This is a genomic window from Lacinutrix undariae, assembly GCF_052934785.1.
Genome location: NZ_CM128809.1, coordinates 1,335,857 through 1,393,527, shown reverse-complemented (window position 1 = coordinate 1,393,527; position 57,671 = coordinate 1,335,857). Strand labels below are relative to the sequence as shown.

Genomic DNA, 57,671 nt, shown 5'->3' with positions numbered 1-57,671 from the left:
CTACTAGTAGTGTTGAGTTTTTTCAAAAAGATGGATCTAGCAGTAATAGAATTTATATAGATTCTTTTGAGGTTACCTATATGTCAACTTCAACAGACACAGAATTAAACTTTGCTTCAACAACCTATACTGCAAGCGAAGGAGATAGTATGATAAGTCTTTGTGTAGATATTATTAATGAAAGCGCTACACCAACAACAGCAAATGTAGTTTTAACTTCATCGAGTACTCCACATATAACCTATTCTACAACAGGGGTTACGTTTCCTGCAAATAGTTCAACTTCACAATGTGTAACAATAAATATAGCAGATAATACAGATTGTTTTGATGCCACAGATTATATTCTTGAAATTCAAAGTGTAAATGGTGGTTCTAGCGCAAGTGCAGGTAGTGATAATAAAACTACTTTAAGTATTAGTGATAATGATGGTACAAATGGTGCCATAAAAACACTTTCATTTGAAACTGGAGATGATTGGGGATATTCTGGGACAGGTCAGTTAGAAGACGATTTCAACAAATATAATGGAACAATGTCCTACGAAATGAATAATAACGAATCTATAGAATTAGATAATGTTTCACTAGTAGGATATACAAATGTAACACTTTCTGTTGCATACGCTGCAACAGGAGTAGATGGTAGTGATGATTTAGATTTAGAAATTTCTTATGATGGTGGGAGTACCTATACAGATACAAAATTAATAGATGGAAGTAGTAATTATAATCTTAATATAAATACTGTAGGCACAGTAGCAAGGAATCCTGTACAAGCAAATCCTTATATAGTTAATATTCCATCAACCGAAACTCAAATTAGAATTCGTTTCTCAGATCATTATGCAGATGGTAGTGATTATTACTATGTAGATGATATTATTTTATCAGGAGAAAGCTGTTCAACACCAATGCCAGAAATAAACATTCTAGGAAATACCACAGACATTCCAGATGGTAACACAGCAATAGCTACAACAGACAATACTGATTTTGGAGATGTATTAATTACAACTGATACTAGTTCAAATACATTTACTATTCAAAACACAGGAACATTAGATTTAGATTTAACAAGTGTGACGAGTTCTAATAATTCAGTTTTTACAATTTCAGGAACAACCTCAGCAATTATTGCTGCTGGAAACTCAGTAACTTTCACAGTAACTTTTGCTCCTTCAACAATAGGAACTGCAACTTCAACAATTACAATATTAAGTGATGACACAGACGAAGCTACTTACACATTTAATGTAGAAGGAAACGGTATCGCAATTCCATCAATAATTTTACATTCTGAAAATCCTGCAGTAACCGCAACAAACTTACAAGCGGATGATAATATTGAAAACACACCTATTTATGCTTTCGATTTATCAGTTACCAATTACGAAGCTGAATTAACAGCTTTTAATTTCACCACATCTGGAACTGCTACAAACGCAGATATAAATAGTTTGAAAGCTTGGTATTCTACTGATGCAACATTTAATATAACAGATACTAATTTAGATAATATTACTACAACTTTAGGAACAGGTATACACAGCTTTTCAGGATTATCACAAACCATAGCAAACGGTAATACAGGTTATATTTTTATAACAGCGAGTTTGCCTTGTAACGCTACAAATGGCAATACTATAATTGTAAATGCTATTACAACAGCAGATTTAACCTTTACAACTGGTAATAAATCAGGAATAGCTTACCCTAGTGGCACACATATCATTACAGAGGTACCACCAAACAATATTACAAATTTAACAACCGTAAACTGCGAAAATAACGGTGTAAATCTTTCTTGGACAGATGCAACAGGCTGTTACGACAATTATTTAGTTGTAGCCTCAACAACCTCAGAAAATGCACCAACAGGAAACAGTTTTACAGCTAATACAACATACGGATCTGGAACTACTTATGAAAACGGATATGTAGTTTATCAAGGATCTGGAACCTCAACAAGTATCTCTAGTTTAACAAATGGCACACAATATTACTACACCGTATTTACAAGAAATGGAAGTTCTTGGAGTTCTGGTGTTAGTGTTAATTGCACACCTAATATCGCTTATTGTGACCCAAGTAGTTGGTCGAGTAGCGATTCTGAAATAGAAGGTGTTTTATTGACTGGAGAAAATAACGCTATTGCTTTTTCTTCAACAAATATTTGTACAAATACAGTACAAGATAACACCTCTATGAGTGCCGATTTAGCTGAAGGAAATGCTTATATATTAACTGTTGAGTTTGGTGACTGTAATGATGGAACATATTACAATGGTGCTGGAGCTGTCTGGATAGATTGGAACCAAGATGGTGACTTTGATGATACCGGTGAACTAATAGGAACTGCAACAATCAATTTTAGTGGCTCTAATATTAATGTTGATTTTACAATAAATGTACCTTCTGGTCAAACTCTAGGAAATTACAGAATGCGTATAATTCAAGATGAAGGAGGTACTGAAGCTGCAATAGATCCTTGTACAAATCCTGGTTATGGAACCATTGCAGATTACACCATAGAAGTCATTACTTCTTGTACACCAACCCATACATTTACATCTATGCTACCAACATCTGGTCCTGAAGAAACAGAAATTACGGTTACAGGAACAGGATTTACAGCAAGTACAACAGCTAATTTTGATGGCATAAATGCTACAGTAGATTTTGTAGACGCTACCACTTTAATAGTACACGTACCAGCAGGAGCTACAACAAGTACCATTACACTTATTGAAACGGGATGTAATCTTCAAACAGGTATATTTACAATAATAGAAGCAGGAGGATCTTGTGTTTCTACTTCTGGTTCTTTTTCAGACCTTATTATTTCCGAAGTTTATGATTCAGAAAGTAACAATGCTTGGTATATGGAAGTGTATAATCCTACAGATGCTACTATTGATTTATTAGCGGGTAATTATAAAATAGAAAGATACGGTGATTATACAGATACCACTCCGGACAGAACCATAGCCTTAACTGGTACTATAGCTCCTTATACTGTTTACACATTACGCTTAGGAGATTCAGGGAACCCTTGTAATACAATAAGCTTTGATCAAACTTTAATAGCACAAGGTATCAATGAATCAGACAAGATTATATTAACCAAACAAGACATAGCATTAGACACGGTTTACACACCTAACAATAAAGGGTACTCTATATATAGAGACCCAACAAGTACAGGTCCCGTTAGTACGTATTCTGCATCAGACTGGACAACCTTAAACAATGAGACTTGTACAGGTTTAGGTATATTTAACTACACCCTTTCTATTACTTCCCCATTAATTTCCGCTATAACAGATACTAGTGACTGTACTTTATTAGATTTTTCTATTACAGCTACAGAAGGAGACACGAGTACAACAGGAGACCTAAGCTACCAATGGTATTATAACGATGGTGTTAGTACTACTTGGACAGCAGTTACAAGTACATTACCTACAGGTTACACCATTTTAGGAGAAGCTGGAAACAACCTATTAATAGAAGGAGATACTAATTCTTTAAGTCATTTAAATAGCCATCAATTCTACTGTGAAGTAACAGAAGCGGGATCTTGTAAAGTAACTTCCAATGCTGAAAAAACAAATGCAAATGCAACCACATGGAACGGAACTGTTTGGTCTCATGGAGCTCCAGATATTAACACAGTAGCAGTAATAGATGGAAACTACAACACAACAATAAACGGAAGTTTTAGCGCATGTACCCTACTTATTAATGCAGGAAAAACACTAACAATTACTAGTAATGAATATACTGAAATATATTTTGAAGTAACCAACAACGGAATCTTTAATATTGAAAACAACGGATCACTTGTACAAATAGATGATGATGCAATAAATACAGGAAAGATTAGCATGAAACGTACAACTGCTATTAAAAAACTAGATTATGTATACTGGTCATCACCCGTAACAGGATTTAATGTTAATGCAATTTCACCAGACACACCCACAAGTAGAATTTACAAGTGGAATGCTACTGCATATAATTACTATTTAACTCAAGGAGACTGGGAATCTGCAGCAGGTGATACCATGGCAGCTGGTATGGGGTATATTGTTAGAGGTCCAAACTCATACGATACAACTACAACAAGTTACACTGCAAACTTTAATAATGGTGTACCACACAACGGTGTATATAATGTTTCTGTACTTAGAGGATTAAATCTTTCTCTAGATTTTAATGATGATGATTGGAATTTATTAGGAAATCCATACCCATCTGCAATATCTGCAGACGCCTTTTTATTAGACCCCGTAAATGCAGCTTCTCTTGATGGATTTATAAATATATGGACACACGGCACCTTACCTACCGACACCATACTAAGTCCTTTTTATGAGCTTTTTGGAATTAACTATACCGCAGACGATTATATAACTTACAATGCCTCAGGAACCTCAAGTGGCCCAGGAACATTTGATGGTTATATTGCCGCAGGACAAGCTTTTATGGTAAACACCGTTGATAGTCCTTTAATTATCTCCTTAAATACAACCTTAAATGCTCAATTTAATAATAGCATGAGAGACAAAGTGCATGACAATACTCAATTTTACAGAACAGCAACTCAATCTACCGCAGTAAGTAAACATCGTATTTGGTTAGATTTAACACCTCAAAACGGCACTACTACAAGAATTTTAACAGGCTATATTGACGGTGCTACAGATGATAGAGATCGAATTTATGATGCTGTAGTTGATCAACAAAATTTTTATTCAACAATTAATGATGAAGCATTTGTAATACAAGGAAAAGGATTACCATTTGTAGATACAGATACAATTCCACTAGGAGTAAATCTTACAGAAAGCGGAAGTCACACAATATCTATTGCAGCAGTAGATGGCCTTTTTGAAACCGAAAACCAGAACATTTATATTAAAGATAATCTAACACATTTAACTTTCAATATCACTAACACACCTTATATTTTCACTTCAGAAGCAGGGATTTTTAATGAGCGTTTTGAAATTGTTTTCAGACAAGAATCATTAACACTAAAAGATCATATGCTTACAATAAAAGATATAAAAATTACAGAACTTAGTAATGGAAATGTGCAATTTTCAGTAGCTTCTAATGTAACAATTAAAACCATACAAATTATAGATATTGTAGGACGCACACTATACCAATTACAAGGAAATAGTAATAGTGAAATTTATACACTTTTAGCCTTAAGTAATGCAACTTATATTGCTAAAGTGACATTGTCTAACGGGCAAATAATCAGCAAAAAAGCTGTAAAAAGATATTAAAAACTTATACTACCTGAAAAAACATAAAATACTAAAATACAACACTTTAACGTTTTAATCTGCTTTTTATACGAGAATTTTAAATTTCCACAAAAAATAAATTAATTTAATACTATTAATTTTTTAAGTATTAATTCTCTAGCTATGAAAAAAAATTACTCATCACTACTATTAATCACTTTTTTATGTCTTAGCTTTTCTGGTTATGGGCAAAATTACAGTCAAATTTCAACTTTAGCAGAACTTACAGATGGTAATTATCTAATTGTTGGAGATGGAACCTCTAATGATGGATTAATGAAAAACGAAACAGCAGGTAGTGTCATTATTAACTATACTTCAATTTCAAATCCTGGAGCAACTATAACTACTGGATATACTAATGCTAATATTTTTAATCTAACTGTCTCAGGAGGAAATATTACTATTTATAATTCTAATGAAGGTTATGCTTCTTGGGGAAGATCTGGAGTTACAGCAAATAATGCTGATTTTTATAATGGAACAATAGCAAACACAGAACGATGGACACCATTTGTTTCTGGAGGTTTATGGACATTAAAAAATGTTAGTAATAATAGCAGAATACTACAATGGAATAATAGTAGTCCTCGCTTTGCTGCTTATACTTCAGAACAAATAAAATTAAAACTTTATAAAGAAGTCGTAACAACCCCAACCCCAGAAATAGAAATACAAGGAAACGCAACAGAAATTACAAGCGGAGATACAACACCCGATTTTAATGATCATACAAATTTTGGTAACATTACTATTTCAGGTGATACACAAGCACAAACATTTACTATATTAAACACAGGAACGGCCGATTTAACACTCAACAGTATTACGAGTTCAAACCCTACCGAATTTAGCATCACCGGAACAACTACAGGTAATATCACTTCGGGAAATTCAGTAACATTTACCGTTACATTTAACCCTAATATCATTGGAAACAGAACAGCAATCATAACCATAGATAATAGTGATGATAACGAAAGTTCTTACACCTTTACTATTCAAGGAAATGGTACAAATAGTAATGCATCAGATATTATAGTAAACAGCGCATTTACTTACAACTCAAATATTGATTACACAGCATACCAAGCAACAACTATTAATAATACAGCACAAAGTACAGATGTTTTAAAATTTGATATTCGCGATGGTGGTAATACAACAGATACCGATGTTTTAGGTACCGAGTTAACAGATATTACTTTTAATGCTGTAAATAATGAAAACATTAGAAGTGCAGCCTTATTTAATGGAAATGCATTAATTTCTAATGCAGGAATAATTTCAGGAAATACCATCTCCTTTTCAGGATTATCATATACTGCTGCAGATGATAGTAGCGCATCTTTATCTTTACGTGTTACATTTTTAACAAACGTAACAGATAACGACCAATTACAATTTACCATTAGTGCTGCAACGGCAAACACAACAGGTTCAGTTTTCGAAACTCCAAATGCAGGAGGAGCAACATCAAGTATACTTAACAACCGAAATCGTATTGAAGTTACTGCTGATAGAATAGCTTTTGCAACACAACCCACAAGTACAACTATCAATACCAATTTAAACAGCTTTAATATTTCAGCTGTTGATATTTTTGGAAATACAGATTTAGATGAGACTCCTAATATTACAATAAACACTTCGGGTACAGGAATCTCAACAACATCTCCATACATATTAACAAATGGAGAATTAGCCATATCAGATATCCAATTTAACCTCTCACAAACAGCTATAAATCTTACTGCTACTACAACAGGATTAACTTTTAGTAACACCATAACATCTAGTGATTTTGATATTATAGATGTTGCTATAGGTACTTATCGCACCACAAGTAACGGAACTTGGCCTAGTGGAACTGCAACATGGGAACGTTTAACCACAACTGGTTGGATCACCGCAATACCAGCTGCAAACACTACCGAACTATTAATAATTAGACACAACATAACTTCAATAGCTTCATTTGCAGCTCCATCACCTTACACTACTATGGTTGTTGAAAATACGGCCTCTTTTAATGATGCACATAATAGTACTTTTGGAAGCCTATTAGTAAAAGATGGAGGTGAATTTATTGTTTCAGATCCTGGTGTAGACATTAATCCTTCAGGAACTTTAACGGTAGAAAATAACGGAACATTAGTAATAAACTCAAGTACATTAAATAATGCTGATGGATTATTTGATGGTATTGAAAATTTTGAATCTAATTCAATTGTTGAAATCAGAAAATATGATAACGATTCAAGTAACGGAGAAGATGATATTATAGATAACGATAATACAATTTCACTAAACTCCGAAGGCTATTACTTTGGGAATTTATTTATCAACTTCACACCAGATTCTGCAAATGACGGAAAAGCGCTAACATTAGTAGGTAAAATTGGAAATCATAAACTCTGTAACAATCTTACGGTGATTAACAATAACATATTAAAAAGTGTTATCTTAACTAATGTAAACGCTAATGTAGAAATTGCAGGAAATGTAACTGTGCAACACAATAAGTTTGCTTTTGCAGCAGTTGGCTCAAGCAATTTAACACATACTGTAAAAGGCCACATTATAGCAGACGGTGGTATTATAGATTTAAACCAACAATCTGCAGGAGCTGCAACAGTTTTAGTTAATGTAGAAGGTGATTTAATAGGAACCCTAGGCACTATACAAAGTACAGATGACGATTGTGGTATTGCATTTACAGGAAATACGCTTCAAAATATTAATGTCACCAATGCAGTTCCATACAAAAACATAAATACGTATATAAGAAATACTGCCAATGTACAGTTATTAAACAACAACTTGAAATTAAGTAACAGTTCTACTTTTACTGTTGAAAATGGCGGGACTTTCAATTTTAATTGGGCAGCAGATAATAGTACTCCTTTATTAATTAGTAACGGAGGCGGCGGTACCAATACTTTTCATTCTGAAGAAGGTGCTATCTTAAAAATTACACATCTAGATGGTTTAGTGAAAAATACCGCTAATGCAGGAAATGTGCAATTATCTATCAGTAATAAAAAATTTAACCAAACAGCAATCTTTCATTTTATAGGAAAAGAAAATCAATTTACAGGTGATGGAATTTCAATAGGTTCAACAGGCAAAATAGTATATGTAAATCTTTCAGACAATACAAAAACGCTTAGTTTAACTAATAATATTGGTATTGCAAACTCAACTAATTTAGATCCAAATGGAGGAAAACTAGACATTCAGCAAGGAATTGTTTTAGGTACAAATACTGGTGATTTTACTGGAAGTGGAAGATTAGTCATGTCTGATGGAGAATACAGAATAAGTACTATAACAACAAATCCTTTAAGCGATTACCTTCCGCTATTAAGCGGGTATTCTAATTATAATTTATCTGGCGGTATAGTAAATTTAAATGGAGATAATGAGACACAAATACTCTCTGGATCGCCAACTTACTACAACCTTAACTTTAGTGGAACCAACACGTATAGCACGCTTCCTCCTTTACCTCCAATTTCAAACTACAAAGGGATTAGTAATGCTACAAAAGTGAGCAATAACATTACTATTTATGAAGATGCGATAGTAAATGTTGGTAACAAATCACTTGGCGCAACAAACAGTCCCTCATTTACTATGTTAAATAATAGCCGTTATATTACCGATGGTGGTGGCCAAAAACCAGACACGTCTGGAGCGTACAATTTAGCACCAAACACAATTATAGAATATGCCAATAATACTGGCGCAGGAATAATTAGAATAGGATCACCAAAAATAGATTATGCTAATATTGAAGTTACAGGAACCAACGTCTCTAATAATTCTGAGACTACAGGAATTCATTTTCAAAATGGAGGAACTTTTACCGTAAAACCTTATGCAATATTTAAAATTGCAAGCACTGCTGGTTTTAACGGAAGTAACGCAACAGCAGTTGATACTGATAACAATCCTACAATTACATTAGAAGATAATTCAACTATAGAATATAAAGGAGATTTAGCAACACAAACCATTACCAATTACACTCCCGAATACAAGACTGTTATCCTATCGGGAAATGCAGCCAAAACTTTAGGTCACGCTACAGATATATTAATAGGAGAAGATTTAAACATCATCTCAAGCTCTTTAACTGTAAACACCAACGAAGCAATTACTGTAGACGAAAGTGTGAATGTTGATACAAGTGCTAATTTTAATATCTTAAATTCAGGGAGTTTAATCCAAATAAACGAAACAAGTAGTAATACCGGAAATATTAATATGGAACGTAAAGCATCGGTTGAGAGTTTAGATTACATATACTGGTCGTCTCCTGTAAGCAATTACAACGTAAATACAATTTCAAGCACCTCCAATATTTATAAATGGAATCCTATTCACGTCAATACAGATAATGGTACACAAGGAAACTGGGAATCTGCTGCTGGAGAAGTCATGATAAAAGGTGTAGGATATATTGTAAGAGGTTTTGGTGATCAAGCTGCTCCTGCAACTGTTGGCGAATTAAATTTTACAGCAAACTTTAATAATGTCCCTTTTAATGGTTTTACAGAAGTAACTGTACAAAGAGGCTCGTTATCTGGAATTGATGATAATTGGAATTTAGTAGGAAACCCCTACCCGTCTGCTATTGATGTGTATAAATTTTTAACCAACACAACAAATCAAAATACAATAGATGGTTTTGTAAACTTATGGACACATGGTAATGCGCCATCAGAAGCTGTTATAGATCCTTTTTATGCCGATTTTGGTTCTAACTATACCGAAACTGATTACATTGCTTACAATGCTACAGGAGCAGGAAATGGTCCTGGTAATATTGAAATTGCAGCAGGACAAAGTTTTATGGTAAATATCCTTGAAACAGTACCAACAACTTCACAAATAGAATTTACAAATACCATGAGACATAAAAATTATGATAATTCTCAATTTTATAGAACTTCGGAAATCAATTATGCAACTGCTGAAAAACACCGTATTTGGTTAGATTTAATTTCTGAAAATCAAGGTACAAACAGAATTTTAGTTGGTTATATAGACGGAGCCACTCAAGAACGCGACAGAATGTACGATGCCGTAGCTTCTTCAACAGGAAATCAAAATTTATATTCATTAATAAACAACACGCCGTTTATCATTCAAGGACGAGACGTTAATTTTAATGATACAGATGTTGTGCCACTTGGAGTGGAGTTGGTAAATAGTGGTATTTACAACATCGCCATTGCAACTGTTGACGGATTATTTGATACTGAAAATCAAGATATATATATTAAAGATAACCTTACCGGAATTACATTTAATATTACCAATGCGCCCTATACGTTTACTTCGGAAGCAGGAACTTTTAACAGCCGTTTTGAATTGGTGTTTAGAGCGCAAACACTTTCTTTAAGCAATGCACTTTTAGATGCAAAAGACCTATCAATTATAGAACTGAATACTGGAGATATAAAATTTAGTGTAAATGCTAATTTCAAAATTAAAAATATAGATATTATAGATACTTTAGGACGTACAATTTACCATTTACAAGGTGATAGCAACATAGAAACTTACACGTTATCTCAATTAAGTGAAGCGGCATATATTGCTAAAGTAACCTTAAGCAACGGACAAGTAATCACTAAAAAAGCTATAAAACGTTACTAACCCTTTTTATAAATACAAAAAAATATCAATACTATTATTGATGTTTTTTCAGCTATAAACTATACTGCAAAGAGAGTATTAAATTTCGTCCTGCAGAAGCAATTCCCGAAGAATAGGTTTTATAACGTTGGTCTGTAATGTTTTCTATACTTGCGGTTACAGTAGTTACATCAGAAATTTTATACTGTGTGCGCAAATTAAATGTATACCAAGCTGGAGCATATGGGTTTCCATCTGCATCAAGCGCGTAGATATAATCTTTTTCTTGTTCGGAAGGTGCTAATTGTAAAAAGGACAACTCACTATTATAATTTGCAAAAGCATCAATATGTAAATTTTTATTTTGCCACACCAAGTGAGTATTTCCAAAATTTGGTGCTGCATGACGTACCGGAACCTCAACACCATTATCATCTTCAGTACCACCAATAACATTGTATTGAGAGGTGAGTTTAATCTGTTTTGTGAAATTTATTTTAGCACCAATTTCAAAACCATAAATCCAAGCTTTCGATGCGTTTTGCATTGCTTGTACATTACTTAATTCGTTATTATAAATAATTTCTGTTTCTCCGTTTAAACTAAAATCACGACGTACCAAAGCATTGTCTAAAAAGGTATAATACGTAGACATATCAAGAATTACAGTATTATTAAAATTTAAATTCAACCCTAATTCTCCGCCATAAGCATACTCAGGTTTTAAATTATTATTTGGTACCACAACAGAACCGGGTTCAGAATCAAAAACTTTTCCGACGTCATCAATATTAGGAGCTCTAAAAGCTGAAGATGCGTTTACTTTCCAGGTCATAATTTCGTTTGGAATCCAACTAATTCCTGCGGTTCCGGTAAAAGCACCAGCATTAATTCGTGCGGTATTAAATGGTAAATCCAAAAACACATTATTTTCAGTAAAATCTGCAAACGAAAAAATATGATTGTAACGCACTCCAGATTGAAATACAAATTTAGGATTAGGTTTATATTTGATACTTGTATAAGCGGCTAGCGATTGCCAGTCAGAACCATTTGGGTAGCGCGATAAGGCATTTGTAAATGTGTTTGTTGTAATATCCTCAATACGGCCAGTGGAATAAATACTATTGTGTACATACTCTACTCCGTAAAACAGCTCGGTTTTTGAGGTAAGTTCTTTTTCTAAATCTAAATTGAAAGAAAAAGCATCTATTTCTTCTTCTTGTATGCTTCTATCTGTAGATTGAAAATCTCTATCTATTCTACTTTCTTTAAAATTTTGATACGCAGCAGTCAGCTTAATTTTATCATACAAATTAGAATCACTACTCAATTTTGTAAGTTGAAAATTACCCAGAAACCAACTTTGCGGACCGTAATTCCATTCGGCAGAGCGTAAATTATCATCTCTATATCTAATTAGACGATCATACCTAGAATACTCAGAAGTTGAAGTATAATAGAGTCCGAAATCAAAAATTAAATCATCTGAAGCTTCATATCTTGCCTTTTGCATAAAGTTAACCTGATTATAACCGGTTGGTTTTTGCACTTTAGGGTTTGAGTTTTCTACTATAAAATCTTCGCCATTTACAGTGTTTACATACTCGTTTCTTAAATACTCATCGGGACCGTGACTTCCCATGCGTAAATCTCCAAAATCGGTATAACTCACACTAGATAAAAATCCCCATTTTTTAAATCCGAAATTAAAATCGGCATGAGCTGTTTTCTCCTCGTTAGCAGTAGCAAACCGTGTAATAACATTACTTTTAAAGAACAACGAATCTGAATAAGACAGTTGTGGTTTTTGTGTATAAAAACTCATTACACCACCTACGGCATCACTTCCATATACTACAGAACCTGCTCCAAGAGTGATTTCGGTATTTTTTATAGAAAAAGGATCTACAGAAATCACATTTTGAATATTTCCACCTCTAAATATGGCGTTGTTCATACGTACACCATCTACTGTAATTAACAATCTATTGGTTGAAAACCCTCTTATCATAGGACTTCCGCCACCTAATTGACTTTTTTGAATGTATACATTACCAGTATTTTCTAACAGATCTGCACTGGTTTGTGGATTTGCAAATTTTATTTTTTCGGCATCTAAACTTATTAATTTTTGAGGCACATCGCGTTTGCTTTGTTCAAATTTTGAAGCTGAAATAACAACTTCGTTTAAACCTTCAACGTTTTCAACAAGAAGTACAGTATAATTTTGAGTTTTTAAGTTTGATTTTTTGGTTTTATAGGTAAGGTAAATTAAATTCTGAAAATGGATTTCTTCATCATTTAAAAATAGTTTTAAGTTAGCATGTCCATTAAAATCTGTGATTACAGATTTTGTTTTATGCGTATTAAATATAGTTACTCCCGGAATAGGACTATTAGTTTTTTGATCTAAAACCGTAATTTGTTGCGCGTATGATAGTGCCGTAACACATACAAACAGCGTTAATAGTAGTTTTATTTTCATGCGTTAGAGTTGGTTGATTTTTAACTAAACACCTGATTAAATACTTGTAACGACTTGGGTTTTTTAAAATCACCTAAGTGCAATTCGTAATAACGCAACAGCATATTTAAAAATGATTGTCGCTGTTTGGAGTTTAGTTTTACAGTATTTAATGCATCAAATTTTATGCCTAATAGCGCTTTTAATATGATTAAATTTTCACCCGAAATGGTATAACCATCAATCCTGTTCTCTTGAAACAAGCCAGTACTTAAATTAAAATACTCTGAGCTATCATTTAACATTTCTGGATAAAAACCCAAATGCTTGGTAAGATTTAGCATAAATAACAAGTGAAAGTTAGAGAAATAATCTTCTTCATCTAACCATAATAATGCGGTTTCAATATACTCGTAAAGCGTGGTATTTTGTTCTTCTTCTTTTAGTGCTCCTGATAAGACTTCGGAAAGAAACATTACTATAGAGCTTTTTAAAACATTGGTATGTAAACTATAATATACGTGATTAAGTTTTACTTCTTTTATATTTTGAAGTGAGCTATTAGGCTTATAATGCTCTTCTATTTGAAGTTGAGATAATAGTTGAAAATAAGCAGCTTTTGAGCTTCCTTTTCTAGTTTTTAAAACCCCTCTAAGCAAATAACTTATTGCCCCACGGTGCTGTGTGTAACATTTTACAATAAGATCGTGATCTCTGTATTTTAATTTTGATAAAACAATGGCATTAGTTTTAGATAACATAGCAGCATTTTATCTTATAATTAAAAGTTTTAAAACTTTGGTTTCAAAAGTATCTAAGTCTGAAATAAGAATTAAATACACACCTGAAGCTACAATATTATTTCCTAAATTTTTACCATTCCAAACAGCAGTACCTCCATCAATTGCAAAGTTATAATTAGAACTTGATGATCTTAAATTTATAGATGATTGTGCTTCGGCAACCAAGTTTCCTTCAATATCTGTAATCTTAACATTTACGTTTTCGGTAAGTCCTTTTATTTTAACTCCTTTAGTAATATTATTTAAATCATTATCGCCTAAAAGATTATACTCTGGGCGCACAGGATTAGGATATACGTAAACATCTTTTAGCTCGTCTTCTGCTTTTGATCCTCCTGCTAAAAATGAGACTAACCCTTTTTCTGTGGCAATATACACGCGTCCTTCGCTATCATCAATAGAGATATCACTAATAGCATCAGACGGTAATGGAGAATTATCGGTTGTAAAATGATATATAGTTTGTTGACCGTCTGGTGAAAAATAAAAAACACCTGAGGTTAATGTACCAACCCATTTGTTGTTTGATCCATCTACTTTTATATCTGTTATAAATTGATTGGACAATAATTCTTGAGGAATACCATCTTCTAAAATTACAATTTCGCTAACCGACGGTGTTACAGTTTCAAAATAATTAGATGTATTATAAAGTACCCTTAATCCTTTTATGGTACCAATCCAAAGTTGATTATTTTGATCTACAGCTAGAGCTCTAACGGTTTCTGAAGGCATATTATGGAGTGCTAAATCATCCATTTTTTTAATTTGATTGCCATTTTCATTAAAACCAATAACTCCATTTATAAAACAACCCACCCATTTTGTACCGTTGTTATCTATAACTAAATCGCTAAAACCCTGTTCATCTGTACCACCATTTTCAATAACCTCATTATAACTATAAGATTGCCACTGATCGTTTGCTGGATCATAGGACTTAAGAGGGCTATCCACTTTACTAGTGATAGACCACAATAATCCACTATTATCAAATTGAGAACCACTAACTCTAATACCTACAAAACTAGGATCCCCATCAAGTATTAAAGACTCTAAACCACTATTAGTATTATCATATAACTCTACAGGAACTTCATTGTTTAACTCTAAAATTCCGTCCTTAAAAGAACTAATATATACTTGAAAAGCATTAAAAGGGTTGATTATTATTTCATTTAAGTTTCTAGCACCTAAAAGACTATTAAAAGGAATATTATTCCATGTATCTTCATTTAAACGGCTAATTCCAAAACTATTAAGAGGATATGAATTATATGAATACGTATAAGCACCGTAACTTACCCAAACCCCATTATTTGCTGCATTAATTTTAAAAGCACTATTTTTTAACGGACCTTCTGGTCGTATTACAGAAAAATCTGTATCATCTGTTAAAACTGTTTTTAACAACCCTAATGTTTCACTTCCAATATATACATTATCACCTTCTATAGTAGCAGACGTGAAATTGGTATCATACTCACTATTATTAGGTACCGAAATATCGCCTTCTAAATTGAAATCACTGTCATAAACATACACATCATTTACTGTAGTTATCACCAGTTTTTCAAAAGAAGTTTTAACGGTTAAAAGCGAACTAGAAAATGTATTTAGCGCTGTTAACACATTATTTTCTACTCTAGATAATACTCTATTTGATTTAATAACATACAACTGATCTCCTACTGTTTGGGCAGCAATAAAGTTACCGCCTTGAACAGTATCCCATTGCTGATAATCAATAAGGTTTGCATTAGAAACTGCTGCGGTTTTAAGTCCTGTTGAAGAGCTACATGCTGCATAAATCTGACCACCATAAATAGTAGTTTGATTTACAACAATCTGACTTCCTCCTGCTCCAATAAGATAGGTATCACCAAACTCTAAACCAAATAAATCATAAACTGAAATCCCGTAATCTGTTGAAATATAAACTAAACCATCATGTTCATAAAAATGATTAATATTTTTATTTGCTGGAGACACGGTTTCTTTTTCTAAAATATCAACTACAGATAGCATTTCACCATCATCAAAAACAATCTCTATAAGTCCGTTTTCATAACCAATCATCAATAAGTTATAAGTTTCACTATACGTTATTGTTGTAATGGTTTCACCAGACAAACCATTTACAGTTGTAATGGTTTCAATTGTATTAGTCTCTACATCGTACTTAAATACTGCATTTTCTGATGCGGCATAAATTTGCCCATTACCTTGTACTACATCTTTTATCTCAAAATAAGAAAAATGATCTTTCCATAATGCTGTATAATCTTGAGAATACCCTACAAAAGAACATAAGATAATAATAAAAGTAATAATCTGTTTTTGCATCTTAATAAATTATATGTCAAATATATTTATATCTAACGAGAAATAATATATTATCATATAATATCGCAAATAAAAAAGCCCTTGTTTTTACAACAAGGGCTTTTTAATTAAGTATATAAGGTTATTGATTACACAACACCTTGAGCCATCATAGCATCTGCTACTTTAACAAATCCTGCGATATTTGCACCTTTTACATAATCTACATAACCATCTTCATCTTCTCCATACTCTAAACAAGCACTATGGATATTTTTCATAATGTCTTTAAGTTTATTATCAACTTCTTCTCTTGTCCAGTTATATCTCAATGAGTTTTGAGTCATTTCTAATCCTGAAGTTGCTACACCTCCAGCATTTGAGGCTTTTCCTGGAGCAAATAATATTTTTGCTTTATGGAATTCTTCAACAGCCTCTTTTGTAGATGGCATATTTGCACCTTCACTAACACAAATACATCCGTTTTTTAATAATATTTTAGCATCATCTCCGTTAAGTTCATTTTGCGTAGCACATGGTAAAGCGACATCACATTTAACACTCCAAGGTGTTTTTCCTTTAACAAATGTAGCATTTGGATACTCTTCTAAGTATTCGCTAATACGACCTCTTTTTTCATTTTTAAGTGTCATGATGTACGCTAATTTCTCAGCATCAATACCATCTTTGTCATGAATATATCCTGAAGAATCAGACATAGTTATCACTTTAGCACCTAATTGAATTGCTTTCTCTGTAGCATATTGCGCTACATTTCCAGAACCTGAAACCACAACGGTTTTGCCCTTTAAGTTATCCTTTTTAGTTTCCAACATACTTGTTGCAAAATATACGGTACCATAACCTGTAGCTTCTGGTCTTACTAATGATCCACCCCAAGACATTCCTTTACCTGTTAATACACCAGTAAATTCGTTTCTTAGTTTTTTGTACATTCCAAATAGGTATCCAATTTCTCTTCCTCCTACTCCAATATCTCCAGCCGGTACATCTGTTTGTGGGCCAATATGACGGAATAATTCACTCATAAAAGAATGGCAAAAACGCATAATCTCGTTATCACTTTTTCCTTTAGGATCAAAATCACTTCCTCCTTTTCCTCCACCCATAGGTAAAGTTGTCAAACTGTTCTTGAACACTTGCTCAAAAGCTAAAAACTTTAGGATACTCGCATTTACAGAAGGGTGAAAACGCAAACCACCTTTATAAGGTCCGATTGCTGAATTCATTTGAATTCTATATCCTCTATTAACCTGGATCTCTCCACTATCATCAACCCAACAAACTCTAAAAGAGATTGTTCTTTCTGGTTCAATCATTCTTAATAAAAGATTTTTCCCTTTGTATACATCATGTTTTAAGATATAAGGAATAAGTGTTTCTGCTACCTCTTCAACAGCTTGCAAAAACTCTGGCTCATGACCGTTTCTTTCTTTAACTAGGTCTAAAAAAGCTGCAATTTCATTTTTCATATGTTCTAAATATTAAAAATATAAAGTTGTTTTAAAGTACAAAGATACATTATCTATAAAAATTAAGCGTATTTTTTTTTATATTCTCAATGATTTTTTACCTGAGTAAACATTTTCTAAAAAAAACTAAATATTAAGTTAAGATTACCTTAAAATCTATTAGTTTGTTTCTTGCATCACTTTTTATATATTTGTTGACATTATAGCACTTAAACTTAACACAATCCTATGACGCTTAATTTTAAACAATTGCCTTTATTGTTCTTGCTATTAGCAAGCGTACAATCTGGATTTTCTCAATTGGGATTTTCTCATGAAGTTGGTGCTATTTTTGGTCCCGTACAATTTAGATCAGATTTTGGAAGTCGTAATGATGAAGGTACAAACTTTGGTAACTCTGGAATTGGTATTGGATTAGTACATTATATCAACTTTTCTTATAGAGCTGATTGTAACTGTTACTCTACCGACACGTATTTTAATGACCACTTTAAACTACGTTCTGAAATTTCTTGGAACAAAACTAATTTAGAACATTCAGGAGAATGGGTAGCACCAGATAGAACAAGTGCAAATGCAGATAAACTTAGAGCACATACTGGTGTTGCTGAAAATTTTGATATTGGGATGCAACTTGAATATTTTCCTTTAAGCATTAGAGATTTTCAATCATTTAGCTACCGTTTTGCCCCTTTTGTGAGTTTAGGAGCTCACTTTACATCATCAAACCCTAAGGTAGAAACCTCTTATGGTGACCAAAATGTATTAAATGCTAATAATTTTTACAGCGCTTGGGATCCAGGTTCTGTAAATGCAGAAAGTTCAAGTGCTTGGTCTGTAGTATCAAGTGTTGGTGTACGATATAAATTAGATGTAGTATCTGATTTAATGCTAGATTTAAGATGGCAATATTATTTTAGTGATACTATTGATGGTTTAGATCATCAATTAAGTTACAATAGAAATAGTGATTGGTTGGTGTGGTTAAATGTAGGATACATTTATTATATAGATTAAATTGAACCTTATTATATAAAAAAAAGACCAAACATTAATTTGGTCTTTTTTTTGTTTTCAATTTTAAAATATCTAACCTATAGCTTGTTTTAAATCTGCTATTAAATCACTTTCATCTTCAATCCCAACACTCAATCGTATTAAAGAATCTACAACACCTGTTTTTTCGCGTTCCTCTCTAGGAATACTTGCATGCGTCATACTCGCTGGATGTCCCGCTAACGACTCCACACCTCCTAATGATTCTGCTAAAGTAAAAACCTTAAGATTTTCAACAATTTTTATCGCCTCTTCATAGTTATTTCCTTTAGTTGTAAAAGAAACCATACCGCCAAAATCTTTCATTTGCGCTTTAGCAATCTCATGATTTGGATGACTTTTAAGACCTGGCCAATACACCTTTTCAATTTTAGGATGCTTCACTAAATATTCGGCAACAGCCTTACCGTTTTCACAATGACGTTGCATTCTTACATGAAGTGTTTTAATACCTCTCAATACCAAAAAGCTATCTTGTGGTCCACAAACAGCACCACTTGCATTCTGAATAAAATATAACTGATCAGCTAAATCTTTGTCTTTAACTACCAAAGCTCCCATAACCACATCACTATGACCTCCAAGATACTTAGTTGCTGAATGCATTATAATATCTGCACCCAAATTTAAAGGTTGTTGTAAGTAAGGTGTTGCAAAAGTGTTATCAACCGCCAATAAAACATTGTGTTTTTTAGCTATAGTTGCAGCAATCTTAATATCTATAATATTCATCATAGGGTTGGTTGGTGTTTCAACCCAAATGAGTTTTGTGTTCTTATTAATATAATTTTCAATATTTGAAGCCTCATTCATACCTACAAAATGGAATTTAATTCCAAATTTCATAAATATGCTTGTAAACAAACGATAACTCCCTCCATATAAATCATTAGTAGAGATTACTTCATCACCTGGTTTCAATAATTTCAAAACGGCATCAATAGCTGCTAATCCAGAACCAAAAGCAAGTCCGTAAGTTCCATTTTCAATACTCGCAAATGCTTGTTCAAGTGCATGACGTGTAGGGTTTTTAGACCTAGAATATTCATAACCTTTATGACCACCCGGAGTGGTTTGCGCATAAGTTGTAGTTTGATATATTGGTGGCATTACAGCACCATAAGCTTTATCATTTTCCTGACCGCCATGAATGGCTTTTGTATTAAACTTCATCTTCTTTTTTTTTAGCGTTCTATAATAATTACAATAAATTTAATCTTTAATTGGTAGGTTTCAAAAGTATATAATACCTTTAATGAATGTTTAACAAAATGATTGAATCATGAAAAAAATCCCACTTATATTTGGCCTATTTCTTCTTATTTTTAGCTGTAAAAAAGAAGTCACTCTTAGCTTTAATGAAGAAAGTATTATAACAAACGAGCAAGCAGACATTTCTATTATTTACCCTAAAACTTCAGGAGATAAAACGGTTTCTAATCGTATAAACGAAACGATTGAAGCTTATATTTCGAATCAAATAAACTTTAATGATTCTATAAAAACAGAAACCTTTAAAGCTACAGTTGAGAAATTTAATGCTGATTATACACGTTTTAAAAACGATTTTCTAGATGAAGATCAAAAATGGATTGCCGATATTGAAGGTGAAATAGTTCTTGATACTCCAGAGCTTATTTGTTTTGGTATGAGTAGTTATATGAACACTGGTGGCGCACATGGAAATAGCCGCATTGATTTTTTAAATTTCAATCCTGAAACAGGTAAATTATATGCCATGACTGATCTTATTGATGATTTTGATGGATTTAGCGCACTTGCTGAAACCCATTTTAAAGCTGAAGTTAAAACAGATGATACTGCTGATTATTTCTTTGGAAAAGATTTTCAGTTACCAGAATCTATAGGGTTTAATGAAGCTGGTGTTATCATATTATATAACACTTACGAAATTGCGGCGTATTCAGAAGGAGTTACAGAGTTTACAATTCCTTATGAAGACGCCAATTCCTATTTAAAAATTAATCTGTAGTTTTTGTGAGTTTTTTAATAATAGGTTCAACAGTTAACCCTTGACCTATTATTGAAAACACAACTATAATATAAGTAATTACCAGAAATAAATCTCTGTGCATATCATGTGTTAAACTTAGCGCTAATGCAATAGAGATTCCACCTCGTAAACCTCCCCAAGTCATTATTAAATTGGTATGCGGTACAAATTCTAGTTTCTTAGCATAAAATTTTATAGGTAACCATAGCGAGATGTAACGACACATTAATACTAATGGTACTGCAATTAATCCTGCTAAAATGTAACTTCCTTTAAAAGTAAGTACTAACATTTCCATACCAATCATTACAAATAAAACGGTGTTTAGCAAGACATCTATAAGTTCCCAAAATTTATCAACGTAAGTTTCGGTAACATCAGACATTGCGTTAGTTCTTACGGTATCATTCCCTACAATTAATCCAGCAGTTACCATAGCCAAAGGCGCTGATAAATGCAATTGATGTGCAAGTAAAGTTCCCCCCATTACTGCGGCAATGGTAATGATTACTTCAACTTCATAATTATCAATAGATTTTAGCATACGGTAAGCTACCCACCCTAAAATAAGACCTAATAGAATTCCTCCTATAACTTCTTGTCCAAAAAGTACGGCAATATCTGTAATTTTAATATCTGCATTTGGAGACGCAGCAATAGAAAAAATAGTTAAAAACACTACAACTCCTACACCATCATTAAATAAAGACTCTCCTACAATTTTGGTTTCTAATATTTTTGGTGCTTTTGCCTTTTTTAAAATCCCTAAAACAGCAATAGGATCGGTAGGAGAAATTAAAGCTCCAAAAAGTAAACAGTATATAAAACTGATATCTAATCCTAATAATAGTAATAGGTAATACATTAAAATACCTACCAAAAAAGTAGATACTAAAACTCCCAATGTTGCAAATGCTAAAACAGGACGTCGTTGCACTTTTAACTGATTAAAATTAGTGTGTAATGCACCCGCAAATAGTAAAAAACTAAGCATCACATCTAGTAATACTGTTTTAAAATCTATATTAGAAATAAACTCTTTTTCTTGTAAAAGTAACGTATCATCAAACTGAGCCACAGCAACTACCACTAAAGTAAAAGCTAGGGTAATTACCATTAAACCAATAGTAATTGGCAGTTTTAAAAAGCGCACATTTATATACCCAAATAAAGCAGCTATTACAATTAGTATAGATGCAATTGCATAATAATCCATAATATTATATCATTTTTTTAAGAGCCAAAATATACCCTAAGTGAATACCTTCGTGAAAATTATTAAACACTATCGCCTCCTCTACATTAGATAAGGTACTTTTTGTACTTACCGTGTATGGCGTGTAGTCTTTAAAAATTTTATTAGCATAATCTTCTTTTAATTTTCCTACGGTAGAAAACAACAAATCTTTAATATCATCAACTTCTGCTTGAGTTAAGTCTCGTTCTGTTTTTGTTCCTTTTCTAAACTCTGCAATTAATTCTTCCGAAACATTTGCAGGTAATCCTGACAATTTATAAACCAAAAGTTGTTGTGTCACAATAACGTGAGCAATATTCCAAATCATATTATTTGAAAATCCGGCCGGTACTTTGTTCAATTCTTCCAATGAAAAATTTTCAATAAAGTTTTTTAAAATCGCTCTATTTTTTAATGTAATATCTAATTCCCAAGTCATTCTTAAAATTTTCTTTAAAAGTATTCATTTTACTTTTAAATCCGTTTTCTTTGTAACTTAAAATCGATCTTATGACTAAATTTTACTACTTAAAAAGCTGTAGCACTTGCATTAAAATTTTAAAAACTTTAAATTTACCAGAAAGCGCTATTCTTCAAAACATAAAAACTGAGCCAATTACAGAATCTCAATTAGAAGAAATGAAGATATTAGCAGGAAGTTATGAAGCTTTATTTAGTAAACGCGCACAACTTTATAAATCGATGAATTTAAAAGAACAAACACTTACTGAGACTGATTACAAAAATTATATTTTAGAACATTATACGTTTTTAAAACGGCCAGTTATGATACATAATAACACTATTTTTATTGGAAATACGGCTAAAGTAACAGAAGCAGCAAAATTAGCTTTACATGAATAATAGAGCGATAGCTATAATCGCTTTGTTTGCCGTACAATTATTATATGGCATCAATTATACTATAGCAAAGAATGTAATTAACGAAGGCTTTTTAAGCTCGTTTGGCCTTGTCGTTTTTAGAGTTGGTGGTGCGGCTATTTTATTTTGGTTGGTAAGCTGTTTTATTCCGAAAGAGAAAATTGATAAAAAAGATTATGTTACTTTTTTTTTAGCCGCCATTTTTGGAGTCGTCATAAATATGCTTTTTTTCTTAAAAGGATTAGAACTCACCACACCTATTAGCGCTTCGGTGATTACCACCATTACACCTATTGTTATTTTAATTTTATCGTCGTTTTTTTTAGATGAAAAAATAACGAAAACTAAAATAACAGGAGTCGTATTTGGGTTTATAGGAGGAATTTTACTCACACTTTTAACCACATCTACACGCGTTGGGGACAACCTCCCTTTAGGAAATTTATTTATGTTTATTAACGTAATTTCTTACAGTATTTACATTATTTTAATCAAAAAACTATCGCAAAAATACCATCCATTTACATTTATAAAATGGTTATTTCTCTTTGGCTTTTTTATGGTGCTTCCCTTTGGATATAATGACCTTGCAACTACAGAATGGGGTAATTTCACGCCTTATGCCACATTTTCGGTATTATATGTAACAATTGCGGCAACTTTTGGAACCTACTTTTTTAACCCCATAGCTTTAAGAAAACTAAAAGCATCTACGGTAGGTATATTTATTTACCTGCAACCTGTAATTGCAGGTATGTTTGCTTTAATAATGGGGTCAGATTCTTTGAGCCCTGTTAAAATAATTGCCATGTTGTTTATTTTTTATGGCGTATATCTTGTGACTAAAAAAACTAAAGGTCCGTTAAATTAACAGGCTTTTTCCCAAACTTTCTAGTATCTTCTTTAGTAAGAACTTTAAAGTTTTTTGTCTTCGGAAAACCATCCATTACAGTTAGTAAATCTACTGGTAAGCCACTTAAAGCTCTTGATTTTAAATCTATCCAAGCTCCTAAAACCTCGCAGTTTGCTAAATTTTCACCTTTATGATTATAAAAATTGTGCTCTATTTTAAAAAACATCCCATCTTCACTAAGTCCAGATACTTCAAGAGTTACAGTTATTGGAGTCCCTAAAAAAGCTTCTTTAAAATAAAAGATATGTTCGTAAAAAATAACCGGACTCACATTATGCTTTAATAAGGTTTGTAACGAAAAATTAAATTCATCAAAGAAAGCCACACGTGTATGACTCATAAAATTCACATAAGCTGAATTTGCCAAATGACGGTTAGCATCAACATCACTCCATCTAATCTCAAATTGTTTTTTATACATCTTTTTAAATTTTGAATCACAAATTTATCGTTTTTAAAATGTTAAACCCAATATCGTTATTGATATTTTTAACCCTTTATTACTCTATGATTTTCACTACCTTTGCGCAACTTTTATAATTTAGGTTAATGATACAATCAATGACAGGGTACGGAAAATCTGTGTTACAGCTTCCTACAAAAAAGATTTCTATAGAAATAAAATCTCTAAACAGTAAAAATTTAGATTTAAATGCAAGAATGCCTTCTATTTATAGAGAAAAGGAATTAAGCATTAGAAAACTTATCGCTTCAAAATTAGAACGTGGTAAGGTAGATTTCTCTTTATATATGGAAATTACTGGCGAAGAAACATCTACTCAAATCAATAAAACGGTTGTAAATCAATACATCAAACAGCTTAAAAACGTAGTTGATGGTGATGAAGTTGAGTTATTAAAAATGGCTATTCGTCTTCCAGACGCGATCACTACAGAGCGTGAAGAAATGGATGAAAATGAATGGGAGCTTATCGCTGAAGCTGTAGATACTAGTATTGAAAAAATATTACAATACCGTATTGATGAAGGAAAAAGCTTAGAGTCGGAATTTGTTGATCGTGTAGATAACATTGCTAAACTTCTTGATGCCGTTATTGAAATGGATCCTGAACGTATTGAAGGCGTAAGAGAACGTTTACATAAAGGTGTTGCCGAATTAAAAGAAAAAGTTGATGAAAACCGTTTTGAACAAGAGTTGGTATTCTACATTGAAAAATTTGATATTACAGAAGAAAAAGTAAGACTAAAAAATCACTTAGATTATTTTACAAAAGCTTTAAATTCTGATGATTCTAACGGAAAAAAATTAGGGTTTATCAGTCAAGAAATGGGAAGAGAAATCAATACCATTGGATCAAAATCTAACTATGCACCAATGCAAAAACTTGTAGTGCAAATGAAAGATGAGCTTGAAAAAATTAAAGAACAACTTCTAAACGTTTTATAATGGCTAAAGGTAAACTAATTGTGTTTTCGGCACCTTCTGGGTCAGGTAAAACCACACTTGTCAGGCATTTATTACAACAAAAAGATTTAGGGTTAGAATTTTCAATCTCTGCAACATCTCGTGAAAAACGAGGGGAAGAAGAAGATAAAAAAGACTATTACTTTTTATCTTTTGAAGAGTTTAAAAACAAAATAAAAAACGACGAATTCCTAGAATGGGAAGAAGTATATCGTGATAACTTTTACGGAACTTTAAAAACTGAAGTAGAACGTATTTGGGCTGAAGGAAAACACGTTATTTTTGATATTGATGTGTCTGGAGGTTTACGCATAAAGCGTAAATTCCCAGAAGAAACACTGGCTATTTTTGTAAAACCACCAAGTGTTGATGAGCTTAAAATTCGTTTAAAAAAACGTAAAACAGAAAGCGAAGACAAAATTAATATGCGTATTGCAAAAGCTTCTGCAGAATTAGCAACCGCCCCTCTTTTTGACGAAATTGTAATAAACGACAACTTAGAAACAGCACTTCAAGACGCTCACACGTTAGTTGCAAACTTTATAAAACAATAAAACATGAAAATCGGATTGTATTTTGGCACCTTTAATCCTATACATATTGGACATTTAACCATTGCAAACCATATGGCTGAGCATAGTGATTTAGATCAAATATGGTTTGTTGTAACGCCCCACAGTCCGTTTAAAAAGAAAAGCACTTTACTAGACAATCACCACCGATTAGAAATGGTATATCGTGCCACAAAAGGTTATGATAAATTAGAACCTAGTAATATTGAGTTTAACTTACCGCAGCCCAACTACACCATAAATACACTTATTCATTTAAAGGAAAAACATCCTAGTTATGATTTTGCCTTAATTATGGGAGAAGACAATTTAAAAGGATTTCATAAGTGGAAAAACTACGAGCAAATCTTAGAAGATTACGAAATTTATGTATATCCACGTTTATCTGAAGGTAACATTGAAACTCAATTTGATAATCACCCTAAAATTCATCATGTAAGCGCACCAATTATGGAGCTTTCTTCTACATTTATAAGAAAATCTATAAAAGATGAAAAAAGCGTAAAACCCTTACTACCTCAACATGTTTGGGAATATATTGATGAAATGAATTTTTACAAACAGTAAGCTTTAAAAGTGATAAAAGGCATCTTCCAAATGTTCTATTTGGAATTGATTGTTGGTTTTTACAATCGCAATAATATCAAAGCGAATTTCAACATCCAAATCATTTTTCATTACATAAGCATCAACCGCTTTTACTAAACGCTGTATTTGCTTTTGACTTACAAAATCTTGCGGATTTCCAAAATTAACTGTCGATCGGGTTTTAACTTCTACAATAGCTAAAACAGCTTCTTTTTTGGCAATAATATCAACCTCAGCTTTATCAAAACGATAATTACGCTTCATAATTTTATAGCCGTTTTTTAGTAGAAAATCTACTGCCAACTGTTCTCCTTTTTCTCCAAGTTCATTATGTTGTGCCATGCTAATTTCAATTTAAAAACAAAAAATCTTTCATAAATTAGTCAATTTTCAACAATTATAAAAACTTTAATACGTCAAAAAATATCCCAAAACGGACTTATTAGTATCTTTGGGTACAATAAAAATTCAACACATGAAAAAATTAATTCTAATCTTAAGTTTAGTGATAGGAGGACAATCAATTAACGCACAACAGCAGATGACCCCCGAAACTCTTTGGGGCGTAAAACGTTTGGGAGTGATGGGAATTTCAAAAGATGGTGAGCACGTTATGTATCGTGTAAGCATTCCTAATATTGAAACCAACGGCTACGATAGTAAATACTACAAAATTCCAGTTGATGGCGGAACGGCTATTGAAATTAAAAAAGATGACGTTTCGGTTACAGATAAAAACATCTCACCTGATGGCACCTACAAACTGTTTCATAAAGCGGTACAATTAGAAAGCATAAAAAGTAAAGACATTTATAAAAATCTTGAAAAATCGGATGCTTATGTATTTACAGATTTAGATAATCGCCATTGGGATACTTGGCAAGATGGCTCTTACGATCATGTGTTTTTTCAAAAAACTGATGCTACTGAAGATGCGGCAACAGATATTATGCCTAACGAACCTTACTACGCACCTCAACGTCCGTTTGGTGGTGATGAAGATTATATTTGGTCGCCAGATAGCAAAAGCATTTACTACGTAAGTAAAAAACTAAAAGGTAAAGCATACGCTACAAGTACAAATACAGATATTTATAAGTACGATTTAGAAACTAAAACTACAGCAAACGTTACCGAAGATAATAAAGGTTACGATACTAATCCAGCATTTGGAAAAACTGGCGCTTTGGCTTGGTTACAAATGAAAACACCAGGTTATGAAGCTGATAAAAACGATATTATTGTTTTAGATAAAGATGGTACTCGCCAAAATTTAACACAACAATGGGACGGAACAGTAAATAGTTTTACATGGAGTAAAGACGGAAAAAACATCTTTTTCACAGCTCCTGTAGATGGAACTATTCAGTTATTTGTGGTAAATCACCCTGGAAGAAAACGTATTGCACCAGTTGTAAAACAATTATCTGAAGGACCTTTTGATGTAAGAGGAATTGTTGCCGAATTGAAAAATACACTTTTAGTAACGAGAACAGATATGAATCATGCGAGTGAGTTATTTTCTTTCAGTTTAAAATCTAAAACATTTACGCAAATCACTAACTTAAATACCGAGTTATACAACAGTTTAGATTTACCTAAAGTTGAAAAACGTTACGTAACAACTACTGATAATAAACAAATGTTAGTATGGGTAATTTTACCTCCTAATTTTGATGCTTCAAAAAAATATCCAACCTTATTATATGCACAAGGAGGACCACAATCTGCCTTATCTCAATTTTATTCTTACCGTTGGAATTTTCAAGTTATGGCTTCACAAGGTTACATTATTGTAGCACCTAATCGTCGTGGAATGCCAGGACATGGTGTAAAATGGAATGAAGATATTAGTGGTGATTGGGGCGGACAAGTTATGGACGATTACCTTTCGGCAATTGATGACATCTCAAAAGAAGATTACGTAGATAATGATCGTTTAGGAGCTATTGGAGCGAGTTTTGGTGGGTATTCTGTATTTTATTTAGCAGGAATTCACAATAACCGTTTTAAGAGTTTTATTGCGCATGATGGTGTTTTTGATACCCGAACCATGTACGGAACTACCGAAGAATTATTTTTTGTAAATCATGATTTTGGTGGAAACTACTGGGATAAATCTAATACTGAAACACAAAAAGCTTATAACGAATTTAACCCTGTAAATTTTGTTGATAAATGGAATACGCCAATCTTTATCATACAAGGTGGAAAAGATTACCGTGTGCCAATTGAGCAAGGTTTAAGTGCTTTTCAAGCAGCACAATTAAAAGGAATTAAAAGCAAACTATTATACTTACCAGACGAAAATCACTGGGTATTATCACCTCAGAATGCTTTAGTTTGGCAACATGAATTTTTTAAATGGTTAGACGATACGTTATAGATTGAATTAATGATTTAAAACTAAAAAAGTTCCAGAGTACTATACTCTGGAACTTTTTTTATGCGGTTTTTTTTAAAACTTTACTCTGTCCGTTCGAGCGGAGTTGAGAACTATCTTACTCTTTAAGTAAAACACAATCTTTAAACATCATTAAAAAGACAAATAGTTATTTTTTCATTTCAATAAGAATAACACCATCATATACTTTTGACGTATATTTTTTTATAGCCTCTGCATCTTTTATAACCGTAATTTTATCTATATCATTTGGATTAATTTCAGATAAACGTTCTTGCGGAAATTCCTTCCCATCTATTAAGACAAATATATTTTTATCTCCAAACACATTTTCATCAGATTCCTTCTTTGGAGCTTCTTGGGATTTTGTAGTAACTAACAAAACACCATCTTCAGCAAAATCCCCATAAATTCTAACGCCAACATCTTGCTTTAAAGCTTTTATAGATGCAACATCTTTTTTATTAAGAGTTAATGTTTCATTTTTAAGCTCATAATCATATCTATAAGGTTTCCCATCAAGTACAATTAATGGTGTTTTAGAAGAAATCTCTTTATTAGATTTTGCTTTTTTAATCTCATCAACTAAAAACTTTTGATCTGTTTTAGTGTCTCCATTTATTAAATATCTATTGGGTGCGCAACTGTTAAACATCACAGCTACAAGGGCTAATTTTAATACAAATTTCATTATCTTACTCTTTAAAAATAACAGTTGAACCTTCTTTACTCACTTTCATTTCAATAGTGCGACCTAAAATCATGGCACGATTATCTTTTTCGTGTCCAGCAGGCATTCCAAAAGCTACAGGAACATTATAATCTGCTAAAACATCTAAAATTAATTGTTCTATTGAAGTTCCCCAAGCCGTAGTATTTTTCTTCATTTTAGTCATATCGCCAATTAAAACACCAGCGCAATGCTCAAAATATCCTGCACGTTTTAAACTCTGCAACATACGATCTACATGGTATTTATACTCGCCTATTTCTTCAATAAATAAAATCTTCCCGTTAGTATCAATACTCGTATCAGATCCTAACATAGTATGTAACATCGTTAAATTTCCACCAACTAAAGGTGCCGTAACGTCCCCTACTTGATTATATGTTGAAGCCGGTAAATTATAATTTAAACCGTTGCCAAAAAGCGCTTTTCTAAAAGTAATAACCGCTTGAGAATCTAGAGCTAAATCTTTAGTTACACTCACTCCCATTATAGCGTGAATGGTTTCAAATCCTTGATTATGAAATGCGCTATGTAACGCAGTAATATCACTATAACCAATTAACCATTTCGGGTCTTTTTTAAGTCCGTCGTAATTTAATCTATCTAAAATTCTAACCGCACCATAACCACCTCTTGCGCACCAAATGGCACTAATTTTTGGGTCGTCCATAGCCAATTGCATATCTTCACAACGTTCGGCATCAGTTCCTGCAAAATGGTGATCGCCACTAAACACATGTTTACCAACTACGGTATGCAATCCCCAACTTTCTAATAAATTTACAGCCGCTTGAATTTCGCCTTTACGGTTTTTTAAAATACCCGATGGCGCTACAATAGCAACAGTATCTCCTGCTTTTAAGTACGGTGGTTGTATCAATGTTGTTGAAGTTTTAATTGAATAATCTTGAGCTGAAAGTTCTGTTTTTCCGAAGAAAATAAAGACAAACAGCACGATAAGTTGAAACGTTTTTTTACACATAACACAAAAGTACTTTTTTTAAGTCAGAAACTAATACTTTTTATGCCATCCTAAACTTGTGTTTATGCCTAAACCCACATAATTTACACGTCCTATATTTCCGTATAATTTTAAACCTATACTTCTACCAAAACTTGTAGGCTTCCCAATTGGAATTAAACCATAAAGTACACGAATACGCTCTTTTTTACGTTTAAACAATCGTATATTCACTTCAAAAGGGAAACCAATATACTGTTCCTTTGTACTTGTATTCATATTGTTATCCAATGAATTATAAACCAATTCGTTTAACGACACCCCAACCGAAGCACTAAAAGAGTATGTGTCTTTTATAAAACGTTTTCCGTAAAGTAATGAGAATTCATCTACATTAATTTTAGATTGAAATGTAGGAATTACAACCACAAACACGACATCTAATTCTTCTTGATGTAAATACCTAAATGAAAATAAATTATTGTGATGCTGAACATTTAAAACACTCCCAATTGTTGGGCCTTTGGGTTCGCCACCTGCATAACCTAAAAATCCATCTAAATAGATGATAGGATTAGAAGACTCATTTTTTACATCAACTTTTTGTTGACTAAATGCGTTTAATGAAACGACGCAGAATACCAGACTATAAAAAAATGTTTTCATACTAAAAATGAAGCTATTTGTAAATGTACATTTTTTTTCTAAATCCTTTACAAAATGCCTATTTTTGCAGCTCCATAAAGGAATTGATGATATTTATCCCCTCAAGCGCAGTTGAGTGGCTTAAAACTAAGGTCTCGACTGCGCTCGACCTATTTATTAAAACAGAACAATGAATACTCCAAAACGATATACAATTACTGCAGCATTACCTTACACTAACGGCCCAATACATATTGGTCACTTAGCTGGTGTGTACGTGCCTGCCGATATTTACGCCCGTTATTTACGTTTAACAGGACATGATGTTGCTTTTATTTGCGGAAGTGATGAACACGGTGTGCCAATTACTATTAAAGCTAAAAAAGAAGGAGTAACGCCACAAGATATAGTAGATAAATATCACGGAATTATAAAAAAATCGTTTGAAGATTTTGGAGTATCTTTTGATAATTACTCACGTACATCTGCGAAAATTCATCATGAAACAGCACAAGAATTCTTTAAAACGCTTTACGACAAAGGTGAATTTATTGAAGAAGTAACCGAGCAACTTTACGATGCAGAAGCTAATCAATTTTTAGCCGACAGATTTGTAACCGGAACTTGCCCAAAATGTGGAAATGAAGAAGCTTATGGTGATCAATGTGAGAAATGTGGAAGCAGCCTAAATGCCACTGATTTAATTAACCCTAAATCGGCAATTACAGGAAATGTACCAACATTAAAACAAACAAAACACTGGTTTTTACCTTTAGATAAACACGAAGCCTTTTTAAAAGAATGGATTTTAGAAGGTCATAAGAAAGATTGGAAACCTAACGTTTATGGTCAAGTAAAATCATGGATTGATGATGGATTACGACCAAGAGCCGTAACTAGAGATTTAGATTGGGGAATTCCTGTACCGGTAGAAGGTGCCGACGGAAAAGTACTTTACGTATGGTTTGATGCACCAATTGGATATATCTCGGCAACCAAAGAATGGGCAGAAAGAGAAGGAAAAGATTGGGAGCCATATTGGAAAGATGAAGATACTAAACTTGTTCACTTTATAGGAAAAGACAATATTGTGTTTCACTGTATTATTTTCCCTAGTATGCTAAAAGCAGAAGGATCTTACATTTTACCAGACAACGTTCCTGCAAATGAATTTTTAAATCTTGAAGGAAATAAATTATCAACTTCAAAAAACTGGGCCGTTTGGTTACCAGAATATTTAGAAGATTTCCCTAACCAACAAGATGTATTGCGTTACACATTAACTGCAAATGCTCCTGAAAGTAAGGATAACGATTTTACATGGGCAGATTTTCAAGCTAGAAATAATAACGAGTTGGTAGCTATTTTTGGTAACTTTATTAACCGTGTTGTGGTACTTACCAATAAATATTACGGCGGAATAATTCCTGAGCCATCAGAATTAACTAAAATAGATGAAGACACCTTAGCAGCCATTAAAGCTTACCCAAGTGTGATTTCAAGCTCTATTGAACGTTACCGTTTTAGAGAAGCTAGTCAAGAATTAATGAATTTAGCTCGACTTGGAAACAAATATTTAGCTGACGAAGAACCTTGGAAAGTTATTAAACTAGACGAAGCCCGTACAAAAACTATCATGTATGTCGCTTTACAAATTGCTTCGGCATTAGCAACATTATGCGAACCATTTTTACCATTTACCTCAACAAAATTAAAAGGTATTTTAAAAGACGATACTAATGGTTGGGATGACGTAAGCGAGAAAGCTGTTTTAATTTCTGCAGGACACCAAATAGGAGAAGCAGAATTATTGTTTTCTAAAATTGAAGACAAAACCGTACAAGCACAAGTTGATAAATTATTAGCCACTAAAAAAGCTAATGAAGCAGCAAATAAAGTGGTTGAACCACAAAAAGAAGAAATAACTTACGATGATTTTTCTAAATTAGATTTACGTGTAGGAACCATTATTGAAGCTGAAAAAATGCCGAAAGCTAAAAAGCTTTTAGTCTTAAAAGTAGATACTGGAATTGATGTGAGAACTATTGTATCTGGAATTGCCGAAAGTTTTTCAGCAGAAGAAGTTGTAGGTAAAAAAGTAACGGTATTAGTTAACTTGGCACCAAGAGCTTTAAGAGGGGTTGAAAGTCAAGGAATGATTTTAATGACAGAAACTGCCGATGGTAAATTGGTTTTTGTAAATCCAGATGATAACGTAAATGTTACTAATGGATTACAAATAAGCTAAAATGGTCTGCTTTTTGCAAACGATAATTTATAACCAATAAAAAACAAATTAAGGCTGCTTTTATTATATTTTCTTCGGAAAACAATACGGTTTATGGAAACAATAGCTGTAATAACTTTAGTGGATCTTACACCTTAGATAGTTTTAAAATAGAATTAGCTAAAGTTGCTACAACATTAAAAGCATGTCCGGATATGGCTACAGAAAAGCAATTAATGGCTGTTTTAGAAAAAGTAGACAACTACTCATTAAAGGGTAATAAAATGGCACCGTTAGCTATTTTTGAAGTGATGTAAAATCAACTCATAATAATATAAATAACCTTGTTGCTTTGGCTTCAAGGTTTTTTTATGTTTTTACCCTACTCTAATTCCATACATATCTGGTAGCAATTCTATAAATCCTAAAACACCATGTTTATCGGGAGTTTTTCCGGTAGCAACAGAAAACCATAACATTGGTGAATATGGCAGATTCATAGTACTCATATTTCCAAAAACCCCTTTATCAATCAGTTTTTTTAAAGCAGCCATTTGCCCTTTACTAACAAAAGTCCAATAATTTTCCTCTCGTCAGCATCCCATCCTATTAAAAGGACTTTATTTTTTTTCTTCATCTTCTTGCTTTTGATAAGATGCATTCCTTACTTTTCTCCAGGCTCTTAATCCAAGATCCCCAGCCAATAAACCTAATGATCCTTTTTCGGTAACTTCAAAAGGTATTTCATGTAATTCTTTATTCATATATGCCGCTATTAATTATATTGAAATTTAATATTCACCTAATTTTAAAAAAATAGACTTATTTTGTCCCAAAAAACAGCTTTAATGACTCAATTACTACACTTTATAACCTCTAAAACTAGATTACCAGAATCTTCAGTAAAAAGCACCATTAAATTATTGAATGAAGCCTGTACTGTACCATTTATTTCAAGGTATAGAAAAGAGGCAACTGGAAATCTTGATGAAGTACAAATTGGGGATATTGTAACCTATAAAACACTATTTGAAGCTTTAGAAAAACGAAAAATAGCGATTTTAAAAGCCTTAAAAGAACAAGAGGTTTTAACTGAAGACTTAAAACAAAAGATTGAAAACATTCAAGACATCACCACACTTGAAGATTTATATTTACCTTATAAAAAGAGTAGAAAAACTAAAGCTGAAACGGCGCGTCAAAATGGTTTAGAACCTTTGGCGAAAATTATAATGAGCCAAAAAGCAAATGATGTTACCTCAATTGCATATAAATATATAAAAGGTGATCTTAATTCTGCTGAAGAAGCGCTTGAAGGTGCACGACATATTATTGCCGAATGGATTAATGAACGTTCGGATATTAGAAATTCTATAAGACAGCAGCTAGAACGTTTTGCTATGATTTCCACGAAAGTGGTAAAATCGAAAAAAGACGATGAAAATGCTCAAAAATTTAGAGATTATTTTGAATGGGAAGAAGCATTATCTCGTATACCATCACATCGATTTTTAGCTATTTCTAGAGCCGAAAAAGAAGGTTTTATTCGTGTAAAAATTACTATTGATAATGAACGCGCATTATCTAAAATTGAAAACCGCATTATCCGTTCGCAAAATGCATGTGCTAGTCAAATAGAATTAGCGATTGCCGATGCTTATAAACGTTTATTATTTCCGTCGTTAGCCAACGAAATTTCTCAAATCACCAAAGACAAAGCCGATACTAATGCGATTGGTGTATTTGCAAAAAACCTAAAACAATTATTATTAGGTTCGCCGCTTGGTGAAAAACGTGTTTTAGCTATTGATCCCGGATTTAGAACTGGTTGTAAAGTGGTGTGTTTGGACGCGCAAGGGCAATTAACTCATAATGAAACCATATATCCGCACGCTCCAAAAAATGATAGTATTGGCGCAATGAAAAAAATAAATTCGCTTACTGAAGCTTATAAAATTGAAGCGATTGCCATTGGAAACGGAACAGCATCACGAGAAACTGAAGCTTTAATTCGAAAAATTCAGTTTAAAAATGATGTTCAAGTATTTGTAGTTAGTGAAGCTGGAGCGAGTATTTATTCGGCATCAAAAATTGCAAGAGATGAATTTCCTGATTATGATGTTACTGTAAGAGGTTCGGTTTCTATTGGGCGACGTTTACAAGATCCGCTAGCCGAATTGGTAAAAATAGATGCTAAATCTATTGGTGTTGGGCAATACCAACATGATGTAGACCAAAGCAAACTTAAAAATGAACTTGATAAAGTGGTTGAAAGTTGCGTAAATGCCGTTGGTGTAAACTTAAATACAGCGAGTAAAAGTTTATTGAGTTATGTGTCTGGAATTGGAGAAAAACTAGCAGAAAACATTGTAGATTACAGAGATAAAAACGGTGCCTTTTCGTCTAGAAATGCGTTAAAAAAAGTACCGCGTTTGGGCGATAAGGCTTTTGAGCAAGGATCGGCTTTTTTACGTATAAAATCTCCTAAAAACCCGCTTGATGATTCGGCAGTTCATCCAGAAAGTTATACGATTGTAAAAGCAATTGCAAAAAATGAAGGTAAAACTATTGGTGAACTTATTGGAAATTCTGAAATATTACAAAAGATAAAACTACAGCAATATTGCACCGATTTGGTAGGTTTGCCAACACTTAAAGATATTATTAATGAGCTTGAAAAACCAGGATTAGATATTAGAGCACAGGCAAAAGTGTTTACTTTTAATCAGAATTTAAAAACGATTAATGATGTTCATGAAGGTCAATTATTACCCGGAATTGTAAATAATGTAACCAATTTTGGAGCTTTTGTAGATATTGGAATTAAAGAAAGTGGCTTAATTCATGTGTCTAATTTATCGGATAGTTTTGTAAGCGATGTTAGTGCACACGTAAGTCTTCACCAACAAGTGATTGTAAAAGTTTTGGAGGTTGATGTTCCGCGAAAGCGTATTCAACTTAAACTTGAAAAATAGTTTAATTTAATTCTGTTTCAAAAGCTACACGAGATTCACTTCCGTAAATACCGTCAACAGTAATACTTTTGGCGGTTTGAAAAGCTTTAAGTGCTGCTTCGGTTTTGGGACCAAAAATGCCATCGGTAATTCCTACAAGGTAATTTAATTTTATTAAAATTTTCTGAAGCCGTTTTACGTTGTCATTACTATCACCTTGACGCAAATAACCGGTTGGAATCACGTAAGAAATTAAAATGTTATCGGTAAGACTTCTAAATTCTAAAATACGATCTAAAGGAAATGTTTTAATATTTACCTCATCATCTTGGTTACCGCCAATGCAATAAATGGATTTTCCACTTTTAGTAAATCCCATAAAAAAACCAACGTGACCAAATGCACTATCTCTGTCACCACGCCAAAACACTACAATATCTCCTGGTTGTGGCCATTGTGTTTTATGCCCGATTTTTAACCAACTTTTAGCCATAGCACTATTTGACATTTCCAAATTAGCTTGTTGTACCACCCAATTAGCAAAAATACTACACCAAGCCACTTCATCGGTACCAAAATTAAGCCCTGTCATTTGTTGGTATTCTAAAATACGTGTATTGTGTTCAGCCCCATGAATTTCTTTTTGTCCTAATTCACCTAAAGCAATTTTTAAAATTTGACCTAGCATATCTATAAGAGTTTTAAAAGTTATAAATGCTACTTAATCAACTAATAAAGAGACATTAAAGATATAAAATATAAATACCAATTAATAATATTACTCTATTTATTTAAAAACACTCTATGATGTAATAACGAATTTAATAGTATTTTTTTTGTTAAAAAATGAATATTAACATTTGATTATCATTACATTCGCTACAATAATTTTTTTTTAAATATGACTTTAAACGCCTCAAATCCATTCTTAAAATTATGTGCTTTTATAAGCCTTTTTTTAATACTATTTTCAACTGGATATGCGCAAAATGATAGTCTATCTTCACTATTTAACACGTATGCAAAAGCGCCACGAGAATTGGCTTATGTACATCTTAACAAATCGGTTTTTATAAAAGGTGAAGTCGTTGGTTTTAATGCTTATGTTTTAGACAAACACAGTAAACAACTCTCTTCTGTAACCACAAATTTATATTGCGAAATTACAGACGAACACCAAAAAATTGTAAAAAGTAAATTGATAAAAGTACTTGGCGGTGTTGGTGCTGGAGATTTTTTTATAGACAGCCTTTTTACATCAGGAAAATACACTTTTAAAGCTTACACCAACTGGATGCGCAATTTTGATGAGCAAAATTATTATGCACAACAAATAAAAGTGATTGATTTAGATAAAGACACACAAATTAGCTCTAAAAACATTACCAATACTGTTGCTGTACAATTTTTACCAGAAGGCGGTCATTTAATTTCTGGTGCCGAAAACACTATTGGAATTATCGCTAAAGATAGTTTAGGCTTTGGAGTGGCTATTGAAGGTCATATTACTGATCGTGCCAATAATATATTAACCAATTTTAAAACAAATACGTTTGGGATTGGAAAATTTTTACTCACACCGCTTAATAACACCACATATATTGCGCATACAACTGTAAATAAAAAAGCACAAGAATTTGTAATCCCTCCAACGGAAAGTACCGGGATTAACCTCTCATTAACCGATTTAGGATCTAAAGTTGCGATTATGTTCAGAACAAATACTGAAACGCTTCCCAAAATAAAAAACGAGACCTACACACTAAGTTTTCATGATGGAAAATCTTTAAAAACTACCACGGTTAAATTTGATGAAACACCTACAGTTACAAAGTTGATTAGTTATAAAGATTTAACTACTGGAGTAAATGTTTTTACGCTTTTTGATGCACAAAATAATCCTTTATTAGAACGTTTATTTTTTAAATATGAAGGTTTAAAAATTGTAGAGTCCGAAATGGCGTTAACAAAAAATAACATGGATTCTATACAAATAAGCTTGCCAATAAAAGACATTGATACCGCAAAGGTTAATCATTTTAGCATCTCCGTATTGCCTGCAACAACAAAAGCTTACCATCCGCATCATAATATTATTTCGTACAGTTATTTACAACCTTACGTAAACGGAAATATTGAAAATGCGGCGTATTATTTTAAGGCTATAAATAGAAAGAAAAAATACGAATTAGATAACTTACTATTAACTCAAGGTTGGAGTAGTTATGATTGGCATACTATTTTTAAATATCCGCCAAAACTACTTTATGATTTTGAAATAGGTATTAAAATAAACGCCAATGCCAACCGTAAAAAAACGGGACAATATTTAATATTTCCTACAAAATACAGCACATCAACAGTGATTGCTTTAGATAAAGACGAAACAAAATTTGATCGTAGTGAATTTTTCTTTTTTGATGATGAAACCTTAAAAATTGGCGAACTATCAAAAAAAGGGAAAGTAGAAGTTCCGGGATTATACGTCCAGTTTTCACCTTCATCAATTCCGGGATTCACCCTAAAACAAAACCCTTTACCAATAAAAGGTGATGTTTTTATGGATTATTCCAATGTAGAATTTAAACCTTCTTGGAATAAAAATGAAACTTTAGATGAAGTTATAATTACTGCTAACAAACAAGTTACAAAACTTGAAAAACTTAAAGGTGTTGCACCAGGAAACGTTACTATATTTGATGATGATAAACGAAATCAATATTTAGATTTTGCGTCATTTATACAATCACAAGGTTATAGTGTGGTGCAGTTTGAAGGACAGCTCTCTATCTTACCAAAACGTAGCAATTCAATACAAGCACCAAAAACGCCACCACAAATATATTTGGATGATATGTTAATTTCAGATCTTACCTATTTATACAATTATCGTATGGATATTGTAGATTATGTATCAATTGATAAAACAGGATTTGGAATGGGAGTACGAGGAAGTAGCGGAGTGATTAAAATTTACACCGATCCTTTAATAAACACCTTTAAAAGGTACGGAAAAGCTTTTGAAACCTACAAAATACCTGTCACTTTCACCATTAATAAAAAGTTTTATGCACCAATTTATAGTGGGTTTCATACAGATTTTTATAAAGAGTATGGAGTTATTGATTGGTTTCCAAATCTTACACCAAACGCACAAGGTATTATTAATTTTTCCATCTATAATACTAATGCTAAAAGTGTGACATTATTTATTGAAGGAATTGTGAATGATAGTAGTTTTATTTCGGAAGAAAAAGTAATTTCACAGCTTTAAAATTCATGTTTATTTTATCTCGTTTTTTATATGAAAAAAGCAAGAATAGCACTCGCTGTTGGTATTATTTGTATCTCTATTTTTCCTGTTTTAGTTAAGCTAAACTTAACCCCAGGAGTTATTTCGGCATTTTACAGAATGGCCTTTTCTTTTGTACTACTTCTCCCCTATGTTTTACTTAAGAAACAATTAAAAATACATGATTTAAAAACTTTTGCTTTAGCCGCTTTATGCGGAATTATATTTGGGACAGATGTTGCTGTTTGGAACATTGCTATACAAGAATCTACCGCAACACAAGCCTCACTTTTAACTAATTTATCACCCGTTTGGGTAGGTGTGCTTGCTTTATTTTTCTTAAAAAATAAACCTAAATTTAATTTTTGGATTGGTACAGTTGTCGCTGTATTTGGTATGATGCTACTTGTTGGTTTTACCGTTTTTAAAACCTTAGATTTTGATTTAGCATTTAGTTTTGGTATACTATCGGGTATATTATACGCCTTTTATATGCTAATTAGTAAACTTGTACTACGCACAATGAACGTACTTAGTTTTATGACCATAAGCTTAGGAGCATCTAGTATACATTTAGGAATTTTAAGCTACAACTTAAACGAGCCTTTTTGGGGATTTTCAACAACTGGATGGTTGGTACTCATCTTTCAAGCCTTATTTTGTCAGCTTTTAGCATGGATTTTAATAAGTTATGCCACACAACATATGCGTGCCACTAGAGTATCTGTAAGTTTATTAGCACAAGGAATTTTGGCATCACTATTAGCGTGGATTTTCTTAGATGAAACCATTTCAATACAAATGGCAATTGGAGGTTTTGTTTTACTCTTTGGAATACGAATTACGTTTTATGAGAAATCACTATTTAAAATTTTAAAAAGCTAATAAAAACACCTAATTACTATTTATAATTTAGAAATATTCTATTAAAACAATCGCAATAAAATCTGTAACTTTACATAAAAAGAGAACTATGTTATCAAAGAAAATAGAAGAAGCATTAAATAATCAAATACGTATTGAGGCCGAATCGTCTCAAATATATTTAGCAATGGCTTGTTGGGCTGAAGTAAAAGGACTAGAAGGTGTTGCTGGTTTTATGTACAGTCAATCTGATGAAGAACGCGATCATATGCTAAAACTAATAAAGTTTGTAAACGAACGTGGTGGACATGCACAAATTTCTGAATTAAAAGCGCCAAATATAACGTTTGAATCATTTAAAGAAATGTTTGAAAAACTGTTTGATCATGAAGTTTTTGTTTCTGAAAGTATTAACGAATTAGTACACATTAGCTTACAAGAAAAAGATTATGCAACACATAATTTCTTACAATGGTATGTTTCTGAACAGATTGAAGAAGAAGCCGTGGCGCGTAATATCTTAGATAAAATTAACCTTATCGGAAATGATAAAGGAGGATTATATTTATTTGATAGAGACATCATGCAATTAAATGTCACTACAGCTTCGGCTGAAAACCTACAATAATTTAACATTAAATCTTATTTAGATTTAATAAAAATAGTTTATTTTTGCCTCGCAATCTACAAGTTATAGTATTTTGGGCAAGAAGAAAAAAGAAAAGAAACAACAGAAAAAGGATTTAAAATCCTTACACGAAGCAGGAGTGATTAATGCCAATAAGGTAAAAAGCAAATGCTGCAAAAAATATAAAAAGAGTGAAAACAAACGCTGTGGTAAATGCCCGTGCTTTGATTTACTTCAAGAAGTTGCATAAAAAAAGCCTCGTAATTACGAGGCTTTTTTTATACGCATAACTATTTGGTAAGCAATAACAACTCATTACAAACCACTTCAGTATTATAACGTTTTGCACCTGTTTTATCTGTCCATGATCTGCTTACTAACTTTCCTTCAACAGCTATTTCTTTGCCTTTAGTAACATACTCTTCAACCACTTTTACCAAACCGCCAGTAATAGAAACATTATGCCAATAGGTACGTTCTACTTTTTCGCCATTTTTATCTTTATAACTATCATCAATTGCTAAAGAGAATTTAGCCATTTTGTTACCATCTTCAAAATTAATAATTTCAGGATCCTGTCCTAATCTACCAATTAACTGTACTTTGTTTTTAAGTGAATTCATAATATAAAAAATTTAAACGTTAAACTATGTATGGATTGTGAGCTTACAATCGCAACACTGCAAAGATGTAACGGGATGCAAATATTAATCGGTAGTTACCTATTTAAATTCGTTTGTAAATGCTTGTAGTCGTTTGTTATCGTATAAATTCGCTTTATAAATGGTTACCTTTACCCTAATTATGAAAAAAATTATCAGCTATATTTATCCGGTTACAAAAAAAATCCCATCCAAATACAGTGGTGATTTGGAAATTACGTGGTATAACGGAAAAAAACATCTCAATACTAAAAATGCCAATTATTCGTATGGTGCATTACAGCGGATTTTAAAATATAGCTTAGAAAGAATAAATCTTAAAAACACGCGATCTATATTAGTTTTAGGCTTAGGTGGTGGAAGTGTGATTGAAACATTACGGAATGATTTTAACTACAAAAATCATATTACAGCAGTTGATATTGATCCAGAAATTATAAAAATTGCTAAAGATGAATTTGAACTCACAGCATCAAAAAACTTAAATATCGTATGCGATGATGCACTTAATTTTGTAGCTCAAAACAAAGAGAAATACGACCTTATAATTATCGATTTATTTATTGATATTGTAGTACCAGCACCTTTTTTAGAACTTAATTTTTGGGCAAACGTTTTAAACTTAAGATCTAGTAGCGCAACCATCATTTTTAACGCTTCATTAGAGTCGTCTATAAGTCATAAACTAAAAAACATTATTAGCTACCTTAAATCTCATGTATATGAAGTTGTGGTACACGATAAAGTAAATAACACCAATACAATTGTAATTGCAAAATCACTTTAACAGTACAAAACTATAAAGTAGCATCTTGTAATCCCCAAGCGTCTAATTGTCGTAAAATTGATTCTAGGGACGCGCCTCTTTCGCTCAATTTATACTCTACTTTTGGTGGCACTACCGGAAAAACCTTACGGATAACTAGTCCGTCTTTTTCTAGTTCTCTAATGGTTTGTGTAAACATCTTATTTGAAATACCTATAATCTGTTTTTGCAACACCCCAGAACGTTGGCTACCGTGTAATAAATGAAATAAAATTAAAGGTTTCCATTTTGTACCTATCAAATTCATGGTGTAATTAAGTGGGCAGGATATTTCTTTCTTCAAAATTAAAATTTTAAATAACTATAAATTAGCATTTTACTCGTTTAGGTAACTATACCACTTTTTAGTAAGTTATTGTCTTAATGACAAATATAAATTAATTTTGCAGTCTAAATTATATATTATGTCAGCAGATAAAAATTATCCAAAATCATTTTCACATATTGGAATTACAGTTCCAGATATTAAAGCAGCCGTAAAATTCTATTCAGAAGTGATGGGATGGTATGTAATTATGGAACCAGCAGTCATTAAAAAAGAAAAAGATACTGCCATTGGGCAAATGTGTATTGATGTTTTTGGTGACGATTGGGAAGAGTTTGAAATTGCGCATTTAGCAACATCAGATGGTATTGGAATTGAGCTGTTTTCCTTTCCTCATGGCGTTAAAGAAGCTCCCGAATTTAATCCTTTCAATACAGGATTATTTCATTTTTGCGTGCAAGACCCAAATATTGAAGATCTTATAGAAAAAATATTAAAATACGGTGGAAAACAAAGAATGCCAATTAGAGAATATTACCCAGAAGACAAGCCATTTAAAATGTGTTATGTAGAAGATCCTTTTGGAATTGTGTTTGAAATTTACACCCATAGTTACGAATTAACCTACTCATCTGGAGCTTACACAAAATAAAACGATAATAATTTCCCTGTAAAGTAAATCCCATTTACAAAACGCTTTTTAGGTTTTGGAATGGGATTTTTTTATACCTTTAAAAACAGATAATTAATTCAATTTAAAATGACCGAAAAACTAAAAACCATTAAAATAATTCACCTTTTTCTTTGTGCAGGTATAATTGCTATCTACGTTTTAATGGGAAATCTTATACACCCCGAAACCTTAAAAATGCCTGTTATAAATAGCGCATCAATGGTGTATTTAGCATTACCAATTCTTGCTTTTTTAATAGGGAATTTTCTGTATAAATCGCAAATAAAAAAAGTAACTCGCGAGTCTTCTCTCGACGTAAAATTTATGATGTACCAAACCGCATCAATTATGCGTTGGTCAATTATTGAAGGTTTAACATTAGTACTATTATTTTTACAGCCAGATTTTATAGCCTTCGGACTTTTAATGATTATGTATTTGTTATTTTTAAGACCATCGGAAGACCAGTTTAAAAGAGATTTTGATAACACACATTTGTAGGATTTCTTCACCTTAAAAACGGTGCGCTTATTCAATATTAACCCTATTTTTACATCATGAAAAAACAGATTGCTATTATAGGTGGCGGACCATCGGCGTTTTTATTAGCCGCTTTTTTAGATACTGAAAAATTTGATATTACCATATATGAGAAGAATAAAACCGCTGGTAGAAAGTTTTTAGTTGCAGGAAAAGGGGGGTTTAATCTTACACATTCAGAACCTATTTTACAGTTAATTGAACGCTATACACCTTCTGTTTTTTTAAAGAATGCTTTATTAGATTTCAGTAATACTGATTTCAGAAATTGGTTGTCTAAAATTGGGATTACAACTTACGTAGGAAGTAGTAAACGCGTATATCCTGAAGTAGGAATTAAACCTATTGAAGTGCTAAACACCATACTAAAACATCTTAAAAACAGAGGAATTACTATAAAATATGAACATACATTTTTAGGTTGGAATACTCATAATTCACCTATAATAAACAACACCGCAATTACTACAGATTACTCCGTATTTGCTTTAGGTGGAGGCAGTTGGAAAGTTACAGGATCTGACGGAAGTTGGATTGATACGTTTTCAGAAAAAAATAGTGTTACACAACCCTTTAAAGCTTCAAATTGTGCTTTTAAAATAAATTGGTCTTCAAACTTCATTAAGAAACACGAAGGAAAACCTCTAAAAAATATTGCTATCGCTTGCGCGGAAAAAACTCAAAAAGGTGAAGCCGTTATTACCACATTTGGCTTAGAAGGAAATGCCATTTACGCTTTGAGTCCGCAGATAAGAACAGAATTAGCAGCGAACCAAAAAGCAATAGTTTTAATAGATTTTAAACCTACATTAACGCTACAAAATGTGCTTTCTAAAATAATAACCTCTAATTATAGAAGTACGACAGATATCTTAAAAAAAGATCTTAAACTTAGCGCTTCACAAATTGATTTATTAAAAACATACCTTTCTAAAACAGACTATTTAACTGCCGAAACACTCGCTAAAAACATTAAAAAATTTCCACTAATTATAGAAAATACTTCAGAAATTGATGAAGCGATTTCAACCGTTGGAGGAATTGATTTAGAGGCGGTTTCTAAAAACTTCGAACTCCAAAATCTTCCTAATCAATTTTGTATTGGCGAAATGCTAGACTGGGACGCGCCTACTGGCGGATATCTCTTACAAGCTTGTGCAAGTACTGGTGTATATTTGGCAAGATATTTAAATAAAACAGTCATTTCATAAAACAAAACCTCATGCAAATTATAGAATTTTTTATTGGTGCATTACTCGCAAATGCGATGCCTCACTTAATTTTTGGACTTACAAAAACGCATTTCCTTGGGCTTTTTGGCTATAGTGCCAAAGGAAACATCGCTTATGCAATACTTCAATTTATAATTGCTTTAGTACTAATATTTGTTAATTATAGCTACAAAGAGTTACTTAATAACGGTTACCTCATTGGAGGAATCACCGTATTGTTTTTATATCTTGTCTTCGGAAAGTTTTTGGTAAAATTCTATGGCAATAAAGCAAAATAGAACAGCTCTTAACTCATTATAATTTTAATTCCCATAAGAATAAAAACCAAACCACTTATTCGGTTTAACCAAATACTAAAATTAGGATTGTGTTTTATTTTATGGGTAAATGTACTTGCAAAAAACGACAGTCCTAAATACCAAACGGTTCCAATTATAGCAAATGTAAATCCTAATATTACAAATGGCACCGGATTTTCTAGTTGTGCAGGACTAATAAACTGCGGAAAGAAAGCTAAAAAGAATAATGCAACTTTCGGGTTTAACGTATTTGTTAAAAATCCAGACCAAAAATCATTCTGTCCTTTTTTTTGTGGTACATTTTTAGTGTTAATTCCTATAACCGTTTTACTGTTTTTAAGTTTTGAAATTCCTAAATAAACTAAGTACACAAACCCTACATATTTAATTACAGTAAATGCTAATGCCGATCTAGAAAGCAATACAGTTAATCCTAAAGCAGCAAAAAAAGTATGTACCAAAACACCTGTATTAACTCCTAAAGAAGCATAAACTCCAGATTTCACACCTTGCCCAATAGATTTATTTAAAACAAAAACGGTATCTATCCCCGGTGTCATTACAAAAATTAATGCGGTAAGCATAAAGGTGATAAAATTTTCGATTCCCATAATACGTTTATTTTTAAGAATTAAACAATTACTAAAAGCAAATTAAACGCTTTGAGAACTCCTTTAAAATACTTATTTTTGATTGATTAATGCAAAAAACGCATTACATATGACGATTCAGCAAATAAAATATTTTTTAGTTTTAGCTAACGAACTTCATTTTTGGAAAACTTCCGAAAAAGTATTCATTTCGCAATCGGCATTAAGCAGACAAATACAAGCGCTTGAAAATGAAATGGGAATGACGCTTTTTGAAAGAAATAAAAGGAATGTAAAACTCACTGATGCGGGAAAATTTCTTCAAAAACATTGGACAAATACCATTAATGAATTGGATCAAATTCACAGACAAGCCAAAAAAATTGATGAAGGTGTATCCGGGTTTGTGTCTATAAGTTATCCGGGATCTATTGCCTTTAAATTTCTACCTAATTTCTTAGAAACCCTAAACCAAAATTTACCCGATTTAAAACTAGAATTAATTGAACCTACAGATGGAAGTCACGAAAATTTATTACTCAATTATGAGATAGATATTGCGTTTAGTAGAGATCATATACAGCATATAAATATCAATTCATTAAAACTTCAAACTGAACCTATTTGCTTGGTTATACCCGATAATCATTGGTTAAATACAGTAGGATTAAAAAATTTAAACGACTTAAAAGATGAGAAATTTATTATTGCAGGTTTACATCAAAAAACATTTTTCGCCTCACTTTTAAGAACTTTTTTTGATAGGAATAACTTTCAGCCTAAAACAATTATTGAATCGGATTTTGGAGGAATGATTTTAAATTTAGTATCAAAAGGTATCGGAATTTCTATCCTACCATGGTCGTTTAAATTTTCAAAATATAAAAACGTAAAATTCATTAAACTCGATGAAAATATTGACTTATATATAAATTGGCGAAAAAATGACCCTAATAAAACAGTGAAAAAAGTATTAGAATATGCAAAATTAGTAGAGTAATTCTATTTGTTATCATTTAACATCACTCACAGATACTTACAACTAATTTTAGTTTTATTTTATGATATAAAAGAGTAAGATATTTCTGATTTTTAGCAATATTGTTACTATCAGCTAAAATAAAATTTATACTAAAATCAAAAGTTATGAAAATTGGAATCTTAGGAATGGGTGGAATTGGAAGTTTCATTGGGGAAAAACTGACTAAAAATTACGAAAATGATTCAGAAACGAATGTCGTTTTTATCTGCCGTAATGAAACTAAAAAAGCTATCAATACAAACGGACTTTCATTAACTTCAGAAGGCGAAACCACAACTATTACACCTTATTTAGCAACTGACGATACTAAAAAAATTGGCGAATTAGACATCTTAATTGTTGCTACAAAATCTTTTTCGTTAGATAATACAATTAGTAAATACCAAGAATGTCTTAAAGAAAACACAGTTATAATTCCGTTGCAAAATGGTGTAAATGCTAAAAATTCTATTCAAGAAAACATAACTCATAATAGCAATAAAATACTAGAAGGTTGTATTTATATTGCCTCTAATATTGACAAACCAGGAGTGGTAAAACATGTTGGTGGTCCAGGAAAAATAGTTTTTGGTAATAGTGACACTGCCGATTACAAATGGGTTGAAGACGTATTAGTAAAAGGAGGTTTAAGCGCAAGTTACACTAAGGATATTAAAACATTTTTATGGAAAAAATATCTTTTTGTATCTCCATTAGCAACAATTACAACCGCATTAAATATCACATTTGGAGAAGTAGTCGAATCTGTAGTACACATGGATTTACTTAAAAAAATGATGCAAGAAATACAGGATTTAGCAGCAAAAAACAACATCACTTTAAGCGATAATGATATTGAAACAGCATTAGGAATGCTTTCTAATTTCCCCCAAAAATCAAAAACATCATTACAATTAGATTTTGAAAACAAGAACAAAAATACCGAAAAAGAGAACCTTGTAGATTACGTTATAAAAGCAAGCGAAGCGTTTGGTATTACTGCTAAAAATTACACAGAAATGAGTGCTAAAATAGTATCGCGCTACAACTTATAAAATTGGTTTTAATTATTTAGAGTTAAAAATTTATACAGTAAAAGCTATGATGAAATGTCATAGCTTTTTTTACACCTAAAAATTATATTATCTTTCCTTTTAGAAAACTATTAGAATTCCATTTATGAAAAGCACCACAATTCTTTTAATATATTGTATTGCCCAATTTTTGTACTCATTTTATGGAATAAAAAAATCATACTATTCTTACAAAAACGCACCAGACTACACATCAATAAGTTTGTTTTTTAGTAAAATAGCAGGTATCATTTTAGCGATAATTCTATTAAGTTTATATTTTTTGGGAATACTACCAAACAACAATTAAATAGTAATTAAAAATAGTGACATACTTTTATCTCTAATTTATTCACTAACTTTAATGCTTAACCACACGGCGACATACAATTACGCGAGTTAAAATCACCCCAAACCACTAAATGAACTTAAAATCAAATTCAACAGAAGATGAAAAAGAATCGCCATTTTATAAAATAAATAAAGATTTTGCTACTGAATTTGAACATTTCATTTTAGAAAAAAACGGCACAGTAAAAGGAAATTATAATGTTTGGTCGTACACCCTTTTCGGGAAAATAGCAACGCCAAATAATTGGATTCTCAAGTATAAAAAAGCAACCTTTTCTTCAGCAAATTTATTACTATCTACAAAGTATCAAAACTTATTGGTATTGGCTGAATGGCAAACAAAAATGATAGGAACTGGTAATTCAGATTTTATTATTCGGAAGAAAACAAAAACCGATTTTATTAAATTAGGGTTCAGTAGCACGGTATCAAAATTTAATATTTACCATAAATATATCATCAAATCCCAAAACAATACATCGGAATTAATCTCTAAACTCACCAAGATATTAGCACCTCTTTTTGAGAGTAAAGAAATTTATAGCGTTGAACACCGACATAATAAACTCTCAATTGAATTGAGAACCGATAAACATCACTTTGAGATATTTAATAAACTCATCAAATTATAAAAGCTAAACACATGACTAAAACTGTATTATACGGTGCCGATTGGTGCCCCGACTGCCGAAGAGCAAAATCATTTTTAAATGATAACAATATTGAATTTACTTTTATTGATGTTGATTTAGATAAAGAAGCCACCCAAAAGGTAGAAGCCATAAACAACGGAAAGCGAATAATACCAACAGTAATTATTAACGATAAATCTTACACAAATCCTGATAATATTGAATTATCTGCTGTTTTAGGTATCAATGAAGTTGGTAGAGTACAATTATTTGGTGCCGATTGGTGTCCGGATTGTAGAAGAGCAAAGAATTTTTTAAGAGATAATTCAGTTAATTTTGAATTTATTGATGTTGATGAACACGATTGGGCAACTGCAAAAGTTGAAGAAATAAATAATGGAAAAAGAATAATTCCAACCGTATTAATTGACGGAAAACCCCATACAAATCCTGATAATGTTACACTAACAGAACTTTTATCAATCAATACAGAAAAAGAACACAAAGTTTTTGACACCATTATAATTGGTGGTGGAGCAGCAGGTTTAACCACCTCTATTTACGCACAAAGAGATCGTTTTGACACACTTATATTAGAAAAGAAAAACATAGGTGGAAATGCCTTCTTAACAGAAAAAATTGAAAATTACCCAGGGTTTACTTCTATTTCTGGTCCTAAATTAATGGACAAAATGGAAGAACAAGCAAAAACCTATGGTGCGGTTATAAAAACCGGTGAAGAAGTTACAAATATCGTCAAGCAAAATGGACTATTTACCATAACCACAAAAGGAACTTCTTATATTGGAAAGTCTGTGGTTTTATCAACGGGATCAACTTATAGATTATTAGGAATTCCTAATGAAACCGAATTAATAGGATCTGGGATTCACTTCTGTGCCACTTGTGATGGTGCGTTTTACAGAGATAAAGATATTATTGTTGTTGGTGGAGGAAATTCAGCTTTAGAAGAAGGAATTTTCTTAGCAGGTTTCTGCAAATCGGTGAAAATTGTACACCGTTCTAAGGCATTTTCAGCGACAGACACTTACGTGGAAAAACTAAAAACGATAGATAATATTTCTACCTATATGGATAAAACATCTGTTGAATTTGTAGCGGGTGAAAACGGTTTATTTCAATCGTTAAAAGTTAAAGATAACGCGACTAATGAAGAAGAATTTATAGCGGCAGATGGTGTATTTATTTTTATTGGATTAATTCCAAACACCACACCGTTTAAAGATGTAATTGCTCTAAATAAAAGTGGTTTTATTACCACTTCTGGTTTAGCAGAAACATCTGTAAAAGGAATATTTGCAGCTGGAGATTGTAGAGAAGGTGCTATTGCCCAAGTTGCAGCAGCTACCGGCGAAGGTGTTTTAGCGAGCTACGGAATTAGAAATTATCTTAAATAACGTTTAGAACGTTACATATAAAATCAATAAAAAAAGCTTCTACATTAACTTGTAGAGGCTTTTTATTGACCTAAATTTAAAACCTGTTATACGTTACGGTTTGCCGCAATAAACCTAAAAAACAAATGACTATATTGTAAGCACTAAAAAGAATTACACGACCCAAATAACCTAAGTCATTTAAAAGAATGGAAGTTAGTAAAATGAATATTTTTACAAGATTCAATATAGAGGCTACTCAATATTTAGAAAAACCATCAGAAAGCTACAAAGTGGTAAAACTAAGAATGAGAGCTTTAATTTTTTTATTAGATTATAGTCTTTTTGGTTTACTTATTTATGGAACATCAGAATTCATTACTATCTTTATTAGCACGATTCCAGATAGTATTCTCTATACTTTATTTGCCTTTTATTCAATTATATTTATCGCAATTGAATATTATTTTGACGGTACAATTTTTAAGATTTTATTCAACATAAGAAATATTTCTACAAGGCATAAAAAACTAGGGATTCACTTTTATATTTTAAAATTCATATTACTAAGACCAACCGCTGTAGTAGCTGCGGCCATATATTTAAATTTCTGCACCGCTATACTTTTATGGTTATTTGGAATTCAAAAAATGTTATTAAAGTTTCTTGACGGAAAAATGCAAGGCATTTGGTACGATACTATTATTGATCAAATAGTTGTAAAAACACCTCTTGAAAATGAATAAGACGTCTAAAAGAAATCCGATTGCTTTTTTTAAATGGATTGCTATATCAATCGTGTTTTTCATCTTAGCGATAAGCCTTTGGGCTGTAGTTTTAAATAAAAATATACTTTCAGAATTACAACATATCAAAATCCCATTATCTAATTATTATGGCGTTTATCATATAGAAGGAGAAATCAATAATGTCCCTATTACTTTTATTTTAGACTCTGGAGCAAGTGAAACTATCATTTCTCAAGCAGAATTAACACAAATAACGAAGTCTTTAAAAACTAATAATACTACGTATTTAGAAGGCATGTATTATAATTTAGCAGACGGTTCAAATGTGTTTTGTAATAGAATTAGTGTTTCTGAAATGGAAATTGGCAACCATAAAGTTAATGATGTGATTATTGCAATAATGCCAAACGAAACCGATAATTTATTAGGTAGAAATGTGCTAGACAAGTTTAAAACTTGGCATATTGATAAAGATAAGAAAGAGTTAACGCTCACAAAATAACTCCTCAAAACAAAAGAGAATAACCAACATTACAGGTTTAAAAAATTCAATTATGTTACATACTATAGAAAACGACAACCTAATTTGTACCATTGATTCTAATGGTGCAGAAATACGTTCACTAAAAGATAAAGCAACAGGAAAAGAGTATATCTGGCAAATAAATACATCAATATGGGGAAGTAGTTCACCCGTATTATTTCCTGCAATTGGAAAAATTAAAGCCGATAAAATTGTGTATAATAACACCGATTACGCAATGACAAAACACGGTATTATTAGAAATAATGACACACTTAGTTTTCAGAAAAATAATACTTCGGAATGTACTTTTACATTGAATAGTTCTTCTGAAACTTTTAAAAAATATCCTTACGCATTTACGTTTTCGGTAACATTTACACTTATCGAAAAACGTTTAATAATGAATTACACTATTGAAAACCGAGACATTGCTCCTATGCAATTTGCCTGTGGAGGTCACACAGCTTACGCTTGTCCGTTATCTGAAAACACAAAATTATCGGATTATGTTATTGAGTTTCCTACGCAATTTCCGCTTAAATCTAGCACATTAGGAGACAGTGGATTATTATCTCAACACACACGCTACATTGAAACCAATAAAGGTGTACTCCCACTTTCAGACACGTTATTTAATGACGATGCTTTGATATTTCCTAATATTGAATGCAACTGGGTAAGACTCCGTAAAAAAGACGAGAAAAAAGGTGTGGTAGTGACGTTTAAAGGATATCCAAATTTAGCGTTATGGTCTAAACCAAAAGCAGATTATGTATGTATTGAACCTTGGCTAGGGCTTCCAGATTCAGAAGATGAATCTGTACAGATAACAGAAAAATCAACTTATAAAACCATTGAACCAGATACTAAGTTTTCGATAGCTATCGAAACTGAAATTGAGTGATTTTAATGCTTCCGCAGCACAAAAAACAATAGGTATCCTTACAGTTTCTTTAAAGCTGTTCGAGTTTTATTTACTAAATTAGAGGCTTTAAATCACCATGTATTTATAACACAAAAATATACTGTGAGATTTTAAAAAAGGCACCTAAATAAGAGAAAATGTTTAGACATCAAGGTAAAAGCAGAACGTTAAAACATAACCTACAAATTGCTACAATTTTATCATTTGTAGCTGGAATTGTAAATATCACGGGATTTCTAGCTTTCAAACAATTAACCACAAATGTAACTGGGCATTTTGCGCTTTTTATTAGTGATGTTGCTAATCTAGATGTTTGGAAGGGAACAGTTTATTTTCTATATATTTTTTCCTTTCTTTTTGGCTCTTTTTTATCAAGTTTTCTAATTGAAAAGTTCAAAAAAAACAAAAGACTTAATGTTTATGTATTACCAACAATTATTGAATGTGTAGTTTTAATTACCATCTCAATAACAAGTAACTTTGGTGAAATCACATATCCAAATCTAATTATTTGTGCCTTACTTTTTGCAATGGGACTTCAAAATTCTTTTGTTACAAAAATTTCAAATGCTGTAGTAAGAACAACGCATCTTACTGGGCTATTTACAGATTTAGGAATTGAATTATCGCAACTATTTTTTCCTGAATTTAAACAACATAGAGAGAAAATAAAGGCCACTATAAAACTGCGCATTTTTATAATTTGCTTCTTCTTTCTTGGAGGATTAATAGCTGGATTTCTTTACTCAAAACTTAACTTAAAGTTGAATACTCTAATTCTTGGAGCCATCAGTTTATTAATTAGTCTATTTTATGATGATTTGAGATATCAATTAATTCGAACAAAAAGAAAATATTCGCAACAAAAAAAGAGTAATGCACAATAACAATCTGTAATGTTTTTAAAAAAAAACAGACAAAAAAAGTACACATAATCTAAAACACATAGTAAAATGGCTACATCATCATTAAAAGATATATTAGATCAAAAAAAAGAAGATTTTAACCGTAATGCAGACGCTACCAAAAAGAAAATATATAAAGATGGTATTGATGCTGTTACCAATACTAACATCTTAAAAACAGCAAAACAAACAGGAGATAAAGCACCAGATTTCACCCTTAATAATGCAACAGGTGATGCTGTAACATTATCTGAATATCTAAAAAAAGGACCTGTAGTACTAACTTGGTATCGCGGTGGTTGGTGCCCATATTGCAACTTAACTTTACGCCAATTACAACAAGAATTACCTAATTTTAAAGCTGAAAACGCAAATTTAATCACCCTAACACCAGAACTTCCTGACAATTCTATAAGTACTGCCGAAAAAAATGAACTCGGTTTTGAAGTTTTAAGTGACCTCAATAATACCATCGCAAAAACGTATGGTATTGTGTTTAAACTGACGGATGATGTGGCTGAAATTTATAATAAAGCTTTTGATATGAATGCTTATAATGGCGACACATCAAACGAGCTTCCACTAGCGGCAACCTACGTTATTAATACCAACGGAGAAATTATATACGCCTTTTTAGATACCGATTACCGTAACAGAGCCGAACCGTCTCAAATTACAGAAGTACTTAAAACTCTAGATAAATAAGAGTAGTATTTACTAGCGCTTATGAGTAATAAGCGCTAGTAATATTTATATAAACGACTCGCAATTAGTTACAATCTTCATCATATATTTTAAAAATTGCTCTGACATCTAATTTACCAAATTCTCCATTTTTTATACGTGTGGCTAACTTTGGGCAGTCTTTTAAATATTTAGAAGCTCTATTTTTAAATTTATTAACTACAGCGCCGTCATAATTTAAATCATAATACTTTTTCTCATTAGGTCTTTTGGCGTAATATAACAACACTATTCCTCCAGAAGTACTTCTTGTTATTCCACCATCATCACTCGCAGTACCGCTATAAATATAACTCTGTGTAACATACAAACTTGCTTTATCATCTCCGCCTTTACTTATTTTGGCTAACAACACATTTCCTAAAGTTGGTACAGATGCAAATAAATATTCTATGCTTTTACCATCTTCTAAAACAATAATTTTAGTAAGATCCTTTTGGTTGTAGCTTTTTTTCTTTGTAGTGCCGTCAGCAACAAACCTAATTTTAGATTTATTAATTTCAATAACCTTACCCGATTTCTCAGTTCCGTCTTTAAAAACTAACCGGTCTTGAGCATAAGAAAACAGAGTAAAGCTTAAACATATAATAAGTAAAATGTATTTCATAATGTGTGTTTTAGTAGCTCACTAAGTTATTATAATAAATACATAAAAGAAACTCATTTTTAAGAATTTATAAAAAATAGAAACTTTTGCCTAATCTCTATAAAACAAATAAATCCAAATAGACCTTGCTAACCTATAATTTATAGTACTCATCATAATTATTATTAAAACAATAATAAAAAAAACGTATAAAGGTGGCAAATCCATATAATGCCAAAAAACAACAAGACCTATTATCATTTGTCCTGCTGCGAGCGCATAACTCACAAACATAGCTCCATAAAAGAAACCTATTTCTCTTTCAAATTTATAGTCACATACAACACACCTATCGTTCATTTCAGGAATATTCAATAATAAAATATTTCCTTTACTTTTAAAAATTTTCCCTTCTTTACAGCTCGGGCATTTACAACTCAAGGCGTTAATAATTTTACTCATAACATCATATTTTATTAGATAGCAAAATTATAACTGTCATGTATTTTTACATATATAATATATTCCCCATTTTTTGTACTTTTAGGACATAAATTATGAAAATACCTATTTTAAATATTAGCCAGTTTAAAGAGTCTGCACCCATCAATGATGTTTATGTAAATTCTTTTTCAAACCATATTCAACTCAATAAAAGTTTAATTAACAAACCTCATACGCATAATTTCTACCTATGTGTACTTTTTACTCAAGGTTCAGGGATACATGAGGTTGATTTTAATTCATATAATATAAAACCAGGAAAGGTGTTTTTTTTAAAACCCGGACAAACACATTTTTGGAAATTTAAGACACAACCTGAAGGATATATATTTTTTCACTCGCAAGAATTTTATGAACTAAAGTTTTTAGAACATAAGCTACATTCTTTTCCCTTTTTTTATTCCAATCAAAACCCACCAGTACTACAATTAACTGCAAATAAAATATCTGAATTAAACTCCAAATTTGAGGAAGTATATACAGAATATCAACAAAAAAGCCTTCTAAGAGAGTTAAAAATAGTTAACGCTATAAGCAATATTTATATAGAATTAACAAGAGTATACACCTTTGAAATTAGTTTAGAGAAACTAAATTCCCCCCATTACCTTAACATTCTTGAAAAAACAGAAAGTTTAATTAACACACATTTTCATAATGAAAAATTACCAAAGTTTTATGCTGATCAATTAAATATAACTACAAAACATCTAAATAGAATTATAAAAACAACAACAGGCAAGACAACAAGCCAGTTAATTTCTGAAAGGCTAATTCTAGAAGCTAAAAGATTGATTGTACATTCTCAAGACAATTTAGCAAATATAGCATACACGCTTCAGTTCTCTGACTATGCCTATTTTTCGACGTATTTTAAATCCAAAACAGGAATAACACCTTTTGATTTTCGTAAAAAATACTTCTAAGTGATTTGTAAATAAACTAATCCTGTTTGTAAACCTATAATAGCAGTTTAGATAGTATTATATCATCTGCAGTACATAGCTATAACAAAATATATAATTTATGACATAAAAAAAACTACCCCAATACGGTTTCCCGTAAATTATTTTTAAAACAAATTATTATATTTCGTTCATTCAAAATAATAAAAACAAATTATGCTTTATAAAAAAGCTTTTGATCTTTTATAATCAACCCATTACTCATAATTGAATCCATATTTTTACTTTGCTTTTTCAATTTGACTTTCGTGTAAAAAGACGATATAATTCAAATCCCTAAAATTGAAGAAACTAAGAAATATGGGTTCAAAAAAATTTACGAATTGGACAGTTTAACTGAGCAAAGCGTTCTACTAAATCTGATAAGAAACCTATATATGAAAGAAAAAATACGGAGTATAATTGAAGATAACACTTCTCAAAAAGGAAAAATATTTGATTATTTCATACAAATTTTAATATTTCTATCACTTATAGCGTTCACAATTGAAACACTTCCTAACAATTCTGAAAACACGATTAATACTCTAAATCTATTTGAATTAATTTGTGTTATCATATTTTCAGCAGAATACATATTAAGAATAGGTGTTTCAAAACATCCTCTTAAATATATTTTTAGTTTTTATGGGATTATTGATTTCTTGGCTATTTTTCCATTCTACTTAAAAGGAGCATATGATTTAAGAGCACTTAGAGTTTTCAGAATATTTAGAATATTCAGAGCTTTAAAATTAATTCGATATAACAAAG

52 protein-coding genes and 1 pseudogene (2 of these 53 running past the window's edge) are annotated in these 57,671 nt (G+C 31.8%); 33 read left to right on the top strand and 20 right to left on the bottom strand.

Features of this window, described 5'->3' with window-relative positions:
• Together ACU4C5_RS06250 and ACU4C5_RS06245 are read left to right on the top strand one after the other, a co-directional pair.
• Positions 1 to 5,303: the 3' portion of a RemA C-terminal-like gliding motility protein gene (locus ACU4C5_RS06250; protein ID WP_446846200.1), read on the top strand. Its footprint begins 370 nt before the window's first position; the window shows 5,303 of its 5,673 coding nt (coding positions 371-5,673); the start codon falls outside the window, past its left edge; its stop codon occupies positions 5,301 to 5,303.
• Between the two features lie 144 nt (positions 5,304 to 5,447).
• A complete protein-coding gene (locus ACU4C5_RS06245) occupies positions 5,448 to 10,994 on the top strand; it encodes a RemA C-terminal-like gliding motility protein (RefSeq protein WP_446846199.1) in 5,547 nt (1,848 codons plus the stop codon).
• A gap of 52 nt (positions 10,995 to 11,046) precedes the next feature.
• Here the strand turns inward: ACU4C5_RS06245 and ACU4C5_RS06240 are convergent, their stop codons facing one another.
• The 4 genes from ACU4C5_RS06240 to gdhA form a co-directional block, all read right to left on the bottom strand.
• A complete protein-coding gene (locus ACU4C5_RS06240; RefSeq protein ID WP_446846198.1) occupies positions 11,047 to 13,461 on the bottom strand; it encodes a TonB-dependent receptor in 2,415 nt (804 codons plus the stop codon).
• 20 nt (positions 13,462 to 13,481) lie between these two features.
• The gene (gene recO / locus ACU4C5_RS06235) at positions 13,482 to 14,201 is read right to left on the bottom strand and encodes a DNA repair protein RecO (protein WP_446846197.1); all 720 of its coding nucleotides are present in this window, start codon (positions 14,199 to 14,201) and stop codon (positions 13,482 to 13,484) included.
• A gap of 9 nt (positions 14,202 to 14,210) precedes the next feature.
• Positions 14,211 to 16,589 carry a type IX secretion system anionic LPS delivery protein PorZ gene (gene porZ / locus ACU4C5_RS06230; protein WP_446846196.1) on the bottom strand — a complete coding sequence of 793 codons (2,379 nt, stop codon included), beginning with the start codon at positions 16,587 to 16,589 and terminating at the stop codon, positions 14,211 to 14,213.
• Between the two features lie 128 nt (positions 16,590 to 16,717).
• Entirely contained in the window at positions 16,718 to 18,061 is a 1,344-nt protein-coding gene (gene gdhA / locus ACU4C5_RS06225; RefSeq protein ID WP_446846195.1) for an NADP-specific glutamate dehydrogenase, read from the bottom strand.
• 228 nt (positions 18,062 to 18,289) lie between these two features.
• Here gdhA and ACU4C5_RS06220 point away from each other — a divergent pair, with 228 nt between their 5' ends.
• Positions 18,290 to 19,078 (top strand): THC0290_0291 family protein, encoded by a 789-nt coding sequence (locus tag ACU4C5_RS06220; protein ID WP_446846194.1) that lies wholly within the window; start codon positions 18,290 to 18,292, stop codon positions 19,076 to 19,078.
• Between the two features lie 72 nt (positions 19,079 to 19,150).
• On the opposite strand, the gene ACU4C5_RS06215 is transcribed toward ACU4C5_RS06220, so the two are convergent.
• Entirely contained in the window at positions 19,151 to 20,290 is a 1,140-nt protein-coding gene (locus ACU4C5_RS06215; protein ID WP_446846193.1) for a cystathionine gamma-synthase, read from the bottom strand.
• A gap of 109 nt (positions 20,291 to 20,399) precedes the next feature.
• Here ACU4C5_RS06215 and ACU4C5_RS06210 point away from each other — a divergent pair, with 109 nt between their 5' ends.
• Complete coding sequence (locus ACU4C5_RS06210) at positions 20,400 to 21,110, top strand: PdaC/RsiV family protein (RefSeq protein ID WP_446846192.1); 711 nt, start codon at positions 20,400 to 20,402, stop codon at positions 21,108 to 21,110.
• On the opposite strand, the gene ACU4C5_RS06205 is transcribed toward ACU4C5_RS06210, so the two are convergent.
• Both ACU4C5_RS06205 and ACU4C5_RS06200 read right to left on the bottom strand, forming a co-directional pair.
• A complete protein-coding gene (locus ACU4C5_RS06205; RefSeq protein ID WP_446846191.1) occupies positions 21,100 to 22,347 on the bottom strand; it encodes a cation:proton antiporter in 1,248 nt (415 codons plus the stop codon). The two genes, ACU4C5_RS06210 and ACU4C5_RS06205, sit on opposite strands and share 11 nt — an antisense overlap.
• A gap of 4 nt (positions 22,348 to 22,351) precedes the next feature.
• Positions 22,352 to 22,807 (bottom strand): DinB family protein, encoded by a 456-nt coding sequence (locus ACU4C5_RS06200; RefSeq protein ID WP_446846190.1) that lies wholly within the window; start codon positions 22,805 to 22,807, stop codon positions 22,352 to 22,354.
• A gap of 71 nt (positions 22,808 to 22,878) precedes the next feature.
• On the opposite strand from ACU4C5_RS06200, the gene ACU4C5_RS06195 reads away from it, so the two are divergent.
• On the top strand, positions 22,879 to 23,232 hold the full coding sequence (locus ACU4C5_RS06195) for an arsenate reductase family protein (RefSeq protein WP_446846189.1): 354 nt from the start codon (positions 22,879 to 22,881) through the stop codon (positions 23,230 to 23,232).
• Complete coding sequence (locus ACU4C5_RS06190) at positions 23,225 to 24,121, top strand: DMT family transporter (protein ID WP_446846188.1); 897 nt, start codon at positions 23,225 to 23,227, stop codon at positions 24,119 to 24,121. Before ACU4C5_RS06195 ends, ACU4C5_RS06190 begins: the two co-directional genes overlap by 8 nt.
• Here the strand turns inward: ACU4C5_RS06190 and ACU4C5_RS06185 are convergent.
• A complete protein-coding gene (locus ACU4C5_RS06185) occupies positions 24,102 to 24,584 on the bottom strand; it encodes an acyl-CoA thioesterase (protein ID WP_446846187.1) in 483 nt (160 codons plus the stop codon). The two genes, ACU4C5_RS06190 and ACU4C5_RS06185, sit on opposite strands and share 20 nt — an antisense overlap.
• Before the next feature lie 128 nt (positions 24,585 to 24,712).
• Here ACU4C5_RS06185 and ACU4C5_RS06180 point away from each other — a divergent pair, with 128 nt between their 5' ends.
• From ACU4C5_RS06180 to nadD, 3 genes are read left to right on the top strand one after another with little or no spacing between them, the layout of a single operon-like run.
• Positions 24,713 to 25,570, top strand: a complete 858-nt coding sequence (locus ACU4C5_RS06180) for a YicC/YloC family endoribonuclease (RefSeq protein WP_446846186.1) — start codon at positions 24,713 to 24,715, stop codon at positions 25,568 to 25,570.
• Positions 25,570 to 26,142: a guanylate kinase gene (gene gmk, locus ACU4C5_RS06175; protein WP_446846185.1), complete on the top strand. Its 573-nt coding sequence runs from the start codon at positions 25,570 to 25,572 to the stop codon at positions 26,140 to 26,142. Before ACU4C5_RS06180 ends, gmk begins: the two co-directional genes overlap by 1 nt.
• 3 nt (positions 26,143 to 26,145) lie before the next feature.
• On the top strand, positions 26,146 to 26,727 hold the full coding sequence (gene nadD, locus ACU4C5_RS06170) for a nicotinate (nicotinamide) nucleotide adenylyltransferase (RefSeq protein WP_446846184.1): 582 nt from the start codon (positions 26,146 to 26,148) through the stop codon (positions 26,725 to 26,727).
• Between the two features lie 3 nt (positions 26,728 to 26,730).
• Here the strand turns inward: nadD and ACU4C5_RS06165 are convergent, their stop codons facing one another.
• Positions 26,731 to 27,090: a YraN family protein gene (locus tag ACU4C5_RS06165; RefSeq protein WP_446846183.1), complete on the bottom strand. Its 360-nt coding sequence runs from the start codon at positions 27,088 to 27,090 to the stop codon at positions 26,731 to 26,733.
• A 133-nt stretch (positions 27,091 to 27,223) separates the two neighbouring features.
• Between ACU4C5_RS06165 and ACU4C5_RS06160 the strand changes: the two genes are divergently transcribed.
• Positions 27,224 to 29,134 carry a S9 family peptidase gene (locus ACU4C5_RS06160; protein ID WP_446846182.1) on the top strand — a complete coding sequence of 637 codons (1,911 nt, stop codon included), beginning with the start codon at positions 27,224 to 27,226 and terminating at the stop codon, positions 29,132 to 29,134.
• 166 nt (positions 29,135 to 29,300) lie between these two features.
• On the opposite strand, the gene ACU4C5_RS06155 is transcribed toward ACU4C5_RS06160, so the two are convergent.
• The 3 genes from ACU4C5_RS06155 to ACU4C5_RS06145 are packed head-to-tail and all read right to left on the bottom strand — an operon-like array spanning position 29,301 to position 31,509.
• Complete coding sequence (locus ACU4C5_RS06155; protein WP_446846181.1) at positions 29,301 to 29,843, bottom strand: hypothetical protein; 543 nt, start codon at positions 29,841 to 29,843, stop codon at positions 29,301 to 29,303.
• A gap of 4 nt (positions 29,844 to 29,847) precedes the next feature.
• Complete coding sequence (locus ACU4C5_RS06150) at positions 29,848 to 30,864, bottom strand: S66 peptidase family protein (RefSeq protein WP_446846180.1); 1,017 nt, start codon at positions 30,862 to 30,864, stop codon at positions 29,848 to 29,850.
• A gap of 30 nt (positions 30,865 to 30,894) precedes the next feature.
• A complete protein-coding gene (locus ACU4C5_RS06145) occupies positions 30,895 to 31,509 on the bottom strand; it encodes a hypothetical protein (protein ID WP_446846179.1) in 615 nt (204 codons plus the stop codon).
• Between the two features lie 169 nt (positions 31,510 to 31,678).
• On the opposite strand from ACU4C5_RS06145, the gene metG reads away from it, so the two are divergent.
• The gene (metG, locus tag ACU4C5_RS06140) at positions 31,679 to 33,736 is read left to right on the top strand and encodes a methionine--tRNA ligase (protein WP_446846178.1); all 2,058 of its coding nucleotides are present in this window, start codon (positions 31,679 to 31,681) and stop codon (positions 33,734 to 33,736) included.
• A 29-nt stretch (positions 33,737 to 33,765) separates the two neighbouring features.
• A complete protein-coding gene (locus tag ACU4C5_RS06135) occupies positions 33,766 to 34,032 on the top strand; it encodes an META domain-containing protein (RefSeq protein WP_446846434.1) in 267 nt (88 codons plus the stop codon).
• Between the two features lie 60 nt (positions 34,033 to 34,092).
• On the opposite strand, the pseudogene ACU4C5_RS06130 reads toward ACU4C5_RS06135, so the two are convergent.
• A pseudogene (locus tag ACU4C5_RS06130) lies at positions 34,093 to 34,281 on the bottom strand (alkaline phosphatase family protein); the annotation flags it as partial.
• 54 nt (positions 34,282 to 34,335) lie between these two features.
• Complete coding sequence (locus ACU4C5_RS06125) at positions 34,336 to 34,479, bottom strand: hypothetical protein (RefSeq protein ID WP_446846177.1); 144 nt, start codon at positions 34,477 to 34,479, stop codon at positions 34,336 to 34,338.
• A gap of 84 nt (positions 34,480 to 34,563) precedes the next feature.
• Here ACU4C5_RS06125 and ACU4C5_RS06120 point away from each other — a divergent pair, with 84 nt between their 5' ends.
• A complete protein-coding gene (locus ACU4C5_RS06120; RefSeq protein ID WP_446846175.1) occupies positions 34,564 to 36,690 on the top strand; it encodes a Tex family protein in 2,127 nt (708 codons plus the stop codon).
• A 1-nt stretch (position 36,691) separates the two neighbouring features.
• Here ACU4C5_RS06120 and ACU4C5_RS06115 read toward each other — a convergent pair whose 3' ends face one another.
• Positions 36,692 to 37,357: a C40 family peptidase gene (locus ACU4C5_RS06115; RefSeq protein ID WP_446846174.1), complete on the bottom strand. Its 666-nt coding sequence runs from the start codon at positions 37,355 to 37,357 to the stop codon at positions 36,692 to 36,694.
• Positions 37,358 to 37,570: 213 nt separating this feature from the next.
• On the opposite strand from ACU4C5_RS06115, the gene ACU4C5_RS06110 reads away from it, so the two are divergent.
• The 4 genes from ACU4C5_RS06110 to ACU4C5_RS06095 all read left to right on the top strand — a co-directional run bounded on the left by ACU4C5_RS06110 (position 37,571) and on the right by ACU4C5_RS06095 (position 41,703).
• Positions 37,571 to 39,943, top strand: coding sequence for a hypothetical protein (locus ACU4C5_RS06110; protein WP_446846173.1), 2,373 nt, complete (start codon positions 37,571 to 37,573; stop codon positions 39,941 to 39,943).
• Between the two features lie 30 nt (positions 39,944 to 39,973).
• Positions 39,974 to 40,846 (top strand): DMT family transporter, encoded by an 873-nt coding sequence (locus ACU4C5_RS06105; RefSeq protein WP_446846171.1) that lies wholly within the window; start codon positions 39,974 to 39,976, stop codon positions 40,844 to 40,846.
• Between the two features lie 88 nt (positions 40,847 to 40,934).
• Positions 40,935 to 41,453 (top strand): ferritin, encoded by a 519-nt coding sequence (locus ACU4C5_RS06100; protein WP_446846170.1) that lies wholly within the window; start codon positions 40,935 to 40,937, stop codon positions 41,451 to 41,453.
• 73 nt (positions 41,454 to 41,526) lie between these two features.
• Positions 41,527 to 41,703: a hypothetical protein gene (locus tag ACU4C5_RS06095; protein ID WP_446846169.1), complete on the top strand. Its 177-nt coding sequence runs from the start codon at positions 41,527 to 41,529 to the stop codon at positions 41,701 to 41,703.
• Between the two features lie 40 nt (positions 41,704 to 41,743).
• Here the strand turns inward: ACU4C5_RS06095 and ACU4C5_RS06090 are convergent, their stop codons facing one another.
• Positions 41,744 to 42,076 carry a single-stranded DNA-binding protein gene (locus ACU4C5_RS06090; RefSeq protein WP_446846168.1) on the bottom strand — a complete coding sequence of 111 codons (333 nt, stop codon included), beginning with the start codon at positions 42,074 to 42,076 and terminating at the stop codon, positions 41,744 to 41,746.
• Between the two features lie 181 nt (positions 42,077 to 42,257).
• Between ACU4C5_RS06090 and ACU4C5_RS06085 the strand changes: the two genes are divergently transcribed.
• The gene (locus ACU4C5_RS06085; RefSeq protein ID WP_446846167.1) at positions 42,258 to 42,902 is read left to right on the top strand and encodes a spermidine synthase; all 645 of its coding nucleotides are present in this window, start codon (positions 42,258 to 42,260) and stop codon (positions 42,900 to 42,902) included.
• Between the two features lie 10 nt (positions 42,903 to 42,912).
• Here the strand turns inward: ACU4C5_RS06085 and ACU4C5_RS06080 are convergent, their stop codons facing one another.
• Complete coding sequence (locus tag ACU4C5_RS06080; protein WP_446846433.1) at positions 42,913 to 43,188, bottom strand: winged helix-turn-helix transcriptional regulator; 276 nt, start codon at positions 43,186 to 43,188, stop codon at positions 42,913 to 42,915.
• A gap of 157 nt (positions 43,189 to 43,345) precedes the next feature.
• Between ACU4C5_RS06080 and ACU4C5_RS06075 the strand changes: the two genes are divergently transcribed.
• From ACU4C5_RS06075 to ACU4C5_RS06060, 4 genes are all read left to right on the top strand, one after another.
• Positions 43,346 to 43,858: a VOC family protein gene (locus ACU4C5_RS06075; protein ID WP_446846166.1), complete on the top strand. Its 513-nt coding sequence runs from the start codon at positions 43,346 to 43,348 to the stop codon at positions 43,856 to 43,858.
• Between the two features lie 108 nt (positions 43,859 to 43,966).
• Positions 43,967 to 44,380, top strand: coding sequence for an MFS transporter (locus ACU4C5_RS06070; protein ID WP_446846165.1), 414 nt, complete (start codon positions 43,967 to 43,969; stop codon positions 44,378 to 44,380).
• Between the two features lie 56 nt (positions 44,381 to 44,436).
• Positions 44,437 to 45,630 (top strand): BaiN/RdsA family NAD(P)/FAD-dependent oxidoreductase, encoded by a 1,194-nt coding sequence (locus ACU4C5_RS06065; protein WP_446846164.1) that lies wholly within the window; start codon positions 44,437 to 44,439, stop codon positions 45,628 to 45,630.
• An 11-nt stretch (positions 45,631 to 45,641) separates the two neighbouring features.
• A complete protein-coding gene (locus ACU4C5_RS06060) occupies positions 45,642 to 45,929 on the top strand; it encodes a hypothetical protein (protein ID WP_446846163.1) in 288 nt (95 codons plus the stop codon).
• Positions 45,930 to 45,937: 8 nt separating this feature from the next.
• Here ACU4C5_RS06060 and ACU4C5_RS06055 read toward each other — a convergent pair whose 3' ends face one another.
• A complete protein-coding gene (locus ACU4C5_RS06055) occupies positions 45,938 to 46,561 on the bottom strand; it encodes a LysE family translocator (RefSeq protein WP_446846162.1) in 624 nt (207 codons plus the stop codon).
• 109 nt (positions 46,562 to 46,670) lie between these two features.
• Between ACU4C5_RS06055 and ACU4C5_RS06050 the strand changes: the two genes are divergently transcribed.
• The 9 genes from ACU4C5_RS06050 (at position 46,671) to ACU4C5_RS06010 (ending at position 54,824) form a co-directional block, all read left to right on the top strand.
• On the top strand, positions 46,671 to 47,540 hold the full coding sequence (locus ACU4C5_RS06050; protein WP_446846161.1) for a LysR family transcriptional regulator: 870 nt from the start codon (positions 46,671 to 46,673) through the stop codon (positions 47,538 to 47,540).
• A gap of 146 nt (positions 47,541 to 47,686) precedes the next feature.
• Positions 47,687 to 48,616 (top strand): ketopantoate reductase family protein, encoded by a 930-nt coding sequence (locus tag ACU4C5_RS06045; RefSeq protein ID WP_446846160.1) that lies wholly within the window; start codon positions 47,687 to 47,689, stop codon positions 48,614 to 48,616.
• A 440-nt stretch (positions 48,617 to 49,056) separates the two neighbouring features.
• Positions 49,057 to 49,617, top strand: a complete 561-nt coding sequence (locus ACU4C5_RS06040) for a hypothetical protein (protein WP_446846159.1) — start codon at positions 49,057 to 49,059, stop codon at positions 49,615 to 49,617.
• An 11-nt stretch (positions 49,618 to 49,628) separates the two neighbouring features.
• Positions 49,629 to 51,035 (top strand): FAD-dependent oxidoreductase, encoded by a 1,407-nt coding sequence (locus ACU4C5_RS06035; RefSeq protein WP_446846158.1) that lies wholly within the window; start codon positions 49,629 to 49,631, stop codon positions 51,033 to 51,035.
• A 188-nt stretch (positions 51,036 to 51,223) separates the two neighbouring features.
• Entirely contained in the window at positions 51,224 to 51,760 is a 537-nt protein-coding gene (locus ACU4C5_RS06030; RefSeq protein ID WP_446846157.1) for a hypothetical protein, read from the top strand.
• A complete protein-coding gene (locus ACU4C5_RS06025) occupies positions 51,753 to 52,265 on the top strand; it encodes a retropepsin-like aspartic protease family protein (protein ID WP_446846156.1) in 513 nt (170 codons plus the stop codon). The genes ACU4C5_RS06030 and ACU4C5_RS06025 overlap by 8 nt, the downstream gene beginning before the upstream one ends.
• Positions 52,266 to 52,317: 52 nt before the next feature.
• Positions 52,318 to 53,193, top strand: coding sequence for an aldose 1-epimerase family protein (locus tag ACU4C5_RS06020; protein ID WP_446846155.1), 876 nt, complete (start codon positions 52,318 to 52,320; stop codon positions 53,191 to 53,193).
• A 158-nt stretch (positions 53,194 to 53,351) separates the two neighbouring features.
• Positions 53,352 to 54,101, top strand: coding sequence for a YoaK family protein (locus ACU4C5_RS06015; protein ID WP_446846154.1), 750 nt, complete (start codon positions 53,352 to 53,354; stop codon positions 54,099 to 54,101).
• A gap of 66 nt (positions 54,102 to 54,167) precedes the next feature.
• Positions 54,168 to 54,824, top strand: coding sequence for a peroxiredoxin-like family protein (locus tag ACU4C5_RS06010; RefSeq protein ID WP_446846153.1), 657 nt, complete (start codon positions 54,168 to 54,170; stop codon positions 54,822 to 54,824).
• Positions 54,825 to 54,888: 64 nt separating this feature from the next.
• On the opposite strand, the gene ACU4C5_RS06005 is transcribed toward ACU4C5_RS06010, so the two are convergent.
• The gene (locus tag ACU4C5_RS06005) at positions 54,889 to 55,470 is read right to left on the bottom strand and encodes a hypothetical protein (protein ID WP_446846152.1); all 582 of its coding nucleotides are present in this window, start codon (positions 55,468 to 55,470) and stop codon (positions 54,889 to 54,891) included.
• A gap of 90 nt (positions 55,471 to 55,560) precedes the next feature.
• Positions 55,561 to 55,911, bottom strand: a complete 351-nt coding sequence (locus tag ACU4C5_RS06000; protein ID WP_446846151.1) for a DUF983 domain-containing protein — start codon at positions 55,909 to 55,911, stop codon at positions 55,561 to 55,563.
• A gap of 95 nt (positions 55,912 to 56,006) precedes the next feature.
• Here ACU4C5_RS06000 and ACU4C5_RS05995 point away from each other — a divergent pair, with 95 nt between their 5' ends.
• Entirely contained in the window at positions 56,007 to 56,879 is an 873-nt protein-coding gene (locus tag ACU4C5_RS05995) for an AraC family transcriptional regulator (RefSeq protein WP_446846150.1), read from the top strand.
• Between the two features lie 416 nt (positions 56,880 to 57,295).
• A protein-coding gene (locus ACU4C5_RS05990; RefSeq protein ID WP_446846149.1) for an ion transporter crosses the window boundary here: on the top strand, positions 57,296 to 57,671 show its 5' portion. The gene runs 347 nt beyond the window's last position; 376 of the gene's 723 nt are visible here — the first part of the coding sequence; the start codon lies at positions 57,296 to 57,298; its stop codon lies off the right edge, out of view.

Bases quoted from the DNA above. Each gene is read 5' to 3' on its own strand.
- ACU4C5_RS06245 (WP_446846199.1), top strand. From the start codon at position 5,448: ATGAAAAAAAATTACTCATCACTACTATTAATCACTTTTTTATGTCTT.
- ACU4C5_RS06240 (WP_446846198.1), bottom strand. From the start codon at position 13,461: ATGAAAATAAAACTACTATTAACGCTGTTTGTATGTGTTACGGCACTA.
- recO (WP_446846197.1), bottom strand. From the start codon at position 14,201: ATGTTATCTAAAACTAATGCCATTGTTTTATCAAAATTAAAATACAGA.
- porZ (WP_446846196.1), bottom strand. From the start codon at position 16,589: ATGCAAAAACAGATTATTACTTTTATTATTATCTTATGTTCTTTTGTA.
- gdhA (WP_446846195.1), bottom strand. From the start codon at position 18,061: ATGAAAAATGAAATTGCAGCTTTTTTAGACCTAGTTAAAGAAAGAAAC.
- ACU4C5_RS06220 (WP_446846194.1), top strand. From the start codon at position 18,290: ATGACGCTTAATTTTAAACAATTGCCTTTATTGTTCTTGCTATTAGCA.
- ACU4C5_RS06215 (WP_446846193.1), bottom strand. From the start codon at position 20,290: ATGAAGTTTAATACAAAAGCCATTCATGGCGGTCAGGAAAATGATAAA.
- ACU4C5_RS06210 (WP_446846192.1), top strand. From the start codon at position 20,400: ATGAAAAAAATCCCACTTATATTTGGCCTATTTCTTCTTATTTTTAGC.
- ACU4C5_RS06205 (WP_446846191.1), bottom strand. From the start codon at position 22,347: ATGGATTATTATGCAATTGCATCTATACTAATTGTAATAGCTGCTTTA.
- ACU4C5_RS06200 (WP_446846190.1), bottom strand. From the start codon at position 22,807: ATGACTTGGGAATTAGATATTACATTAAAAAATAGAGCGATTTTAAAA.
- ACU4C5_RS06195 (WP_446846189.1), top strand. From the start codon at position 22,879: ATGACTAAATTTTACTACTTAAAAAGCTGTAGCACTTGCATTAAAATT.
- ACU4C5_RS06190 (WP_446846188.1), top strand. From the start codon at position 23,225: ATGAATAATAGAGCGATAGCTATAATCGCTTTGTTTGCCGTACAATTA.
- ACU4C5_RS06185 (WP_446846187.1), bottom strand. From the start codon at position 24,584: ATGTATAAAAAACAATTTGAGATTAGATGGAGTGATGTTGATGCTAAC.
- ACU4C5_RS06180 (WP_446846186.1), top strand. From the start codon at position 24,713: ATGATACAATCAATGACAGGGTACGGAAAATCTGTGTTACAGCTTCCT.
- gmk (WP_446846185.1), top strand. From the start codon at position 25,570: ATGGCTAAAGGTAAACTAATTGTGTTTTCGGCACCTTCTGGGTCAGGT.
- nadD (WP_446846184.1), top strand. From the start codon at position 26,146: ATGAAAATCGGATTGTATTTTGGCACCTTTAATCCTATACATATTGGA.
- ACU4C5_RS06165 (WP_446846183.1), bottom strand. From the start codon at position 27,090: ATGGCACAACATAATGAACTTGGAGAAAAAGGAGAACAGTTGGCAGTA.
- ACU4C5_RS06160 (WP_446846182.1), top strand. From the start codon at position 27,224: ATGAAAAAATTAATTCTAATCTTAAGTTTAGTGATAGGAGGACAATCA.
- ACU4C5_RS06155 (WP_446846181.1), bottom strand. From the start codon at position 29,843: ATGAAATTTGTATTAAAATTAGCCCTTGTAGCTGTGATGTTTAACAGT.
- ACU4C5_RS06150 (WP_446846180.1), bottom strand. From the start codon at position 30,864: ATGTGTAAAAAAACGTTTCAACTTATCGTGCTGTTTGTCTTTATTTTC.
- ACU4C5_RS06145 (WP_446846179.1), bottom strand. From the start codon at position 31,509: ATGAAAACATTTTTTTATAGTCTGGTATTCTGCGTCGTTTCATTAAAC.
- metG (WP_446846178.1), top strand. From the start codon at position 31,679: ATGAATACTCCAAAACGATATACAATTACTGCAGCATTACCTTACACT.
- ACU4C5_RS06125 (WP_446846177.1), bottom strand. From the start codon at position 34,479: ATGAATAAAGAATTACATGAAATACCTTTTGAAGTTACCGAAAAAGGA.
- ACU4C5_RS06120 (WP_446846175.1), top strand. From the start codon at position 34,564: ATGACTCAATTACTACACTTTATAACCTCTAAAACTAGATTACCAGAA.
- ACU4C5_RS06115 (WP_446846174.1), bottom strand. From the start codon at position 37,357: ATGCTAGGTCAAATTTTAAAAATTGCTTTAGGTGAATTAGGACAAAAA.
- ACU4C5_RS06110 (WP_446846173.1), top strand. From the start codon at position 37,571: ATGACTTTAAACGCCTCAAATCCATTCTTAAAATTATGTGCTTTTATA.
- ACU4C5_RS06105 (WP_446846171.1), top strand. From the start codon at position 39,974: ATGAAAAAAGCAAGAATAGCACTCGCTGTTGGTATTATTTGTATCTCT.
- ACU4C5_RS06100 (WP_446846170.1), top strand. From the start codon at position 40,935: ATGTTATCAAAGAAAATAGAAGAAGCATTAAATAATCAAATACGTATT.
- ACU4C5_RS06090 (WP_446846168.1), bottom strand. From the start codon at position 42,076: ATGAATTCACTTAAAAACAAAGTACAGTTAATTGGTAGATTAGGACAG.
- ACU4C5_RS06085 (WP_446846167.1), top strand. From the start codon at position 42,258: ATGAAAAAAATTATCAGCTATATTTATCCGGTTACAAAAAAAATCCCA.
- ACU4C5_RS06080 (WP_446846433.1), bottom strand. From the start codon at position 43,188: ATGAATTTGATAGGTACAAAATGGAAACCTTTAATTTTATTTCATTTA.
- ACU4C5_RS06075 (WP_446846166.1), top strand. From the start codon at position 43,346: ATGTCAGCAGATAAAAATTATCCAAAATCATTTTCACATATTGGAATT.
- ACU4C5_RS06070 (WP_446846165.1), top strand. From the start codon at position 43,967: ATGACCGAAAAACTAAAAACCATTAAAATAATTCACCTTTTTCTTTGT.
- ACU4C5_RS06065 (WP_446846164.1), top strand. From the start codon at position 44,437: ATGAAAAAACAGATTGCTATTATAGGTGGCGGACCATCGGCGTTTTTA.
- ACU4C5_RS06060 (WP_446846163.1), top strand. From the start codon at position 45,642: ATGCAAATTATAGAATTTTTTATTGGTGCATTACTCGCAAATGCGATG.
- ACU4C5_RS06055 (WP_446846162.1), bottom strand. From the start codon at position 46,561: ATGGGAATCGAAAATTTTATCACCTTTATGCTTACCGCATTAATTTTT.
- ACU4C5_RS06050 (WP_446846161.1), top strand. From the start codon at position 46,671: ATGACGATTCAGCAAATAAAATATTTTTTAGTTTTAGCTAACGAACTT.
- ACU4C5_RS06045 (WP_446846160.1), top strand. From the start codon at position 47,687: ATGAAAATTGGAATCTTAGGAATGGGTGGAATTGGAAGTTTCATTGGG.
- ACU4C5_RS06040 (WP_446846159.1), top strand. From the start codon at position 49,057: ATGAACTTAAAATCAAATTCAACAGAAGATGAAAAAGAATCGCCATTT.
- ACU4C5_RS06035 (WP_446846158.1), top strand. From the start codon at position 49,629: ATGACTAAAACTGTATTATACGGTGCCGATTGGTGCCCCGACTGCCGA.
- ACU4C5_RS06030 (WP_446846157.1), top strand. From the start codon at position 51,224: ATGGAAGTTAGTAAAATGAATATTTTTACAAGATTCAATATAGAGGCT.
- ACU4C5_RS06025 (WP_446846156.1), top strand. From the start codon at position 51,753: ATGAATAAGACGTCTAAAAGAAATCCGATTGCTTTTTTTAAATGGATT.
- ACU4C5_RS06020 (WP_446846155.1), top strand. From the start codon at position 52,318: ATGTTACATACTATAGAAAACGACAACCTAATTTGTACCATTGATTCT.
- ACU4C5_RS06015 (WP_446846154.1), top strand. From the start codon at position 53,352: ATGTTTAGACATCAAGGTAAAAGCAGAACGTTAAAACATAACCTACAA.
- ACU4C5_RS06010 (WP_446846153.1), top strand. From the start codon at position 54,168: ATGGCTACATCATCATTAAAAGATATATTAGATCAAAAAAAAGAAGAT.
- ACU4C5_RS06005 (WP_446846152.1), bottom strand. From the start codon at position 55,470: ATGAAATACATTTTACTTATTATATGTTTAAGCTTTACTCTGTTTTCT.
- ACU4C5_RS06000 (WP_446846151.1), bottom strand. From the start codon at position 55,911: ATGAGTAAAATTATTAACGCCTTGAGTTGTAAATGCCCGAGCTGTAAA.
- ACU4C5_RS05995 (WP_446846150.1), top strand. From the start codon at position 56,007: ATGAAAATACCTATTTTAAATATTAGCCAGTTTAAAGAGTCTGCACCC.